The sequence below is a fragment of the Pseudoalteromonas fuliginea genome (assembly GCF_000690055.1).
GTDB lineage: Bacteria > Pseudomonadota > Gammaproteobacteria > Enterobacterales > Alteromonadaceae > Pseudoalteromonas > Pseudoalteromonas fuliginea.
In genome coordinates this window covers 1-57,671 of sequence record NZ_JJNZ01000038.1, presented here as the reverse complement: position 1 = coordinate 57,671, position 57,671 = coordinate 1, and the positions used below count along the sequence as shown (strand labels likewise).

At 39.0% G+C, this 57,671-nt stretch carries 57 protein-coding genes and 1 pseudogene (1 of these 58 running past the window's edge); 39 read left to right on the top strand and 19 right to left on the bottom strand.

Features of this window, described 5'->3' with window-relative positions; genetic code table 11:
• The 4 genes in view from leuA to leuD are tightly spaced (at most 60 nt apart) and all read left to right on the top strand, a layout consistent with a single transcriptional unit that may run on beyond the window.
• Positions 1 to 986, top strand: the 3' portion of a protein-coding gene (leuA, locus tag DC53_RS08310) for a 2-isopropylmalate synthase (protein ID WP_002961090.1). It extends 568 nt beyond the left edge of the window; the window shows 986 of its 1,554 coding nt (coding positions 569-1,554); the start codon falls outside the window, past its left edge; it ends in the stop codon at positions 984 to 986.
• A complete protein-coding gene (gene leuB / locus DC53_RS08315) occupies positions 983 to 2,059 on the top strand; it encodes a 3-isopropylmalate dehydrogenase (protein WP_033030294.1) in 1,077 nt (358 codons plus the stop codon). Before leuA ends, leuB begins: the two co-directional genes overlap by 4 nt.
• A 60-nt stretch (positions 2,060 to 2,119) precedes the next feature.
• A complete protein-coding gene (gene leuC, locus DC53_RS08320; protein ID WP_033030291.1) occupies positions 2,120 to 3,520 on the top strand; it encodes a 3-isopropylmalate dehydratase large subunit in 1,401 nt (466 codons plus the stop codon).
• Positions 3,520 to 4,119, top strand: coding sequence for a 3-isopropylmalate dehydratase small subunit (gene leuD, locus DC53_RS08325; protein WP_033030289.1), 600 nt, complete (start codon positions 3,520 to 3,522; stop codon positions 4,117 to 4,119). The genes leuC and leuD overlap by 1 nt, the downstream gene beginning before the upstream one ends.
• A gap of 69 nt (positions 4,120 to 4,188) precedes the next feature.
• Here leuD and DC53_RS08330 read toward each other — a convergent pair whose 3' ends face one another.
• Entirely contained in the window at positions 4,189 to 4,881 is a 693-nt protein-coding gene (locus DC53_RS08330; protein ID WP_033030288.1) for an HIRAN domain-containing protein, read from the bottom strand.
• Positions 4,868 to 5,806: a HipA domain-containing protein gene (locus tag DC53_RS08335; RefSeq protein WP_033030286.1), complete on the bottom strand. Its 939-nt coding sequence runs from the start codon at positions 5,804 to 5,806 to the stop codon at positions 4,868 to 4,870. Before DC53_RS08335 ends, DC53_RS08330 begins: the two co-directional genes overlap by 14 nt.
• A gap of 222 nt (positions 5,807 to 6,028) precedes the next feature.
• On the opposite strand from DC53_RS08335, the pseudogene DC53_RS22590 reads away from it, so the two are divergent.
• Positions 6,029 to 6,118, top strand: a pseudogene (locus tag DC53_RS22590) (3-isopropylmalate dehydratase small subunit); the annotation flags it as partial.
• Between the two features lie 93 nt (positions 6,119 to 6,211).
• On the opposite strand, the gene DC53_RS08340 reads toward DC53_RS22590, so the two are convergent.
• Positions 6,212 to 7,711: a DUF3360 family protein gene (locus DC53_RS08340; RefSeq protein ID WP_033030284.1), complete on the bottom strand. Its 1,500-nt coding sequence runs from the start codon at positions 7,709 to 7,711 to the stop codon at positions 6,212 to 6,214.
• A 418-nt stretch (positions 7,712 to 8,129) separates the two neighbouring features.
• On the opposite strand from DC53_RS08340, the gene DC53_RS08345 reads away from it, so the two are divergent.
• Together DC53_RS08345 and DC53_RS08350 are read left to right on the top strand one after the other, a co-directional pair.
• On the top strand, positions 8,130 to 9,116 hold the full coding sequence (locus tag DC53_RS08345) for an SRPBCC family protein (protein ID WP_033030281.1): 987 nt from the start codon (positions 8,130 to 8,132) through the stop codon (positions 9,114 to 9,116).
• A gap of 43 nt (positions 9,117 to 9,159) precedes the next feature.
• On the top strand, positions 9,160 to 9,753 hold the full coding sequence (locus DC53_RS08350) for a hypothetical protein (protein ID WP_007376381.1): 594 nt from the start codon (positions 9,160 to 9,162) through the stop codon (positions 9,751 to 9,753).
• Between the two features lie 2 nt (positions 9,754 to 9,755).
• Here DC53_RS08350 and DC53_RS08355 read toward each other — a convergent pair whose 3' ends face one another.
• On the bottom strand, positions 9,756 to 10,136 hold the full coding sequence (locus DC53_RS08355; RefSeq protein WP_007376382.1) for a hypothetical protein: 381 nt from the start codon (positions 10,134 to 10,136) through the stop codon (positions 9,756 to 9,758).
• A 99-nt stretch (positions 10,137 to 10,235) separates the two neighbouring features.
• On the opposite strand from DC53_RS08355, the gene DC53_RS08360 reads away from it, so the two are divergent.
• Complete coding sequence (locus DC53_RS08360) at positions 10,236 to 10,676, top strand: tellurite resistance TerB family protein (RefSeq protein WP_007376383.1); 441 nt, start codon at positions 10,236 to 10,238, stop codon at positions 10,674 to 10,676.
• Positions 10,677 to 10,693: 17 nt separating this feature from the next.
• Here the strand turns inward: DC53_RS08360 and DC53_RS08365 are convergent, their stop codons facing one another.
• Positions 10,694 to 11,260 (bottom strand): NADPH-dependent FMN reductase, encoded by a 567-nt coding sequence (locus DC53_RS08365; RefSeq protein ID WP_007376384.1) that lies wholly within the window; start codon positions 11,258 to 11,260, stop codon positions 10,694 to 10,696.
• 119 nt (positions 11,261 to 11,379) lie between these two features.
• Here DC53_RS08365 and DC53_RS08370 point away from each other — a divergent pair, with 119 nt between their 5' ends.
• Positions 11,380 to 12,279 carry a LysR family transcriptional regulator gene (locus DC53_RS08370; protein WP_033030279.1) on the top strand — a complete coding sequence of 300 codons (900 nt, stop codon included), beginning with the start codon at positions 11,380 to 11,382 and terminating at the stop codon, positions 12,277 to 12,279.
• A 21-nt stretch (positions 12,280 to 12,300) separates the two neighbouring features.
• Here DC53_RS08370 and norR read toward each other — a convergent pair whose 3' ends face one another.
• Positions 12,301 to 13,857, bottom strand: a complete 1,557-nt coding sequence (norR, locus tag DC53_RS08375) for a nitric oxide reductase transcriptional regulator NorR (RefSeq protein WP_033030277.1) — start codon at positions 13,855 to 13,857, stop codon at positions 12,301 to 12,303.
• A gap of 160 nt (positions 13,858 to 14,017) precedes the next feature.
• Between norR and DC53_RS08380 the strand changes: the two genes are divergently transcribed.
• Genes DC53_RS08380 through hmpA form a run of 3 tightly spaced genes read left to right on the top strand, consistent with a single transcriptional unit; the run spans position 14,018 to position 16,722 of the window.
• Positions 14,018 to 14,287, top strand: a complete 270-nt coding sequence (locus tag DC53_RS08380; RefSeq protein ID WP_033030275.1) for a hypothetical protein — start codon at positions 14,018 to 14,020, stop codon at positions 14,285 to 14,287.
• Entirely contained in the window at positions 14,287 to 15,519 is a 1,233-nt protein-coding gene (locus DC53_RS08385) for an NnrS family protein (protein ID WP_033030274.1), read from the top strand. The genes DC53_RS08380 and DC53_RS08385 overlap by 1 nt, the downstream gene beginning before the upstream one ends.
• Before the next feature lie 21 nt (positions 15,520 to 15,540).
• Positions 15,541 to 16,722 carry an NO-inducible flavohemoprotein gene (gene hmpA / locus DC53_RS08390; protein WP_033030272.1) on the top strand — a complete coding sequence of 394 codons (1,182 nt, stop codon included), beginning with the start codon at positions 15,541 to 15,543 and terminating at the stop codon, positions 16,720 to 16,722.
• 95 nt (positions 16,723 to 16,817) lie between these two features.
• On the opposite strand, the gene DC53_RS08395 is transcribed toward hmpA, so the two are convergent.
• Together DC53_RS08395 and DC53_RS08400 are read right to left on the bottom strand one after the other, a co-directional pair.
• Positions 16,818 to 17,471 (bottom strand): endonuclease, encoded by a 654-nt coding sequence (locus tag DC53_RS08395; RefSeq protein WP_033030270.1) that lies wholly within the window; start codon positions 17,469 to 17,471, stop codon positions 16,818 to 16,820.
• 192 nt (positions 17,472 to 17,663) lie between these two features.
• Positions 17,664 to 20,375 carry a TonB-dependent receptor gene (locus DC53_RS08400; RefSeq protein ID WP_033030268.1) on the bottom strand — a complete coding sequence of 904 codons (2,712 nt, stop codon included), beginning with the start codon at positions 20,373 to 20,375 and terminating at the stop codon, positions 17,664 to 17,666.
• 423 nt (positions 20,376 to 20,798) lie between these two features.
• Between DC53_RS08400 and DC53_RS08405 the strand changes: the two genes are divergently transcribed.
• Positions 20,799 to 21,179: a hypothetical protein gene (locus tag DC53_RS08405; protein WP_033030266.1), complete on the top strand. Its 381-nt coding sequence runs from the start codon at positions 20,799 to 20,801 to the stop codon at positions 21,177 to 21,179.
• Positions 21,180 to 21,189: 10 nt separating this feature from the next.
• Here DC53_RS08405 and DC53_RS08410 read toward each other — a convergent pair whose 3' ends face one another.
• Both DC53_RS08410 and DC53_RS08415 read right to left on the bottom strand, forming a co-directional pair.
• Positions 21,190 to 21,630, bottom strand: coding sequence for a PaaI family thioesterase (locus DC53_RS08410; RefSeq protein ID WP_033030264.1), 441 nt, complete (start codon positions 21,628 to 21,630; stop codon positions 21,190 to 21,192).
• A 234-nt stretch (positions 21,631 to 21,864) separates the two neighbouring features.
• A complete protein-coding gene (locus DC53_RS08415) occupies positions 21,865 to 23,355 on the bottom strand; it encodes a M12 family metallo-peptidase (protein ID WP_007376395.1) in 1,491 nt (496 codons plus the stop codon).
• Between the two features lie 263 nt (positions 23,356 to 23,618).
• Between DC53_RS08415 and lexA the strand changes: the two genes are divergently transcribed.
• The 5 genes from lexA to DC53_RS08440 all read left to right on the top strand — a co-directional run bounded on the left by lexA (position 23,619) and on the right by DC53_RS08440 (position 28,872).
• Positions 23,619 to 24,236 carry a transcriptional repressor LexA gene (gene lexA / locus DC53_RS08420; RefSeq protein WP_007376396.1) on the top strand — a complete coding sequence of 206 codons (618 nt, stop codon included), beginning with the start codon at positions 23,619 to 23,621 and terminating at the stop codon, positions 24,234 to 24,236.
• Between the two features lie 460 nt (positions 24,237 to 24,696).
• Positions 24,697 to 25,839 (top strand): cytochrome c oxidase subunit II, encoded by a 1,143-nt coding sequence (gene coxB / locus DC53_RS08425; RefSeq protein WP_007376397.1) that lies wholly within the window; start codon positions 24,697 to 24,699, stop codon positions 25,837 to 25,839.
• Positions 25,839 to 27,431 (top strand): cytochrome c oxidase subunit I, encoded by a 1,593-nt coding sequence (gene ctaD / locus DC53_RS08430; RefSeq protein ID WP_002959615.1) that lies wholly within the window; start codon positions 25,839 to 25,841, stop codon positions 27,429 to 27,431. The genes coxB and ctaD overlap by 1 nt, the downstream gene beginning before the upstream one ends.
• Positions 27,431 to 27,961 (top strand): cytochrome c oxidase assembly protein, encoded by a 531-nt coding sequence (locus DC53_RS08435; RefSeq protein ID WP_033030262.1) that lies wholly within the window; start codon positions 27,431 to 27,433, stop codon positions 27,959 to 27,961. Before ctaD ends, DC53_RS08435 begins: the two co-directional genes overlap by 1 nt.
• Positions 27,962 to 27,996: 35 nt before the next feature.
• Entirely contained in the window at positions 27,997 to 28,872 is an 876-nt protein-coding gene (locus tag DC53_RS08440) for a cytochrome c oxidase subunit 3 (protein ID WP_002959610.1), read from the top strand.
• Here the strand turns inward: DC53_RS08440 and DC53_RS22695 are convergent.
• Positions 28,775 to 29,083 carry a DUF2909 family protein gene (locus DC53_RS22695; protein WP_081824568.1) on the bottom strand — a complete coding sequence of 103 codons (309 nt, stop codon included), beginning with the start codon at positions 29,081 to 29,083 and terminating at the stop codon, positions 28,775 to 28,777. The genes DC53_RS08440 and DC53_RS22695 overlap by 98 nt on opposite strands.
• A gap of 14 nt (positions 29,084 to 29,097) precedes the next feature.
• Here DC53_RS22695 and DC53_RS08445 point away from each other — a divergent pair, with 14 nt between their 5' ends.
• From DC53_RS08445 to DC53_RS08505, 13 genes are all read left to right on the top strand, one after another.
• Positions 29,098 to 29,838, top strand: coding sequence for an SURF1 family protein (locus DC53_RS08445; RefSeq protein WP_033030259.1), 741 nt, complete (start codon positions 29,098 to 29,100; stop codon positions 29,836 to 29,838).
• Positions 29,828 to 30,322 (top strand): hypothetical protein, encoded by a 495-nt coding sequence (locus DC53_RS08450; protein WP_033030257.1) that lies wholly within the window; start codon positions 29,828 to 29,830, stop codon positions 30,320 to 30,322. The genes DC53_RS08445 and DC53_RS08450 overlap by 11 nt, the downstream gene beginning before the upstream one ends.
• A gap of 28 nt (positions 30,323 to 30,350) precedes the next feature.
• Positions 30,351 to 31,340, top strand: coding sequence for a COX15/CtaA family protein (locus DC53_RS08455; protein WP_033030255.1), 990 nt, complete (start codon positions 30,351 to 30,353; stop codon positions 31,338 to 31,340).
• Between the two features lie 12 nt (positions 31,341 to 31,352).
• On the top strand, positions 31,353 to 32,282 hold the full coding sequence (gene cyoE, locus DC53_RS08460; protein WP_008138705.1) for a heme o synthase: 930 nt from the start codon (positions 31,353 to 31,355) through the stop codon (positions 32,280 to 32,282).
• A complete protein-coding gene (locus DC53_RS08465; protein WP_033030253.1) occupies positions 32,279 to 32,896 on the top strand; it encodes an SCO family protein in 618 nt (205 codons plus the stop codon). Before cyoE ends, DC53_RS08465 begins: the two co-directional genes overlap by 4 nt.
• A 165-nt stretch (positions 32,897 to 33,061) precedes the next feature.
• Positions 33,062 to 33,334, top strand: coding sequence for an STAS domain-containing protein (locus DC53_RS08470; RefSeq protein WP_007376404.1), 273 nt, complete (start codon positions 33,062 to 33,064; stop codon positions 33,332 to 33,334).
• A gap of 8 nt (positions 33,335 to 33,342) precedes the next feature.
• On the top strand, positions 33,343 to 33,705 hold the full coding sequence (locus tag DC53_RS08475; protein ID WP_007376405.1) for a response regulator: 363 nt from the start codon (positions 33,343 to 33,345) through the stop codon (positions 33,703 to 33,705).
• 14 nt (positions 33,706 to 33,719) lie between these two features.
• The gene (locus tag DC53_RS08480; protein ID WP_033030251.1) at positions 33,720 to 35,807 is read left to right on the top strand and encodes a chemotaxis protein CheA; all 2,088 of its coding nucleotides are present in this window, start codon (positions 33,720 to 33,722) and stop codon (positions 35,805 to 35,807) included.
• Positions 35,804 to 36,289, top strand: a complete 486-nt coding sequence (locus DC53_RS08485) for a chemotaxis protein CheW (RefSeq protein ID WP_033030249.1) — start codon at positions 35,804 to 35,806, stop codon at positions 36,287 to 36,289. Before DC53_RS08480 ends, DC53_RS08485 begins: the two co-directional genes overlap by 4 nt.
• Positions 36,290 to 36,344: 55 nt before the next feature.
• Positions 36,345 to 38,651 carry a methyl-accepting chemotaxis protein gene (locus DC53_RS08490; protein WP_033030309.1) on the top strand — a complete coding sequence of 769 codons (2,307 nt, stop codon included), beginning with the start codon at positions 36,345 to 36,347 and terminating at the stop codon, positions 38,649 to 38,651.
• A gap of 74 nt (positions 38,652 to 38,725) precedes the next feature.
• Positions 38,726 to 39,556: a CheR family methyltransferase gene (locus DC53_RS08495; protein ID WP_033030247.1), complete on the top strand. Its 831-nt coding sequence runs from the start codon at positions 38,726 to 38,728 to the stop codon at positions 39,554 to 39,556.
• Positions 39,540 to 40,157: a chemoreceptor glutamine deamidase CheD gene (gene cheD / locus DC53_RS08500; protein WP_007376410.1), complete on the top strand. Its 618-nt coding sequence runs from the start codon at positions 39,540 to 39,542 to the stop codon at positions 40,155 to 40,157. Before DC53_RS08495 ends, cheD begins: the two co-directional genes overlap by 17 nt.
• A gap of 8 nt (positions 40,158 to 40,165) precedes the next feature.
• Positions 40,166 to 41,197 carry a protein-glutamate methylesterase/protein-glutamine glutaminase gene (locus tag DC53_RS08505; RefSeq protein WP_033030244.1) on the top strand — a complete coding sequence of 344 codons (1,032 nt, stop codon included), beginning with the start codon at positions 40,166 to 40,168 and terminating at the stop codon, positions 41,195 to 41,197.
• Here the strand turns inward: DC53_RS08505 and DC53_RS08510 are convergent.
• The gene (locus tag DC53_RS08510) at positions 41,194 to 42,225 is read right to left on the bottom strand and encodes a polysaccharide deacetylase family protein (protein ID WP_033030243.1); all 1,032 of its coding nucleotides are present in this window, start codon (positions 42,223 to 42,225) and stop codon (positions 41,194 to 41,196) included. The two genes, DC53_RS08505 and DC53_RS08510, sit on opposite strands and share 4 nt — an antisense overlap.
• On the opposite strand from DC53_RS08510, the gene dinF reads away from it, so the two are divergent.
• The gene (gene dinF, locus DC53_RS08515; RefSeq protein ID WP_008138719.1) at positions 42,205 to 43,539 is read left to right on the top strand and encodes an MATE family efflux transporter DinF; all 1,335 of its coding nucleotides are present in this window, start codon (positions 42,205 to 42,207) and stop codon (positions 43,537 to 43,539) included. The genes DC53_RS08510 and dinF overlap by 21 nt on opposite strands.
• Positions 43,540 to 43,552: 13 nt before the next feature.
• On the opposite strand, the gene DC53_RS08520 is transcribed toward dinF, so the two are convergent.
• Positions 43,553 to 43,822: a hypothetical protein gene (locus DC53_RS08520; RefSeq protein WP_007376414.1), complete on the bottom strand. Its 270-nt coding sequence runs from the start codon at positions 43,820 to 43,822 to the stop codon at positions 43,553 to 43,555.
• A gap of 9 nt (positions 43,823 to 43,831) precedes the next feature.
• Positions 43,832 to 44,407 (bottom strand): Fe-S biogenesis protein NfuA, encoded by a 576-nt coding sequence (gene nfuA, locus DC53_RS08525; RefSeq protein ID WP_002959571.1) that lies wholly within the window; start codon positions 44,405 to 44,407, stop codon positions 43,832 to 43,834.
• Positions 44,408 to 44,555: 148 nt separating this feature from the next.
• On the opposite strand from nfuA, the gene DC53_RS08530 reads away from it, so the two are divergent.
• Positions 44,556 to 47,105, top strand: coding sequence for a M14 metallopeptidase family protein (locus DC53_RS08530; RefSeq protein WP_033030241.1), 2,550 nt, complete (start codon positions 44,556 to 44,558; stop codon positions 47,103 to 47,105).
• Between the two features lie 13 nt (positions 47,106 to 47,118).
• Here DC53_RS08530 and DC53_RS08535 read toward each other — a convergent pair whose 3' ends face one another.
• The gene (locus DC53_RS08535) at positions 47,119 to 47,796 is read right to left on the bottom strand and encodes a ComF family protein (RefSeq protein ID WP_033030239.1); all 678 of its coding nucleotides are present in this window, start codon (positions 47,794 to 47,796) and stop codon (positions 47,119 to 47,121) included.
• Positions 47,797 to 47,870: 74 nt separating this feature from the next.
• Here DC53_RS08535 and bioH point away from each other — a divergent pair, with 74 nt between their 5' ends.
• The 3 genes from bioH (at position 47,871) to DC53_RS08550 (ending at position 49,866) form a co-directional block, all read left to right on the top strand.
• Positions 47,871 to 48,608, top strand: coding sequence for a pimeloyl-ACP methyl ester esterase BioH (gene bioH / locus DC53_RS08540; protein WP_033030237.1), 738 nt, complete (start codon positions 47,871 to 47,873; stop codon positions 48,606 to 48,608).
• A gap of 90 nt (positions 48,609 to 48,698) precedes the next feature.
• Positions 48,699 to 49,007, top strand: coding sequence for a hypothetical protein (locus tag DC53_RS08545; protein WP_033030235.1), 309 nt, complete (start codon positions 48,699 to 48,701; stop codon positions 49,005 to 49,007).
• Between the two features lie 4 nt (positions 49,008 to 49,011).
• Positions 49,012 to 49,866, top strand: a complete 855-nt coding sequence (locus DC53_RS08550) for a putative metalloprotease CJM1_0395 family protein (protein WP_007376420.1) — start codon at positions 49,012 to 49,014, stop codon at positions 49,864 to 49,866.
• A 72-nt stretch (positions 49,867 to 49,938) separates the two neighbouring features.
• Here the strand turns inward: DC53_RS08550 and DC53_RS08555 are convergent, their stop codons facing one another.
• The 4 genes from DC53_RS08555 to greB all read right to left on the bottom strand — a co-directional run bounded on the left by DC53_RS08555 (position 49,939) and on the right by greB (position 53,952).
• Positions 49,939 to 52,245: a Tex family protein gene (locus tag DC53_RS08555; protein WP_033030233.1), complete on the bottom strand. Its 2,307-nt coding sequence runs from the start codon at positions 52,243 to 52,245 to the stop codon at positions 49,939 to 49,941.
• 167 nt (positions 52,246 to 52,412) lie between these two features.
• The gene (locus DC53_RS08560) at positions 52,413 to 52,994 is read right to left on the bottom strand and encodes a CBS domain-containing protein (RefSeq protein WP_007376422.1); all 582 of its coding nucleotides are present in this window, start codon (positions 52,992 to 52,994) and stop codon (positions 52,413 to 52,415) included.
• Between the two features lie 50 nt (positions 52,995 to 53,044).
• Positions 53,045 to 53,356: a hypothetical protein gene (locus DC53_RS08565; protein ID WP_008138735.1), complete on the bottom strand. Its 312-nt coding sequence runs from the start codon at positions 53,354 to 53,356 to the stop codon at positions 53,045 to 53,047.
• A 116-nt stretch (positions 53,357 to 53,472) separates the two neighbouring features.
• The gene (gene greB, locus DC53_RS08570) at positions 53,473 to 53,952 is read right to left on the bottom strand and encodes a transcription elongation factor GreB (protein WP_007376424.1); all 480 of its coding nucleotides are present in this window, start codon (positions 53,950 to 53,952) and stop codon (positions 53,473 to 53,475) included.
• 195 nt (positions 53,953 to 54,147) lie between these two features.
• Between greB and ompR the strand changes: the two genes are divergently transcribed.
• From ompR to DC53_RS08585, 3 genes are all read left to right on the top strand, one after another.
• Positions 54,148 to 54,867 carry an osmolarity response regulator transcription factor OmpR gene (gene ompR / locus DC53_RS08575; protein ID WP_007376425.1) on the top strand — a complete coding sequence of 240 codons (720 nt, stop codon included), beginning with the start codon at positions 54,148 to 54,150 and terminating at the stop codon, positions 54,865 to 54,867.
• A gap of 5 nt (positions 54,868 to 54,872) precedes the next feature.
• Positions 54,873 to 56,189 (top strand): two-component system sensor histidine kinase EnvZ, encoded by a 1,317-nt coding sequence (envZ, locus tag DC53_RS08580; protein WP_033030230.1) that lies wholly within the window; start codon positions 54,873 to 54,875, stop codon positions 56,187 to 56,189.
• An 861-nt stretch (positions 56,190 to 57,050) separates the two neighbouring features.
• A complete protein-coding gene (locus DC53_RS08585; RefSeq protein WP_033030229.1) occupies positions 57,051 to 57,470 on the top strand; it encodes an Ig-like domain-containing protein in 420 nt (139 codons plus the stop codon).
• Positions 57,471 to 57,671 lie beyond the last annotated feature (201 nt).

Below are 57,671 nucleotides of genomic sequence, written 5' to 3'. Positions count from 1 at the left end.
TGAATAACGTGCCAAATATTGATAAAGCGCGCTTAAGTGTGCATTGCCACAACGATTTAGGTTTAGCTGTAGCAAACTCTGTGGCCGCTGTACAAGCGGGTGCACGCCAAATTGAGTGTACTATCAATGGCATTGGTGAGCGGGCTGGTAACTGCTCGCTTGAAGAAGTGGCAATGATCATGAAAATGCGCAAAGACCATTTAAAAGTATACACAGATATTAAAAGTGAAGAAATTTACCGCGCATCTCGTCAAGTGGCTAAAATTTGTAATATGCCAGTACAACCAAATAAAGCGATTGTTGGCGAAAACGCCTTTGCACATAGCTCAGGCATTCACCAAGACGGTGTATTAAAAGCGCAAAATACTTATGAAATTATGTCGCCAGAAAGCGTTGGTGTGCCAAGCAACCAATTAAATATGACTTCGCGTTCGGGTCGCCATGTTATTGAACATCGCTTAGAAGAGTTAGGCTATCAAAAATCTGATTACGATATGGATGGCTTATATAAAAGCTTTATCGAATTGGCTGACCAAAAAGGCACAGTATACGATTACGACCTTGAGGCAATGATTTACTTTAATCAAATTAACGACAAAGACGAAAAATACCAATTAGAGTTTGTTAACTCAGCCTCTAACTCACAATCGGTAGCAAGCTCTACGATTGGAATGCGAATTGATGGCGAAGCTAAACAAGAAGCCGCGACAGGTAATGGTCCAGTAGAAGCCTCGTTTGCAGCTATTGAGCGCTTAACCGGTATGAGCGTTGAAATGATTGAATATAACTTAGAAGCGACAGGCCAAGGTGCAAGCTCATTAGGGCAAGTAAATATTATAGCTAAATACGATGGCCGACCTTACCACGGTGCGGGCATTGCAGCGGATGTGGTTGAAGCGTCGGTACGCGCCATGATCCGTGTTTATAACTTAATTTATCGTGCACAAAAAGTGTCTGATTTAAAACAACAAAGGAAAGCAGGATGAGTAAAACAAACTACAGCGTTGCCGTATTAGCTGGCGACGGTATTGGTCCAGAAGTAATGGCAGCAGCAGAGCAAGTACTTGATGCTGTGAGCGATAAGTTTGGTTTTACCCTGAACCGTGAGCATTATGCAATTGGTGGCGCAGCCATTGACGAATTTGGTAAAGCATTACCAGAGAGTACACTTGCTGCATGTGAAAACGCTGACGCTATTTTATTTGGTTCGGTAGGCGGTCCTAAATGGGAAAACTTACCACCAAATGAGCAGCCTGAGCGCGCATCATTATTGCCGCTTCGTAAGCACTTTGGTTTGTTTTGTAATTTGCGCCCTGCACAGTTATTACCTGCATTAAGTGCAGCGTCACCACTTCGCGCTGATATTAGCGAAAAAGGGTTTGATATTTTATGTGTGCGCGAGCTAACCGGCGGCATTTATTTTGGCGAAAAAGGCCGTAGCGGCGAAGGCGAAGAAGAGTTTGCATTTGATACGCAAACATACTCGCGTAAAGAAATTGAACGTATTGCACGTTTTGCTTTTGAAGCTGCAAAATTACGTAGTAACCATGTTACTTCTGTTGATAAAGCCAACGTACTTGCATCAAGCGTATTATGGCGCGAAGTAGTAACCGAAGTAAGCAAAGACTACCCAGAAGTAAGCCTAGATTACATTTACGTAGATAACGCAGCGATGCAGCTAGTTAAACAGCCGAGCCAGTTTGACGTACTACTTTGCGATAACTTATTTGGCGATATTTTGTCAGATGAGTGCGCGATGATCACAGGCTCAATGGGCTTATTACCTTCGGCAAGCTTGAATCAATCGGGTTTTGGGTTGTACGAGCCAGCAGGCGGTTCAGCACCAGATATTGCAGGTAAAGGCGTTGCAAACCCAATAGCACAAATTTTAAGTGCCGCATTAATGCTACGTTACTCGCTAGGGCAAGACGAAGCTGCGCGCACCATTGAAAAAGCAGTAGCAGAAGCTGTAGAAGCAGGTGTAGGCACGCCAGATATATATCCAAATGCAGGTTACAGCACAAGCGATGTGGCAGCAGCCATCGTTTCACGCATTTAATAACATAGTAAAGTTGCAGCACCGTTATGCTGCAACTCAAACAGATTAGGGAATTAGCAAGTGGCCCAAACGTTATACGACAAAATTTGGCAAGCACATACCGTTGCCAGCATAAACGAGCAAACCGACTTACTTTATATTGACCGCCATTTAGTGCATGAAGTTACTTCTCCGCAGGCTTTTGCAGGTCTACGTGAAAAAAACCGTACTGTACGTTGCCCAGAAAAAACCTTTGCAACGATGGATCATAACGTATCGACTAAGAGCCGATCACTTGATGCCGCAAGCGAAGTATCTAAAAACCAATTAATGGCGCTTGATAAAAACTGTAAAGAGTTTGGTATTGTACTTTACGATTTAAACTCAATTAACCAAGGTATTGTGCACGTAATGGGCCCAGAGCAAGGTATTACTTTGCCAGGCACAACCATTGTATGTGGCGATAGCCATACTTCTACGCATGGTGCGTTTGGCGCATTAGCGCATGGTATTGGTACGTCTGAGGTTGAGCACGTATTAGCAACGCAAACGCTACAGCAAAAAAAGGCGAAATCGTTAAAAATTCAAATTAACGGTGTATTGCGTCCAACAGTTACGGCTAAAGATTTAATTATGGCGGTAATTGGCAAGTTAGGTACTGCTGGTGGCACAGGCTATGTAGCAGAGTTTTGTGGTGCAGGCATTGAAGCGCTTTCAATGGAAGCCCGTATGACGCTATGTAATATGAGCATAGAAATGGGTGCAAAAGCGGGTTTAATTGCATCTGACCGAATTACTTATGATTACTTAAAAGGTCGTCCGTTTGCACCTAAAGGCGCTGATTTTGATGCAGCCGTTAAATATTGGGAAACCTTAAAAACAGATGAAGGCGCACACTTTGATTTAGTTGTTGAGCTAAATGCCGACGACATTCAACCGCAAATTACTTGGGGCACAAGCCCAGAGCAAGTAATTGGTGTTGATGAGTGCATACCCGATCCAGATAAAGAGCCTGATTTAATTAAAGCCGATGCTATTCGCAGCGCACTTAAATACATGGACTTAAAAGCGGGCGATAAATTATCAAGCGCAAAAGTAGACACGGTATTTATTGGCTCATGTACTAATAGCCGTATTGAAGATTTACGTGCTGCGGCAAAAATTGTTGAAGGCAAGCACGTTGTAGTCGGCATAGAGGCGTTAATTGTACCGGGCTCTGGCTTAGTTAAAAAACAAGCTGAAGACGAAGGCTTAGCCGATATTTTTAAAGCCGCAGGCTTTGAATGGCGCGAACCAGGTTGCTCTATGTGTTTAGCTATGAACGATGACCGCCTAGAAGCAGGCAAGCGTTGTGCATCTACTTCTAATCGTAACTTTGAAGGTCGTCAAGGTCGTGGCGGGCGTACCCATTTAGTTAGCCCTGCAATGGCGGCAGCCGCTGCAATACATGGTCACTTTGTTGATATTAGAGGAGAAGCCTAATGAGCGTATTTTTTAGTGGCTTAATGGCCCCACTTGATAAAAACAATGTAGATACTGACCAAATTATTCCTAAGCAGTTTTTAACATCAACGAGCCGCGAAGGCTTTGATGCGGCATTGTTTTATGATTGGCGCTACCTAGATAACGACGAGCCAAACCCTGATTTTATTTTAAATCGCCCATGCTACCAGGGTGCGCAAATATTATTAACGCGCGACAACTTTGGTTGTGGCTCATCTCGAGAGCACGCTCCATGGGCGCTTAAACAATATGGCTTTGAAGTTATTTTAGCTGAAAGCTTTGCAGATATTTTCTTTAATAACTGTGGTAACAACCAAATGTTAGCCATTGCATTACCTGCCGATACGCTTGAGCAATTGTTTGTACTTAGCGAGCAGCACGACGATATAAACATTGAAATCGACCTTGAAAATCAAACACTAACAAGCAGTAAGTTTGCACCAATTAGTTTTGATATTCGTAAAGACGTAAAAGAGCGCTTATTAAGTGGTTTAGACTTTATTGGTGTAACCGAAACACTAAACCCACAAATAGATGCGTTTGAAAAACAACTCGCTACTGAGCGTTCTTGGCAGTAAGTAGATTTGAAAGTACGATAATGAAACGCGGCAAATGCTGCGTTTCATGGGTAATACTTCAGGCTAAAATTATCTAACAGAAAGCATAACGTGTATTATTGGTCTTTCTTGAGTACCTGATATTTTTGCCAAAGAGCATTTTAGGTTTCGACTCATAAGCTCTCTTATTGTAGGACAAAACAGTTTATTAACGTAGCCGATAAGTAAACCATTCATATAAACGGCGATAGCTTGGCAGTCATAAGGGTTATCGTCCTCGCACCTAAGCTCTACAGATGATCCCAAATTAAAGGTCTGAATTTGGTCATATTTTAAGTAATATCGAGTCCCAGCTAACTCCATTAAATAGTCAAATGGAATAACTGCTTCATTCAGAGCTGGTATTAAATCAAAACCATCACTGGGCAGTTGAATACCTGTATGTGTAATTAAATCGAAATCACTACCATCAAAATTTTCTGGTAAATCATGATTTAATAAATATTTTTTGAAGTCTCGGCGTGACCGCGGAGGAAGTCTTTTCATAAATGTAGCTAGTACATTATTTGTAAAAGAGCCTTTATTTATAGGAAATGCAGGATATCCTAAAAAACCTTGAGCGACAGCTGTATTAAAATCTTGAGTTTCTTTTAGGTAAGAAAACTCAAAACCACTATCTAACTTTGCAAGCTTTCCTACTAAGTAACGCTCATTGCGATCTTTGTTTGATTGCCAAGTCAGAAACAGTGTATTTACATGTATTGAGTTTTCAATTGTTATCATTATTCAATTCTTCTTTAATTAATGTTAACCGAGATATGATATTACGTCTTATCCAGTCAAATCGTTCATTACTGAACGGAACATCAACTTTTATCTCTGTCAATGTGTGGATCTCAGCAAGCATACCTTCTAAATCCAAGTTATCAAGCTTTTGCTGAACATAGACTTTAATTTTAGCATCTGCACTAACTATACCCTTAATTAATTGAAAGTGTGGGATCCTTTTTTTTGTATCTTCTCTGGAGAACCTTAGGTGATGGCATCCCTTAGTTAGATATGCACGAATTCTATTTTCATCCCAGTCTTTTATTTTATCTAAGAATCTTTCATGTCCTAATGCTGTGCCATTATCGAAAAGAGGGCTTAAACGAGTTTTATCATCCTTCTGAAAAATAACTCCCCAGTTTTCCTGATGTCTATCAGTATTACCTATCAATGAGTCAAAAAATGCCATATCGGCTAACCATTTTAGGCGATCTGTTTTTAATGATGCGTTAATTGACAGCCCCCTAATGAATGTCATCATGTCAATAAGGTTATGTTGTTTACCACTCTTATCATCAAAATCTGAAATAATACGTTTGAAGTAAGAGCCAGCATGAACAAAACGTTCAGTTTCAACATCATAAAACCACTCTATAAGTGAGCCACAGACGACCCCTTCATTACTTTCCTTAATCGCAGGGTATGCCTTTGGGACATCAACACCAATATATTTAGATATGATATAAGCTATTATTTCAGTCCAATACTGATCTGGGTATCGATATATTGATTGTTTGAATAAATATGGCCAAGCGGACCTGAGGTTCTTGTGAATTACACCTTCAGGAGACCACAACATCTCTTTATCCCTAGCCCCAATTGGGAAAATAGCATGATGTTCATCACCTGCCCAAACAGTTACATCAATTAATTCGATCAATTTATATTCCTTTATAATCTGGTTTGATTGTAATCGTAATACATTAGGACTTTTTTGAAGTTAACTCAATACCAGTCTTGTATAGGCAATATGTTTAGTTAGGAACGATAACTATTTATAAATCGGCAGGGCTTACTTATAAACGAAGTTTAGGTAAGCCCTGTCATAGTTTTAGTCACATTATAGTATTAGAGGATAAGCGAAATGAGCGTGTTCTGAGGTGGCTTAGACTGTATTTGTGTAACCGAAACGCTAAACCCACAAATTGATACGTTTGAAAAGCAACTCGCTACTGAGCGCCCTTGGCAGTAATTGTTTAATCTTTATATAGTAAAATCACGTATTAAAAAGCACGGCAATTGCCGTGCTTTTTTGCGGGTAAATATTAGATGTGGTAGTTAAGGCTTAATGTCTAAAGTCAGCCATCAACGCAGGTATACCAGGTAACATGCCTACAATTGCCATTACAGTGGTAAGTAACACAAACATAATAAGTGGAATCACCCAGCGGCTCATTTTAGTTAGCTCAGCGCTGCGCTCTTTACAGCCAATCAGCCCTAAGTTATCAAGTAACATAGTAAGTGACCAACCAAAAGCAGGATTAACCAAGGTCGAAGCAAACACCACAATAGCGGCTGATTGCGTTGTTTTGCCTTCGCGCGTCATTTCCATGCCAGCTTCAAGTAGCGGAATAAACACTCCTACAATAAGCGCAACACAAAGCACAGGTTGCCAAATGGCTAAATCCATAGGGTAACCCCATAAACCAGCAATAATACAAAATAATGCAGTTAAAATAGCGCCAGCCGGAATAGGGCGTTTAGCAATAGCAGCAGGTACAATGTAGGTTCCCCACGATGAGGTAAAGTTAGCACCACCGGCAAGTGAGCCAAATGTTTGTCTAACCGATGCGCTCAGCATGGTGTCGTCGATATTCATTTGTACTTTTTCAGTACGTTGCGGATAGCTTATTTTTTGAAATACTTGATGACCTAAAAAATCTGGTGACCACATAGCAACGGCGAGCACTGCAAATGGGAGTACAACCACAAAGCTTTCAAGTGTTGGCAGGCCAAGCATCCAGCCCGTGTTTTCACCCCACCAATAAGCTGGGTTCATATTTGGTAAACCCGGTGCAGTATGAAACTCAAACGGTGCGCCTAAAGCAAAGGCAACCACACCACCAATAAGGCAGCTTAACGGCACGGCTAACCAACGCTTTTTAAAGTGCTCTAATAGCGCATACAATAAAATGGTGGCTAAAATAACAATAAACGCAATATGCGCCATATCAATGGCCTCAGCCCAGGCAAACAGCTTTTTAACCTGCGAAATAGTACCAATAAAGCCTAAATAAATGAGTAGCCCGCCACATACACCTTTACTGGTTAGGCGTGCGAGCATACTTCCTCCTTTGGTTATGGCCAAAATAAAACCAAAGGCACCAATGAGTAAGCCAAACGCCATAGGGTGGCCGCCAGCTGCAACTACAATAGGAATTAACGGTATAAGAGGGCCATGAGTACCAGCCAAGTTAGCTGTTGGTAAAATAAAGCCTGAGAATAAGATGATAAAAATAGAAACAATGAGTAATTCGTAGCGCACGTTTTCTAAAACAAAGGCATCGCTTAAACCAAGAGGTGCTGCAAATGTTGCCGCAATAGCCCCCACCATAACGACTTTACCAATAGTGCCCGCCATTGCTGGAATGGTGTCTTCAAATTCAAATCGGTAATCTCTAAACGGTAAATTAGGACGCCAGCGTTTAGGCTGCATAATCTGTAATTCATGTTCGAGATACTCGTCGCGAGTATTAAACTCTGAACTCGGTTTGTGAAGCTGCTCGTAGCTTTGAGCATTCTTGTGCGTGTTTGATGGTGCATCACCGGGTGGTGTAGTTTGCATGCGTTCTCCTGCAACATTGTTGCTTAATCAAATAAATACGGCTTTTGTTAAAGCAAATGAATATTGAACATGCAGGGTAGATCAGCTTTTGGGCTGCTATGTATAGGCAAAAGGTCGTGCATGGTTGTTTTTAATACAGTTAATCTGACAATCAGCTTTACGTTAAAAATTATAAAACTACACAAAATGATTTAAAGTTTTTATAAATCATAATATTGAATGTATCATTAAGGAGGCGGAGCACTATTTACCTAATAGTATAGTGTTAACGGCAGGTTATTATCCTTTAGTCTTAGTGGTTGTTAAAGCCGCTTTGTTTGAAAAGCTTATTGGTGGCAGCCGTTAATTTCGTTTTATTTGTGGTGAAATAATACTTCTGTTATTTTCGGATTGTTAATAACAACAATAAAGAATAGAGATGCAACTCAACTCCCCTAAATCAATTGGTATTTTACTTGGTACGCTTTACGGCATATTTATGCGGCTGTTTATAGAGCTATTCAATGCTTATAATTTAGGTAGCTTAGTCTCTATATCATTTATGTTTTTAGTGCCTGTTGCAATTGGTTATATTCGTATTCACTTTGAATTTAAAAGCACAGAAATATTAACTAAAAGGCAAATGGTGACAATTGCTTGGCAGCCTATTTTTGTTTTTTTATTTGTAAGTGTAATTACTTTACTTGAAGGCAGTATTTGTGTGGCTATGGCTTTGCCTGCTTTTATGTTTTTTGCCAGCATTGGTGGATTACTTGCGGGTTTTGTTAGAAAGCGTGAAATAAAAAAAGCGAATAGTTCTTTATTATCAATCGCGTTGTTACCTATATTGCTCTCACCTATTGAAGTTAATTTTTTAAATTTATCAAAAACATACGAAGTAACAAATTCAATAACTATTAACGCGCCCATCAATGTTGTATGGCAACAGTTAGCTAATGTGAGTGATATAAAACCACAGGAAGTGCCTTTTTCACTCACTCAATTAATTGGTGTACCAAAGCCATTAAAGGCAAGTATGAATGCAAGCGGTATAGGCGCTGTTCGCACAAGTACTTGGCAAAAAGGGGTTATATTTAAAGAAGTTATTACGGATTGGCAACCAAATAAACAGATGCTTTATAGATTTGACATAGACCCAGATGCTATTCCCGATGACGCACTCGATAAACACGTAAAACTTGGCGGCGAATACTTTTCACCTCTTTACGGTGGATATGAGTTAACTGAAGATAAAGGCGGCAATACAATTTTAACGTTAAAAACGACCGTGCAAGACAATACAAATTTTGGTGTTTATTCGCGAATATGGGGAGAGGTGATATTTCAAGATTTCCATCATTCACTTTTAACGTTGATGAAAAACAGAGCTGAAAAGTCACTTATCGCAGTTATTTCCCATAATTAACTTAAGCCGCTATGGTATTGAAAAATTATTATAATGGTGACTTATGAAATTATTAACGGCAGCAACTCTAATACTTGCCACATCAACAGCCTTTGCACGCCCTGCACCTTTGGTGTCTATTCCTACTCACGATGCCTTTTTTAATAGTATTGCCGCGCATTGTGGTAAAGCGTTTGAGGGTAAAGTAAGTGTAGATAATGCAAAAGGGCCAAGTTCATTTGAGAATAAAAAACTGGTTATGCATGTTCGTAAATGTACCGACACTGAGCTACAAGTACCGTTTCATGTGGGTGATGATGCATCACGTACATGGATCATAACAAAAACGGGAAGTGGCTTGAGTTTAAAACACGATCATCGTCATAAAGATGGCAGCGACGACGCATCAACTATGTATGGTGGCCATACGCTTGATGCAGGGTTTGCACAAATGCAGTCGTTTCCAGCAGACCAGTACTCTAAAGAGTTATTTGTAAAACAAGGGATTGCACAGTCTGTAGGTAATATATGGCAAATGTATATTTACCCGGAAGTATTTACTTATCGATTAATTCGCCAAGGACGTGAGTTTAAGGTGGATTTTGATTTAACTAAACCGATTACTCCACCATCAGCACCTTGGGGTTATAAAGACTAAGGTTACTTGCCCTTGCTTGTATCTTCTTTAGTTTCGCATTGTAGTAAAACACTTAAATCTGGTTGATAGGCGCGTGGCTTAGTTGGAAAACGTTCATATTCTTGCACGCCTTCAAGCACTTTCAACATAAAGGTGTTGCCACGACATAAGCGCTCAGCATGGCGTAATAAAAATACGCTTTGGTTGAAAAAGTGTTTGTAATCGTCAGACTTAATTTTTATTTTATAATTGTCTTCGCCAATTTTTGTTTGGTAGTAATGCACTTTGTTGTCAAAGTCGTAGAGTTTTTCTGTTTCGGCTTTTTCAGCAAAGGCTGTATTTGCGCTCGAAAGGGCCACCAGTATCGCACCTATAGTGAAGCGTGGGGAGTTTAATCCTTTCATAAAAATGTATCCTTTAATTTGCGAACTTTATACCCATTAATTACTTATACAAGTTCGATTTCTTTATATTCAGTCTAACACCCAAAAAGGGATAACGTGATGTTCAAACAAATAAAACAGCTTTTTGCAGTATTCGATGATCAAGAGCCAAGTATAGAGCCACACGATTTAAAAACAGCTGTGGCTGCATTGCTTATTGAAGTAATGCGTGCCGACACCAAGCTTGAACATGATGAACAACAAACCCTGACTGTAACCTTAAAAAAGTACTTTAATTTAACAGATATCGAAGTTGATGAGCTCACTACTAATGCGGCGAGTAGTTTGGATGGTGCGATAGATTACTTTCAGTTTTCAAAACAGATTAATGAGCATTGCAGCGCGGTACAGCGAATAGAAATAATAGAACTATTATGGCGCTTAGCGTATGCCGATGGGGAAATAGATCCCCAAGAAGACTACGTAATACGTAAAGTCGCAGGGCTTTTATATGTAACGCATACCGATTTTATCGCCGCAAAAATAGCGGCGACAAAGTAAGTAAGCGGGCGTGCAAGTTATTTTAACTTACTTGCAACGCTTACTAATTGATGAGCAAGGGCTGATACTTTTTCAGCTGTTACAGGTTCATTTATTTGCCCATTTTCATCAAACAAAGAGTGTACAGCGGGTACAGCAAGCTGATCGGCAAGCACTAATGAACCAATGCCGCTTAATATATCACGCACATGATTTAAACCTCGTAATCCACCAAGCCCACCTGGCGATGCTGCAAACAAAGCGACCACTTTATTACGAAAAGCAGGAACAGCACCTTGTTCTGTGCGCGATGCCCAATCAATGGCGTTTTTTAGTGCTGCGGTAATAGAGCCGTTGTACTCTGGGCTTGCTAGTAAAATACCGTCGGCTGTACGTAGCTTGTCTTTTAAAAGCTGTACATCGCTTGGTGTGCCTTGCGCTTCTATGTCTTCGTTAAATAGTGGGATGTTTAATTCGTTTAGCTTTATTACTTCTACTTCAGCACCTGTTTGTAGAGCAAAACGTGCTGCTTCATTAATAATTTTTTGATTAAAGCTTTCTTGGCGAAGGCTTCCTGCTAGAGCGATAATTTTTGGTGCTGACATGGTAGTGGCCTTTTAATGTTTTAAGTTTCATGGCTAATGTAGCAAAATTTTGCTTGTAGAAAACCCCAATAAACGCAACACTTATGTGCGTATATGCACATAAGTAAAAGGTAGGCAGCATGGCGATAAAGTTTGAAGATTGGCAAGACGTTAAAGTTGCTTTTGAAGTAGCACGTTTAGGCACGTTAACAGCGGCAGCAGAAGAGCTTAATGTACACCACAGCACAGTGCTTAGACGAATTAATAATCTTGAAAAAAACTTGAATACACGGCTTTTTCATCGCCATGCGCGTGGCTACAAAGTAACTGAAATTGGCACTAAGTTATTTGCAACGGCGCAGACTATTCATAGTTCGTTAGAGCAGCTTCATAACGATATTGCTTCGGCAGACAGTACACTTAGAGGGAGTTTGTTGTTAACTACGGTAAGCGGTTTTATGGATATACTTGGCGATGTGTGTGAGCAGTTTCAAGCGTTACACCCGCAGGTGCAGTTAGAAGTTATTTTAGAACAAAAAAGGCTAAGGCTCGATCACGGGCAAGCACATATTGCTGTGCGTGCAGGCCCAAGGCCTGATGAAGGCGATTATATTGCTCAACATTTGGCCCAGCTTTCATCGGGCTTATACGCTAATAAACGTTATATTAATAAATACGGCATGCCTAAATTATTAAGTGATTTACAACAGCATAATTTTGTATCGGGTGTGGCAGGTTTTAATGCCCGCGTGCCTTATTTTGCGTGGGCTGATGAACATATTCCCGCATCGCAAATAAAGCTGCGAGTATCTGAAACCGCAGAAGCGACTCGTGCAATAATTAAAGGGCTAGGCATTGGCGGATTGCAGCATGACGTAGCGGCGCAATATCCTGATTTAGTGCCTATATTACACAGTGAGTTAAGCTGGCCTACCGATGTATGGTTAGTCACGCATCACTTAGTGCATCGTACTGCTAAAGTACAAGCTTTTGCTGGGTTGTTAAAAACACACTTTAGTGAGTTAGCTGCTAATCAATAGTTTTAGCAGCGTTTTAAATGATTATAGTGTTTTTTTTACTTCTATCCCTAGGCGTTTAGCCAAGCGTACTAAGTTAGCTCTATCTAATTCAAGTACTCTTGCTGCTGCTGACCAGTTGTAGTTATGCTTCTTTAATTGCTCAGTAATTACGTTGTATTGCAACGATTCTACAGCTTGCTTTAAAGGTTGGTTGATTAAGGTGTTGGTTGTACTTTGGCTCGCTGCTATAGGGGGTTGCAGCGCACTCGGGGTTAAATCACAGTGCTCGCTTGTAATGGTTATTATTGGATTTTGCCATTGGCTTTGTTTTGCTTTAAGGGCGCTGCGGCTAATGACATGTTCAAGCTCGCGCACGTTACCTGGCCAGTTGTACTGATTAAGCAATACTTGCGCTTCAGGGCTTAGTTTTAATTGTTTTATCCCTAATTTACGGGCTGTTTGCTCGATAAAATAACCAGCTAAGAGTGTTATGTCGTGCTCGCGTTTACTAAGTGGTGGCACAGTAATAGGGTAGACACTGAGGCGATGGTATAAATCGGCTCTAAAGCGACCTTGAGCTACTTCTTCTTTTAAATTTCTGTTAGTGGCAGCAACTACGCGTACATCTACGTATTTTGGCGTGTCTTCACCCACCGTTTGTATTTCGCCACTTTGTAGCACTCGTAATAGTTTACTTTGCATGGCAAGGGGTAGTTCGCCAATTTCATCTAAAAATAACGTGCCGCCATCAGCTAATTGAAATTTACCTTGGCGCGAATTTAGTGCGCCTGTAAAAGCCCCTTTCGCATGACCAAAAAATTCACTTTCAGCAAGGTTTTCGGGAAGCGATGCACAATTTAAGTGAATAAGCGGTTGATCTTTGCGAGCTGAATTTAAGTGAATATTACGTGCAACAAGTTCTTTCCCTACCCCTGTTTCACCTAATATAAGCACGCTAAAGTTAGATGCTGCAACGAGTTTAATTTCGTTTTTAAGTGTTTGCATTAGCGGGCTTTGACCAATAATTTCACCGCCGTCACGTGTTAATGCTTCACGATTTAGTTCTTGTACTAATGCACTTGAGTGCTGTGCATGCTGTTTGTAATGGGCAAGTTCTAAGGCCGTTTTAAAGTGCGCGCTACACAGCGTTTGTAAGGTATTGAGTGTATCAGCGCTTATGCTGTTAAATGCATTGGCGTTAAGGCTATCAAACGTAAGTACGCCAAGTAGCGCGTTTTTATCATAAAGAGGTAAACCTAAACATGCATGTACTGGTATGTCGCCGGTTTTAGCTAATAGTAATCCGTCGTATGGATCGGGTAGTGGGCAGTCGTGCGCAAATTGAAGCGCGAGTGTGCTTTTGCAAATAGCTTCTAGGCGAGGGTGCTCTGCTATTTTAAATCGTCTGCCTAAACTGTCGGGCATTAATCCTTTAATTGCCAGTGGTTTTAATTGCTCGCCCTGAAGCACTAATAACGCACTTGCATCACTAGGAATCACCCGCTCAACCGTTGCTAGTAATTGATCAAAACTATGCTCGTGCAGTGTACTTTGAGCAAGCTCTAGAGCAACTTGTGTAAGGTTGAATTGCTGGTCCACGTCAAAATGACCTATTTGTGTTTTTATGAGTTAATTTATAGTAGGTCATAAAGACTCACACTGTAAAGTGATTTAATTTAACTTGTTGAATTTAATTAATTAAATTTGTTGGCACAGTATGTGTAATAGCTAAGTAACGTAGTTAGTTACAGAGATCGCCATGAACACACTAATGCTGAATAATTTAAATAATCAAACACAGTTTAGTTCACTGTACAAAACCGTATTATTTGCTGCCAATACTGCATTGGCTGTGAGTTTAGTGTGTATTACGGCAAGTATTTTAATTAGCTACCCGTTTGCAGAGTACTTTTCCATGGCGGTGCAAGTATCAGCTCATATTGGCACTATTGTTATTGCTGCTATTTTAAAAGTAAGTTACGTACTGCGCTGTGTTGCACAACATGGTTTAGGGCAGGAGGTACGATAATGCGCCCTATAAACTTAACTGAGCCAATGCCAGCACGCGTTGCTATTCATCAAGTATCTCAATGGCCGTTATGGATGCTCGCTTTTAGACCTTTCTTTTTAGGCGGTGGCTTATTGGCATTTTTGTCAGTGGGGTATTGGCTACTTATTTTAACAGGCCATGCAAGTTGGCACTTATCGATACCTGCGACATTATGGCACGCTCACGAAATGCTGTTTGGCTTTGCAGGAGTTGTAGCTGTTGGCTTTTTACTTACCGCTGCACAAACATGGACAGGCGTACCGAGCATAAGTGGCAAAGCCCTTATGTGGCTTACGTTTATATGGCTTGCAGCGCGCTTAGCCTTTTTTGTAGTACTGCCTGATATTGCTCATTTTAATTTATATGCTGCACTTACATTACAAGTTATTTGGTGGTTAGGCGCCATAGCCGCGTTGGCTAATATGTTATTAAAAGCCAATAGCAAAAGTAACTATCCATTTTTAGCTATTTTAGCGGTGCTTTGTGGGCTCAATGTATTGTATTTAATACTCATTTTACAGAAAAACATGCAACTTGCACTTGGTGTGGTTGATACCGCAGTACTGGTTATTACTTTACTAGTAGGCATTGTTGCGGGTCGCGTTTTACCATTTTTTACCGCTAAAGGTCTGGGTTTAACCGAGCAAGTTCGCACTCCTAAAATAGATAAAGCGGTGATGTATTTATCTATTGTGGCTATCACTTTATTTTTTATCAACAAGTTGTTTTTGAACACGATTAATCCTGCGTTAGTTGTTGCAACGGTTGCAGTGCTTCATCTGGTCAGGGCTGGTTGTTGGTGGGATAGCAAGGTATTGAGAGTGCCGTTGTTATGGTCTTTGCATTTTTCGTACCTTGCTCTAGGTGTTGGTTTGATGCTGGTGGCAATAAGCTTTTATAGCAGTGCAATACAATTTAAAGATGCGCTGCACTTAATCACTATTGGCACAATAGGTATGATGATTTTAGCAATGATGACGCGTGTATCGCATGGTCATACAGGGCGTACACTCGCTATTCCTCATTACATGGCTGTTGCTTTTGCGTTTTTGCTTGTGGCCGCTATTACTCGTTCATTACTCCCTTTTATTATTGGGCCTCACCTTGCTTGGCAAATAAGTGCTTTGCTGTGGCTAGTGGCTTTTTCATTATTTTTAATTCACTGCACACCTATATTAACGCGGCGTCGTGTTGATGGGCGCCGTGGTTAGTTTACCCATAGGAAAACACATATGTTATCTGATAAAACCATTGAGATTGTAAAAAGCACAGTTCCGTTATTAGCGCAGGCGGGTACGGTTGTTACCGATCATTTTTATAAGCGTTTATTTAGCCATAATCCTGAGCTTAAAAATATTTTTAATATGGCGAATCAAGATACAGGTCGTCAGCAATTTGCACTTTTTAATGCATTGGCTGCGTATGCACAAAATATTGATAATTTAGCCGTATTAAAAGAAGCGCTAACACGTATTAATCATAAGCATACAAGCTTGAATATTTTACCTGAGCATTACCCTATTGTAGGTGCGCATTTAATTGGTACATTAAAAGAGCTTATTCCTGAGCAATTTACTCCCGATGTTGAATACGCTTGGCGCGAAGCTTACGGCGTACTTGCTGATATTTGTATAACCGAAGAAGCTGCTTTGTATGAGCACAGTAAAAATAAACACGGTGGTTGGGCGGGAACTCGCCAATTTAAAATAACCAACAAACAGGCTGAATCAGCACTCGTAACAAGCTTTACACTTACGCCAGTTGATGGCGAAGCTGTTATTACACATAAACCAGGGCAGTATTTAGGTATTAAAGTTAAGCCAGAGGGCGCCAAATATGAAGAAATTCGCCAGTATTCTATTTCACAAAAAAGTAACGCTAAAAACTACCGTATTAGTGTTAAAAAAGAGCTACAGCCAAAGCCTGGCATGGTGTCTAATTATTTACACTCATTAGAGCAAGGCACTATTGTTGAGTTATACCCGCCGGCAGGAGACTTCTTTTTACGCAATAACACAAGTCCAGTGGTTCTCATTTCAGCAGGTGTTGGGCAAACACCAATGCTGGCTATGCTTGAAACGTTATTAAGTGATAATTCTAATCAAGAGATTATGTATTTACATGCCTGCGAAAATACTCAGCAGCACTCGTTTTCAAAATATTTAAATGATCTAACAGCGCAGAATAACCACTTGCAAACAATAACGTGGTTTAATCAAGCGACAGAGGGCGCTGATTTTACAGGGTTGATGAGCTTAAACGCAGTACAAGCACAGCTACCATTGAGTAATGGCGACTTTTACTTGTGTGGCCCTGCGGGGTTCATGGCATTTATAAAAAACCAATTACTTGGGCTCGGTGTTAAAAGTGAGCATATTCATTACGAAATATTTGGCCCGCATCAAGACTTATAATACCGTTTAAAAGTGGGCATATTTTAGATAATTATTTAGCCTACTAACTTAATCGCGCACTATAAGGTTTACTCAATAGTGCGCAACCAATTAAATTATAGCTTTTTAGTATCACTTTGCGCTGCAAACGTTTGTTTTTGCCATGCATTAAAGAGCTTTTGTTGCTTATCTGATATCTTTAAACCGTAGGTTCTTTGCATATAAGCATAGGTGTCGGCTATACGTTTTCGCGCATAAACAGGCGGTTCAACTACACGTTGTTTAAAGTTTACTTTTACTTCGCAGCGACCATACTGTGTGGCGTTTTCGCTAAGCATGCCAAATCGATAATTGGAGCGATCGGCATTAATTTCGCCAATAGCTGGCGCTAAGTTGTTTATATCGGCTTCCATTTTTCTAAATTTAGCACTTACTTTTCTACAATTTTTTCGCCCGCCATCTTGCCAACATTGTAGTTGATGACCAAATTCCCACGCCGGAACAATGTGTTCCCACTCAATGCGTAGTGCTCGCACGTTTATCTTACCTGAGCGTGTAAGCGTATTTCTCGGAACGTAACCACAGTTTGCGGGATCTGGAACGAGTTTTTTACCTTCTTTTTTAATGTCGCAGCCGCAGTAGATGCTTTTAGCGTTGTCAGGTAGGGTTTTAATAAGGTGTTTTTTTGCAGTAGAAAAACGGGTGAACTGCTCCGCCGATACCGAAACACACAAAAAACAAGCCAATAAGGCCAGAATAAATCGAGTCATATCCATCACATATGTGAACTACAGGAATGGCTAGTTTAAGCTGTTGATTAAAAAAGATAAAGAAGACTTAGAATTTAGCTTGAAATGGTTACTGGTACTTGCTCTTTTTATTTTTGTAAAAAAGCTGATAGTGCGGGGAAACTATCAGCTTTGTATAAGCTATTTAACCTGAGCTTTGGTTAAGATATTTACTTACATACTATAGCGAATACCTAAAAAGAATTGCCTACCAGTATGGTTATACTCTCGTGGTAAATTAAGTGTTCCGTCACCAGTGGTATACAAGCGCTCGTATTCATCGGTTAAGTTAATAGCTTCAAATGTTACGGTTACATTGTCATTGAGGTTATAAAAAGCAGAAAGGTCATAATGTGCTGGACCTGTTGTTGCTTCTTCAGCATTACCATTACTGCCAGTATAATCAGTAATGTAGTTATCGCGTTTATTCATTGAAACGCGAGCGCCATAATTTTCTTCTTCGTAATAAAGTGTGAAATTATATGAATTTTTAGAAAGCCCCGTTATTTCTCCTGCGGATACGTGAGTGTAGTTAGAAACAATACCGGTATTTTTTAATAACCCCGGTAAAAAGCTAAATGGCTGTTGATATATTAGCTCAATACCTTTAACAACAGTTCCCTTGCCATTTACAGGTACGTAATGGGTGTAGGGTGTTGTTCTTGGGTCAAGTGCACTTGATGGATCGTATTGCGGATCGTTATCAATGAAAGGTAAGTATGCAGGGTCAACTAATTTTTCCTCAGTTGAGCTGGTGATGAAAGTACCTATATCTTTATAAAAACCAGTTAAAGCAAGTAGCGACTCTTCATCAAAATACCATTCGATACCTAAATCAGTATTTGTTGAGGTGAATGGGTCTAAAAATGGATTACCCGCACTGACTGTTCCATTTAAATAGGAGAATGATGGGTTACCTGGGTTTAGTGAGCCAAGGCTTGGACGAGTCATGGTTTTGGATAACCCTAAACGTACAACAACATCTTGCGTTGCATCCAGTGCTAAATTTAAAACAGGTAAAACATTATCGTAACTATTTTCAATTTCAACAGGATCGCTTTGAATAAAGCCCGTTGATGTTGTTTCTGTTTTTACATAACGTAAGCCTACATTTGTTCGTAGGAGCATATCAGATATTTCATATTCAAAATCTGATTGAATATAAGCAGCGATGGTTTCCTCTTCAACTTCCCAGCTTTGTGCGCTTCGCGCCGTCCACTCTTTATTGAGTAGTTGTGATTCAATTGCATCAAAATCGGCCACAATAAATTGCGGCAACGTACCATCATAGCCTGAACCATAATCATCGTAAGGCATTAATTGTGAAAAGCCGATGGCTGACTCTTGATCCGGAAACCCATTAATTTGCGATTCATCATAGTTTACTGTTCTATCGTTATAAGCAACCCCACCTTTAATGCTCATAAAGTCTGTTTCGTAAGTTAAATCTAATTTGGCAGTATCATTTTTTCTGAGCACATCCGTAGCACGAAGTCGACCGTCTGTTAAATTAAATGAACTTGCATCTAAATTATCATAGCCATAATCCATCACTGCAGTATTTGCGCTATTTCCAAAATCAATTGAGACGGTATGAGGTGTATTGCTGGTCATATTATAACGATATTGCTCAGAGCGAGCATTTGACTCAGCGGTGCCGATCATTGCATCTAATTTTAAGTAGTCAGATAGGTGGTATTTACCAGATAACACATACTGTTTAAATTTTGTTTTAGATACCTGTTGACGGCTTTCTGCACGGGACTTTACTCCACTAAATGTACCTGCCTGAATTTGTTTTCCATTTTCGGCAACTGTAATAGAGTCTGGAGTGATCTCGCTAAATGTATTTCTGAACATTTCGAAGAAATTATACATCGTACGACTGTTGTCGAGGGTAGAATGCAAGGTATCGAAGGTAATTACTAAGTCATCGTTAGGCGCATACTGTAATGAGCCTGTAAAACCTAATCTATCTTGTTCATTACCAAAAAAATCAGGGCGGGGAAGTCGAGGAGTCCATAGGCAATTTACATCATCAACTTGCTCACCTTCAAATTCACAATTTCCCACATCAGTAGTGCCAATAACGTCAGTATTTGATGTGTCAGCATAGACACCGCCGCCGTCTTTGACGGGGGTTGTCCAGCGAACAGTACCAAAACCTTCTTGGCGAACTGTGCGCTTTGATTTAGCGACAGAGAATAAAGCCCCAAAGGTATCGTCAGCAAATGTATTACTGATCATAAATACCATTCTAGGGTCTGTCTCTTCTGTTAAATCGTTATAGCCTGCCTGTGCCGACGCAGCTACATGAAGACCGGGGGAATCAAAAGGTTTTGCTGAATACATATCGACAGTACCTGCAATACCTCCTTCTTCGGTTGCAGCTGTTGGTGATTTTTGAATATCAACGCGATTGAATAGCTCTGATGCAAAAACGTTGAAGTCAAATGCTCTTCCGCCATTTACACCACCACCCGAATCAGTCCCATCTGTACTAGCAGGAACTTCCATACCATTAAGGGTTGAGCGGGTAAAAGATGGGCCTAAACCACGTAGAGTAATTTGACGTCCTTCTCCTCCTTCTCGCGAAATTGCGACACCAGGGATTCGCTGTAGTGACTCTGCGATATTTAAATCTGGAAATTTACCAATGTCTTCGGCTGCAATTGATTCCGTGGTATTTACTTCAAACCTTTTGGTAGCCAGCGATTTATTAAGTGATGATCTGAAGCCTGTAACTTCGATTAACTCAATTTCACTTTTCTTTTTTATATTTGTTTGTTCGGCTTCTTCAGCACTGATTTGAGCTGTCGTGCTAATTAATAATGCACTAATAATGTAATTAAGTGGCCTGAGAGTGAATCTTTTTGACGTTTTCATTGTGTGTTCCTGCTGAATTTAGGTAATGCCACTCAGTTCAGATTTTGCACTTATTTTTTGTGTTATAAGTAAGCGTAAATATGAGTGAGGTGTGTTTGGCTTTATTTAAATACACCTCATTAAACAGTGTATTTAACCCGCATATTTAAAATGCCACCGGTGGCACATGAAAGTCAAGGTTATTTTTTATACTTTTTTAAACAATAATTCACTTAATTTTAATCCTCAAAGGCCAACAGGCCATGGAGTTTATAAAAAAGTATTGTTTGTACTTAAAAATGATAAATATTAAATAATGGATTATAAATGCGTAAAACTATCTATTTACCATATAAAACAGCTTATATTACATAGTTGATTTGGTATAAAAGTAAAACTGCGTTAAAGTTTGCGGTGTAATCATTAGAGGATAAATACCAAACAATGTCGGAAATTCAATTTTTAAATGTAGATCTAGAGCTTGAATCAAAGCAGGATATTAGCGTGCTAGTGGCAGACTTAAAAAAAGTCGCTACAGTTTTACATTATGACAAAGACGAATACCGTCAGTTAGCCCGCATTGAAGCAACAGGTGTAGTAAACACGCCTGACAAAGCAATAAACCATATATGTGAGCTTATTGAATCGTGTTCGCGTAACGCGCTAAAGCAATGGTTAAGCTGTTCACGTAGAACGTTTGATATTGGTTTTGAATCAGGCACATCGCCTAAGTGTTTTAACCAAGCTTTAGATGCAGATACATTATTACGTATATCTGCTATTGGTGCGGGTATGGAAATTACAATTTACCCAATCGAAAAGTAACAGTAAGTAATTATCTTCGCTCTACTACGGCTGCGGTCATTCTTGATACGCAGCAAAGCTCGTTTCGACTATTAGTAATTTTTATTTCCCAGACTGAACTACGCTTACCAATATGAAACGCTTTTGCGGTGGCTGTTAAAGTACCATTACGAGATGCTTTTAAGTGACTGGCGCTAATTTCTTGTCCGACACAATAAAACTGAGTGAAGTCGACTACGAAGTTAGCTGCATAACTTGCTACTGTTTCGGCAAGCACTACGTTGGCTCCTCCATGCACCATGCCCATTGGATTATGATGCGCTGGTATGGCAGGCATAGTTGCTACGAGGTAATCATCACCAATTTCGGTAATTTCAATTCCCATGGTTTTCATTAGTGTACCTTGGCCGTTTATACCCTCATCTAGCTGTTTGCAAAACTCTAAAGTAACAGGTTGATACCAAATACTCATAAGCTTACCTTTTAAAATAGTAGTAAAAATATGGCTTATATTTTCATAAAGTTAAGATAATGAAAATAAAAAAGTGGATCTAAATTTATAGCCAGATAGCGTGAGGCGGATAGTAAGAAGTAATAATAGGGATATCGTAGTTTATTGATACAATCGAGCAGTAAAGAAGAAATCGCCCTAGGCTAAATATAAGCAAGCAGCATAATGTTACTTGCTTATACTTAGCCAGATCTTTTATTGGTAACTAGCTATTAACTCGACATTACTAAAAGCACTGTAGCCTTTAATCATAATAGAGTAATTACCAGTGCGGGTGTCGCTACAGCTTTCATTATTTCCGTTTTTATACGGTCGGCAATCGTAGTTACTGCTCGTTGCAATTGCATTATATTTTACATGTAGGTCAACATCCCCAGTGCCATTAGAGGTCGAAAATGTGACTTGCTCAGCTTCACTTGGCACTGTAAAAGTAAACAATTGCTCACTGTTTCGATCACCACTAACAACGATAGATTGGTTATTTTGCAGTGTATTGTTATTTACCGGTGGGCTAGATGCAGATCTAAAATTTGCAATTGTTGGGTTTGTTAAATTTAAGACTCTAGCGTTATCGTGTTTTGATGGAGTTCCCATAACACTTCCGCTGTATGATTTGTTTGGATTTGACCAGTAATTGATTCTTGTGCAGTTATTTGTACAGTTATAAGCCATTACTGAACGCCATTGTGATTGAGGTTGCTGATAACCATGGCCGAACGAATAAGGAGATGTTGATGGATCGTTTTCAGGGTTATGACGAGCACCTTGTAAATGACCAATTTCATGACCGAAAGAGTAATAGCCGGTTGCACAGTCATAATCAACCATCGCAAATGCGCTGTTAGCATTTGCACCAATTGCTTTGGCTTGGCCACAGTAGCCGTTAACGTCGTTTATTAATATGACTACATCAGCACCGTATTGATCTCGTAGTGTGTGCGCTTCATCCATATAACCATCGTTTTTGGCAGCTAAACGATTTAAATCCGTACCTGAATTTGTAGCTTCAGTATAATTAACTCGGCTTACATGGGCCAAACTAACAACTGCATTGACACCTGAGTTTTGGTAACCCTGATTAGTCTCTACTATTGCAAGATCAATCAAGCTATTAATATCACTAGATTTTTGTTCTGCGGCTGGGGTGTATAAAACGAGTAAGCTAATATTGCTTTGCGCGTTAGTTGCCATAGCTGTTTGGAAGCTTTGTTCTGTTAAAATTTGTTCACTGATTGAAATAGTGTTATTAGATTGTTGATAATCGGGTGCATGCTCAGCAGGTTGCTTGGCAGGATCTAATTCAATAAAATTATGACCAGAATGTTTATTCGGTTGCAATTTATAAACATGTTCATTTACCTTTATCGTACCAGAAATCCCCTTTGTAGATTTTATCAGTGTTACTTCGTCACCATCTAAGCTTTTACCTACCCAGATTAAGTTACCAGTTGCTGATGTACTTGCTGTACTTTTGATAAATTCAATGTCACTTCCCTGAACAGGTAAAAAGAATGCATTGGTTTTTGCGCTTAGTTCGAAAAGCGGTTGCCCAAATTGAGATTGAGCATTACCTTCTTTATTAATGTTTTGCGTAAAGTTAGAGTGCTGCACTTCGAAAAGTGGGACTTGGGCATACGCATAGCCGCTAAACAATAAGCCAATAAACAATGGTGAATATTTTTTCATTTGATAATCCTTTTAAGTGTTTGTACACATAAAGTGTACATGTTAATAAGTTGTTTTCAATTTATTAACATGTGGCTGTCATCAAATTAGCCCTTAATCGTAAATATAAAGATACAAATGTTTATTTTATGTAAACATTCGTTGTTTCTACATAAGTGTAAAAGTGATTTATTAACAGCAAGCAATCAATGTAATTTAAATTTGCGATTTTTATTTAACTGTATATACTCACAGTTAAATGTACTGTATGGAAAACCAGTTGTATGCGACCATTAACGAAGCGCCAAGCTCAAATTCTCGAATTAGTTAAAGTTTTTATTAAAGACACTGGTATGCCTCCTACACGTGCTGAAATTGCACAAACATTAGGCTTTAAAAGTGCCAATGCTGCTGAAGAGCATTTAAAAGCGCTTGCTAAAAAAGGTGCTATTAAGATGAAACCAGGTGCAAGCCGAGGTATTCAACTTGTTGAGGAAGAAGAGCCTGAACAGTTAGGTTTACCTCTTATCGGGCGAGTCGCAGCGGGAGAGCCTATTTTGGCGCAAGAGCACGTTGAGAGTCATTGTAAAATTGATCCATTAATGTTTAAACCGGCTGCTGATTTTTTATTGCGCGTTAACGGTATGAGCATGAAAGATATAGGTATTATGGATGGTGATTTGTTAGCTGTGCATAAAACTCAAGTTGCAGAAAATGGACAAGTTGTAGTTGCTCGTGTTGATGATGATGTTACCGTAAAGCGGTTTGAAAAAGCAGGCCGAAAAGTATTATTGCATGCTGAGAATGACGACTTTTCGCCAATTGAAGTTGATCTAGAAAATGAATCTTTTAATATAGAAGGTTTAGCCGTTGGAGTTATTCGTAACGCTGATTGGATGTAGTTTTTAATTTATTTTTATAAATGCGTGCTTTTTAGCACGCATTTTTGTTTTAACATTAGCACTAAAAATAGGACGTAAACAGCCAACTAATTATTTTAGCTGTAAATTTTTTTGCACTTATATTTTCCCCCTCAGAATGCGTTAAACCCCTTTGTTTTGCTCATATTTCGAACTTCCTGTTGATTACTGATTTTTTATTAATTACTCAATATCACCTGATTGTTTTTTATACTAAAACTTGCTTGTTGTTCGTTTTTTAGCTAATTATTAATGTGCTGAGCTAATAATAACTCACAGCTTTTTAGTTTTGAGAACACACAATATACACAAACTCGTTGTTGGCGCAGCAAAACCAATCAATATTAAATAAGATTGGCTAAAAAAATAAAAATAACGAATTGGCGTTTAAGCCGTATGCCTCTTCGCTTTGCATTCGCAATAGCATCAAAGGAGCCGTCACATGGGTAAACTGACCTCTACCTTGTGGCTTATATTATGTGTTTTTTCGCACTCAGTTTTGGCGAACAGCCAATACAATATGCGCAAAGGCGTAACCGATATAAGCAATAATGTATATCAGCTGCACATGACCATATTTATAATATGTTGTGTGATTGGGGTGATAGTGTTCGCAATTATGTTTTGGGCACTTATTCATCACCGTAAATCTAAAGGGGCTGTACCTGCCCAATTTCACGAAAGCACTAAAGTAGAAATACTTTGGACTGCAATTCCGTTTGTTATTTTAATTGCTATGGCAGTACCAGCCACTAAAACCCTTATTGCAATGGAAGATGCCAGTAAAGCTGATCTCACTATTAAAATTACGGGTTCGCAATGGAAATGGCATTATGAATATATGGGCGAAGATGTAGAGTTCTACTCTATTTTATCTACCCCGCAAGATGAAATCGCGAATCTTGCAGATAAAAACCCTAACTACTTACTTGAGGTTGATAAGCCTCTTGTACTGCCAATAAATCAAAAAGTACGATTTTTAATGACTTCTGATGATGTTATTCACTCTTGGTGGGTACCTGATTTTGCAGTTAAAAAAGATGCGAACCCCGGCTTTATAAACGAAACATGGACGAACATAAACGAAGAAGGTACTTACCGAGGCCAATGTGCTGAGTTGTGTGGTAAAGACCATGGCTTTATGCCCGTTGTGGTGGTCGTTAAATCTGAGGCTGATTTTAAAACATGGCTTGCAGATGCAAAGCAGGCGAAGCAGAAAGCTGCGCTGGCAGATGCCGCATTACTTGATAAAACCCTCCCAAAAGAAGAGTTAATGACTTTAGGCGAACAAGTATATATGGCTAATTGTGCAGCGTGCCATCAGCCTACGGGCATGGGGTTACCGGGTGTATTTCCTGCACTTAAAGGCAGTCCGATAGTGCTTGGCGATATAAAAGATCACATTGATGTAGTTATCCATGGACGACCCGGTACGGCAATGCAAGCTTTTGCCAAGCAGTTATCTATAAAGCAATTAGCTGCGGTTATTACTTATAAACGTAATGCGTGGGGTAATGATACGGGTGATGTTATTCAACCGAGTCAAATACAGACAGCACTTGATGCCAAAGTGGAGGCGAACTAATGAGTAGCATAGTAGAACAACCTAACGCCAATGAAGCTCATCATGCTCATCACCCAGCTAAAGGTTTTAAACGCTGGCTTTACACAACTAATCATAAAGATATAGGTAGTTTATATTTAATTTTTTCGCTGACCATGTTCTTAATTGGTGGCGCAATGGCTATGGTGATCAGGGCTGAATTATTTCAACCAGGCTTACAGTTGGTCGACCCTCACTTTTTTAATCAAATGACCACAGTGCATGGTTTAATTATGGTGTTTGGTGCGGTTATGCCCGCCTTTACAGGCCTTGCTAACTGGATGATACCACTCATGATTGGCGCGCCAGATATGGCATTGCCAAGAATGAATAACTGGAGCTTTTGGATTTTACCGTTTGCGTTTTTAATCCTATTGGCATCGTTATTTATGCCTGGTGGGGGCCCTGCATTTGGCTGGACTTTTTATGCACCATTGTCCACAACATACAGTAATGATAATACTGCATTGTTTGTATTTGCCGTACATATTATGGGGATTAGCTCAATAATGGGCGCAATCAATGTGATTGTAACCATAGTGAACTTACGTGCCCCCGGCATGACATGGATGAAGTTGCCCTTATTTGTATGGACGTGGTTAATTACTGCCTTTTTATTAATTGCGGTAATGCCAGTGCTTGCAGGGGCTGTCACTATGGTACTTACCGATAAGTACTTTGCGACCAGCTTTTTTGATGCTGCAGGCGGTGGCGACCCGGTGATGTTTCAGCACATTTTTTGGTTTTTTGGTCACCCTGAAGTGTACATAATGATTCTTCCTGCCTTTGGCATTATATCTACAATAGTACCTACCTTTTCTCGTAAAAAACTTTTTGGCTATGCCTCAATGGTATACGCCACATCCTCCATAGCACTATTGAGCTTTATTGTATGGGCTCATCATATGTTTACCACTGGGATGCCGGTCGCTGGCGAGTTGTTTTTTATGTACGCGACCATGCTTATATCGGTACCTACAGGAGTAAAAGTATTTAATTGGGTTGCCACAATGTGGAAAGGCTCAATAACTTTTGAAGTGCCAATGCTTTTTAGTATTGCGTTTATTGTGCTGTTTACCTTAGGTGGTTTTTCGGGATTGATGCTGGCAATTACACCTGCTGACTTTCAATATCACGATACTTATTTTGTAGTGGCGCACTTTCATTATGTATTAGTAACAGGGGCTGTATTTTCGATAATGGCGGGGGCCTATTACTGGCTGCCCAAGTGGACAGGCAATATGTTTAATATCACATTGGCTAAATGGCATTTTTGGCTATCGCTGGTGAGCGTGAACGTACTGTTTTTTCCTATGCATTTTGTAGGGCTTGCCGGTATGCCGCGTCGGATTCCCGATTACGCTCTTCAATTTGCCGACTTTAATGCAATCATAAGTATTGGTGGGTTTGCCTTTGGTTTATCGCAATTGTTGTTTGTAGCTGTGGTAATTAAATGCGCGCGTGGCGGTGATAAAGTGCCTGCAAAAGTATGGGAAGGGGCTGAAGGGCTTGAGTGGGAAGTTGACTCTCCAGCGCCATATCATACTTTTTCTACGCCGCCGGTTATTAAGTAATGACACACACACCGCTACTCAAACGTTTGGTACTTATTTGCATAGGCATGTTTGCCTTTGCCTTTGCTTTAGTACCTTTGTATGACGTGTTTTGTGATGTAACAGGGCTTAATGGAAAGCCTTCGCTTGAGCAAGCAGAGCAAAGTACACAAATAGTACAAAACCGAGAAGTCGGCGTTAGCTTTACTACTCACACACAAAGTGGTGCACCGTTTGAAGTTAAATCAAAAGAATACAGTGTAGTGGTAAAACCAGGTGCAATGCGTGAGGTAATGTTTAGTGCTAAAAATAGCAGCAACCTAGATAAAGTAATGCAGGCTGTACCATCAGTCTCACCAGGTAAAGCGGCAAAGTATTTACATAAAATAGCCTGTTTTTGCTTTGATCAGCAACCTCTAAAAGCAGGGGAAGAACTTGAATTTAAATTGCTTTTTTATGTTGATACCGCACTGCCAAGCGATATTGAAGAATTAACTTTATCTTATACCGTATTTGATATTAGTGAACAGCTGGTGGCAAGTAATAACTAGCTTTTTAAACTAGTGTGAAACTAGGAGTAAATAAAATGAATCAAGAATATGAGCATTATTATGTACCTGAGCAAAGCCCGTGGCCTATTGTAGGTGCTGTTGCATTGTTTTTTATTGCAGTAGGGGCAGGCTTAACAGTTATGAGTGTAGGTAAAGAAGGTGGTAGCGGGGTTTATCTGCTTTATGCCGGTATTGCTGTACTTGTGTATATGTTGTTTAGCTGGTTTAAAAATGTAATTAGTGAGTCGGACCAAGGTTTGTACTCAGCACAAATGGATCGCTCTTTTAGACAAGGTATGAGCTGGTTTATTTTTTCTGAAGTTATGTTTTTTATGGCCTTTTTTGGTGCGCTTTTTTATGCACGGGTATTGTCGGTACCTTGGCTTGGAGGCGCAGGCAATAATGCAATGACTAACGAGGTATTATGGCCTACTTTTGAAGCCGTTTGGCCGCTAGTTTCAACACCTGCTGGCGAAACTACTCAAGCTATGGGCTGGCAAGGCTTACCACTTATAAATACCTTAATACTGCTTACTTCCTCAGTTACTTTACATTTTGCCCACGTAGCGATGGAAAACAATAAACGCACTCCACTTAAGGTTTTTTTAGGCGCTACTATTTTATTGGGCGTTTGCTTTTTAGGGCTGCAAGTTGAGGAGTACATGCATGCATATAATGACCTTAATCTAACGCTAGATGCGGGCATTTACGGTAATACGTTCTTTTTATTGACTGGTTTTCATGGCATGCATGTAACGCTAGGAACCGTACTTTTATTTGTAATATTTTTACGGATATTAAAAGGGCACTTTACTAAAGATAAGCACTTTGCTTTTCAAGCAGCTGCTTGGTATTGGCACTTTGTAGATGTGGTGTGGCTGTGTTTGTTTGTATTTGTATATGTGCTGTAGCGTTTATTGGCGAATTATTTGCTTTAATAAAACCAAGTTTAAGCGCTGCAATAACAACAACTAAAACAACGACCGAAAACAATACGCGACGACCTAAAAAGTGAGACATAGGTCGTCCCTCAGTTTTCCCTGACACCATAATAAACAATGCTCTAAATAAGTTAAAAAGTATAAATATTAACAACAGTACGATAATAATTTTAATAATCACTGAGTTGACCCTTTATGCAGTTAGTTTTATGGCACAAACAAAAGCTTAGCTCACTAATCACACTTTGTATGGTTGTGGTTGTTGTACTTGTGTGTGTGCGATTAGGGTTTTGGCAGTTGGAGCGAGGTGAGCAAAAGCAGCAACAACTAACCGCCATTGCTAAGCAACAGACTCGTGGTGTGATGAGCTGGTCTCAATTACTTAACCTGCCTGATAGCTGGAACAAAACTGGTGTATTGGTTGAGTTAAAAGGGCGGTTTGTGCAAAACCAATATTGGCTTTTAGATAATCAAGTTTATAACGGGCAAGTAGGGTACGACTTACTTGCTTTACTAAAGCCAGACACCGAAGAAAAAGTGATTTTAGTTAATTTAGGATGGGTAAAAGCGCCTATATCTAGAGATGCACTGCCAAAGGTTACTCTGCCTACAGGTATTTTTATTCTTAAAGCGCAAATAAAAGAAAATAACTTAAGTAGCTTTACGCTTGAAGATGAAACTACAAATAACGACTTACCTCCAAGAATCCAATCTATCGACTTGAATATGCTGAGCACTCAAAGCCAGCAATCATTAATTAATTTTATGGCTTACAGACAAGGTACTGGTGATGAGATTGCAACACCTCATTATGAGGCCGTTGTTATGAGCCCTCAAAAGCATAATGCCTACGCTGTGCAATGGTTTTTAATTGCTGTTGCATGTGCTGTTGTGGCTATTTTTGCGAGTAAAAAAAGGACACATAATGAAAAATAATCCCCTTTTGTTGTTTGTAGGTTGCTGCGCAATCCCATTGGTTTTGGCATATGGCGCATTAAAGTTTGATTGGTTGCCTACTGCAATTACTAATAATGGCGAGTTTTTAAGCCAAGAAATAAAACTTAAAAATTGGCCGCAAAATAATCCCAAACAATGGACTATCGCACTTAATTATTCAAACGAATGTAACACCCCATGCAGCGAACAGCTCAATGCACTTAATAATTTATATGTGGCACTTGGTAAAAACCAAGGCAAGGTTGATATGGCTGTAATGGGAAGCCCTGACAATAAAAATCTACCATGGAAAATTATTACCGAGCAACAGAGCTTAAATCCTGCAAGTTTATATTTAATTGATCATATGGGGTTAGTGGTACTTGAATATCCCTTTAAGGCCGAGCCACAAGAAAACCGTTTAGTACAAAAAGGGTTATTAAAAGATCTAAAAAAATTACTTAACTATTCTCGTTCTAGCTAATTAAGTTGAGCTTAAGTTGGAGTATCTGATGTATAAAAATTATAAAAACTTAGTATTAATAACAGGATTGCTCGCTTTGATTGTAGTTGCTTTAGGTGCGTATACCCGCTTAAGTGATGCAGGTTTAGGGTGCCCCGATTGGCCTGGTTGTTATGGCTTTTTAACGGTACCTAAGCATGAGGCCGATATAGCCTTAGCAACTCAAAGCTACCCCGATATGATGTTCGAAACCGCAAAAGCGTGGAAAGAAATGATTCATCGCTACTTTGCAGGTGCTTTAGGTTTACTTATTTTAGGTTTATTTGTGTTGGCTTTTTTAAAGCGCCAATATCCAACTACGCCAGTTAAATTGCCTTTGGCTTTACTTCTACTCGTGATGTTTCAGGCTGCCCTTGGTATGTGGACAGTAACCATGAACCTTCAGCCGCTTATTGTAATGGGCCACTTATTAGGTGGCTTTAGTATTTTGTCACTTATAACGCTTTTATATTTACGGCTAACCGCAAAACCCATTATGGGTGGCGATAGCGGCGCAAAACGCTATTTCGGTTTAAGTTTAGTAGCGCTCAGTGTATTAATTATCCAAATTGCACTTGGTGGTTGGCTGGCTGCAAATTACGCCGCTCCACATTGTAGTGGTTTGCCATTGTGTAATTACGCACAACCGTTTTCATTAAGTAGCGTATTTCAATTACCACTTGAGCACAGTAATTATGAGTTTGGTGTGTTATCGCAGCAAGCGCGTATGTCTATTCATTTATTACATCGTATTTGGGCACTGGTTACTTGCATCGTTCTGGCGCTAATTATGTGGAAAATATACAGCCAAGCGTACTCTAAAAAAATTAAAAATTGCGTTGTGAGCGTATTACTTGTCCTGCTTTGCCAAATTAGCTTAGGGCTTATTTTAGTACATTTGTATATTCCGTTGGGAGTTGCACTGGCGCATAATTTGATGGCTGCCATACTGTTATTAAGCATGGTTAAGTTGTGTTATTACCTAAAATCACGCACATAAAGGGGAAATATAATGGCACTTATAATTGATAAAAAAATACTGCTACCCGTTAATACTCAATCGCTAATTTCGCGTACTCATAGTTTGCTGCAAGACTACTTAGCAATTAGTAAATTTAAAGTGGTAGCCATGCTGGTACTAACAGCTTGGGTTGGTTTAGCGCTGGCTCCCGATGTAGGACGTGGTATGGCTGTACAGTTTATTAGCTTGTTAGGTATAGGGCTACTTTCTGCTGCTGCAGCGGTTATTAATCACGTGGTTGATAGTGAGATAGACTCAAAAATGGCAAGGACTCGTCATCGTCCTGTGGCTAAAGGGCGTTTAAGTAAAACACATGCGCTTAGTTTTGCAGCTGTTATTGGGGTTGCGGGTTTTATTATGCTAATGGTGTGGGCTAATACCTTAACCGCTATATTAACGTTATTTGCATTGGTAGGTTATGCATTTGTTTATACATCATTTTTAAAGCGTGCTACACCGCAAAATATTGTTATAGGTGGGTTGGCTGGCGCAATGCCTCCATTATTAGGTTGGGTGTCAGAAACAAACCAAATGGCAGCAGCCCCTTGGTTACTTGTAATGATAATATTTACCTGGACTCCGCCACACTTTTGGGCGCTGGCTATAGCACGAAAAAGTGATTATGAACGCGCTAAAATCCCTATGTTACCAGTAACCCATGGTATCGATTTTTGTAAAACCTGCGTTGTTGCTTATTCTGTTTTACTCGCTGTTGTTTGCGTATTGCCTTATTTAATCGGTATGTCTGGAGTAATTTATTTAATAGGCGCATGTGTATTAAATGCAGTGTTTATATATAAGGCGGTCAAATTAAAAATTGCTGGAAATGATGAGACTGCAATGGACTTATTTCGTTTTTCGATTATTCATTTAATGGTACTCTTTGTAATCTTATTTATAGATAAATGGCTCCCTTTATGAAGCAGTTATGGCTTGGATTAATTGTTGTTTTAGTTTTGTTTTTATCAGCATGTTCAAATGAAAATAGTCCACCAGATGTAGATGCATTAGTTTACGAAAATGCAAAGCCACTGTCTGATTTTACGTTAAACGATCAGCGCGGCGAATTAGTGACTAAGCAACAATTTTTAGGACAGTGGAATTTAGTATTTTTAGGCTACACAAGCTGCCCAGATATTTGTCCATTAACACTAGCTAAGTTAAATGCTGTTTATAAAAACTTACAGGCAGATTATCCGCTACAAGTTTGGTTTTTATCGGTTGATCCAAAACGCGATACACCAGCTAAACGAAAGCAATATATAGATTACTTTAACCCTGATTTTTTAGCTGTATCAGGGGAACATAAACACCTTTTTCCTGTTGTTCGAGAGCTTGGCTTAATTTACGCCATTAGCGATAGTAGTGAATCAGAATATGCAGTTGATCATAGTGCTTCGGTCGCTATGGTTGATCAAAATGGAGCCGTAAGAGCTATTTTTAAACCCGAATTTAAACAAGGTAGTGTGCCATTAATTAATGCGACGACTTTAACTGAAGAGTTTAAAAAAATAGTCGATTACTATAAAAACTAGTTTTTAACTTTTCATGTATTTTAAAGGAGCTTTATGCTCCTTTTTTTTGTTTTTCATTCCTGTTACAAAAATTAATTTAATTTTTTTAGGCCCTTTTATGGCATTTTTAATAACTAGGTCTAAGCTTTTATTATGAAATAAATTGACAAGGAATGCACTTACTAAATGTTAAAACTTCCACGTGAACTTGTCATTATGCAAGCTGAAACACTGCATCAAGATTTACTAAAAGAACTCAATAGTAATAATGATATTTGTCTTGATATTAGCGATGTAATGTCTGCCGATACTGCCTCAATTCAACTTTTATGTGCTTTGCAAAAACATCTGCTTATCATTAAGCATAAAATAATTTGGGTAGGGGCGAGTGAAGCATTAACACATTCAATTGAGCAACTCGGTTTAAGTCATTACTTAATACTTGAAAGTAAAGGTTAGGAATTCATATGAAAAAAATTTTAGCGGTTGATGACTCAGCATCAATGCGTCAAATGGTAAGTTTTACTCTAAAAACAGCAGGGTTTGATGTAATTGAAGCAAAAGATGGAAGTGAAGCGTTAGCTATCGCTAAACAACAAGATTTTGATGTCGTAATTTCGGATGTAAACATGCCAATAATGGATGGTATTACGTTGATTAGAGAGCTGCGAGGCTTACCTAATTATAAATTTACACCATTACTTATGCTCACTACAGAGTCGGGCTTAGAAAAAAAAGTAGAAGGTAAAGCCGCTGGCGCAACAGGTTGGATAGTTAAACCGTTTAACCCAGAACAGCTATTAGCCGTTATTAAAAAGGTTATTCGCTAGCGAAGGAGTATTGTGTGAGTATAGATTTGAGTCAATTTTTTGAAGTTTTCTTTGAAGAGAGTTTTGAAGGCCTAGATACTATGGAGGCTGAGCTTTTAAACTTAGTGCCAGGTGAGGAAGACTTAGAAACTATCAACACTATTTTTAGAGCTGCTCACTCAATTAAAGGGGGAAGTGGTACTTTTGGTTTTAGTTCTGTTGCTGATTTTACCCATGTACTTGAAACACTATTAGACCAGATCCGCCAAGGAGAGCGAGAACTTAGCACTGAACACGTTAATTTATTACTCAAAGCAGTTGATTGCTTGCGAGGTTTACTTGCCGCGCTTCAAGCAGATCAAGCGACTGATTTAACTGAAGCTAATGCTTTGCGGATGCAATTTGAACATGTGTTAGAGAAAAAAGACAACGTATTGGAGAGTAAGCCACAAAACGAAGCTGTGCTATCGACTAGCAACACATATCAAATTAACTTTAAGCCTCATCATCACTTATTTAAAACAGGAAATGAGCCGCTGTACATGATCAGTGAACTTGCTGAGTTAGGTGAATTAAAAACAACCGTTTTTTATGATTCAGTGCCTGATATTACGGAGTTAAGTTATGATGAATGTTTTTTACACTGGCGCTTTTTTTTAAATACAAGCCATGACGAAAAGGCGATAAAAGAAGTCTTTGAATGGGTAGAAGATGATGCAGATATTACAGTTGAATTATGTGTAAGATCATTTGATGATGAACAACCAGCTAGTATTTCAGATCATAACCATGATTTAGTTCTCTCAGAACAACCTGAAAAATTAGAAAAAATAACAACCTTACCCGCCAAATCAAAACCAAGTAGCAATAAAGATAAAAAAGTCGCTAGTGCGCCAGAGTCAACCTCAATCCGTGTTGGCATTGATAAGGTTGACTCATTAATAAACATGGTTGGTGAACTGGTAATTACTCAAGCTATGCTGAATCAGCTAAGTGAACAGGAAATAACATCAACTACGATTACGTCGTTGAAAGAGGGTTTAGCGCAACTTGCACACAATACACGTGACTTACAAGAAAACGTAATGCGTATTCGTATGTTACCAATTAATTTTGTATTTAGTCGCTTTCCTCGATTGGTACGCGACATAGCACAAAAGCTAAATAAGAAAGTCGAGCTTAAGTTGATTGGTGAGCAAACCGAACTTGATAAAACCGTAATGGAAAAAATTTCAGATCCTATGGTGCACTTGCTTAGAAACTCGCTTGATCATGGGTTAGAAACCGTAGATCAAAGAGTGCTTGCAGGAAAAAATCCAGTGGGAATTGTCACGTTAAATGCATTTCATCAAGGCGGTAATATTGTTATTGAGATAATGGATGATGGTCAAGGCCTTAATACCAAAAAAATTAAAGAAAAAGCAATCGCAAATGAGTTAATTACAGCCGATAGTAATTTAACGGACAATGAAATCAATGAACTAATTTTTATGCCTGGCTTCTCTACTATGGATGAAGTGAGTGAGCTATCGGGTCGAGGTGTAGGCATGGATGTTGTTAAGCGTAACATTCAATCTTTAAATGGTTCAGTTGAAGTAACATCGGCCCCTGGTATTGGTTCAACATTCACAATTCGATTACCGCTTACGCTAGCTATTTTAGATGGTCAGCTCGTTAAAGTCGCTCAACATACCTATATTATACCGCTCATTTCGATTGTTGAGTCATTACAAATTGATATCACAAAAGTAAGTCGAGTGGGTAAAGACCTTGATGTACTCAGACTTCGAGATGAATATATTCCTATTTTACGTCTATACGCTATTTTTAATCATCAAAATGCGATTGAGTCTTTAGATAAAACATTACTCGTAGTAGTTGAAACTGATAACCAAAAAGTAGGACTTTTAGTTGATGATTTATTGTCTCAGCAACAGGTTGTGATTAAAAGTTTAGAAGCTAACTATCACAAAGTTGATGGCGTATCGGGTGCCACTATTTTAGGAGATGGGCGCGTATCGCTGATTGTGGATATTAGTGGCTTAATAAAGCTCTCAGGTTTAAAAAAACCAGGCAGTCAAGAACTAACCATTGAAACGCAAGCCACTTTGGAGGCGTTATGAACTCAGCGCAAAGCCAGCTCAGTAACCAATTAAACCTGCAGCAGCAGCAAGGAGTGAAGCAATTTTTAACTTTTATTATGGCTGATGAAGAGTACGGCGTTGATATTCTAACAGTACAAGAAATTCGTAGCTGGGAGGAAATTACAGTACTACCTAACGCACCTGAGTTTGTAAAAGGCGTAATTAACTTGCGGGGTACAATTGTGCCAATTATTGATTTACGTTTACGGTTTGGCTTACCAAGTACTGATTATGGACCATTGACAGTGGTTATTGTTATAAAAATAGAGTTTGAACAGGGCAGTAAAATTATAGGTATTGCAGTAGATGCAGTCTCTGATGTTTACAGTATTGTAGAGCAAGATGCTAAAGCTGTTCCTAGTTTATCTGAATCAAATAATTGTGAGTACGTTGCTGGGTTGGTCAATGTGGGCGATAAAATGGTGGCGTTGATCGACTTACAAAAAACAATGAATATTTAGTTTATAAAATAACTAAATAAAGTAATAAAAAATAAACTTAAAGGTGGTGATGGGCATGGGATGGTTTAGTAATCCAAAACAGTCAGAATCAAGTAATGATTTAATTGTAAGCGCATTAAACAAGTCATTAGCTGTGATTGAGTTTGAGCCAAGCGGGATAATAATTACCGCAAATGCTAACTTTCTTAGCGTAATGGAATACCAATTAGAAGACGTACAAGGACAACACCATTCTTTATTTGTAGATTATGATGATGCTAAAAGTAATGACTACAAAAATTTTTGGCAGCGTCTTCGTAATGGCGAGTTTATTTCCGATGAATTTAAGCGTTTTGCTAAAAGTGGTAAAGAGGTTTGGATTCAGGCTACTTACAATCCAATTATTAACTCTGAGGGCCAAGTACTCAAAGTCGTTAAACTTGCTACAGATATCACAGATCAAAAGTTGGTATCGGCAAATGCTGCCGGACAAATTAGTGCAATTAGTAAATCCCAAGCGGTTATCGAATTTAGTTTAGATGGCAGTATTATTAGCGCTAATGATAATTTTTTAAATGCTCTTGGTTATCAGCTTGATGAAATTAAAGGTCAGCATCATAGATTATTTGTCGCACCGGAATATGCAAATAGCAATGAATACAAAGAGTTTTGGACTAAACTTGGTCGAGGCGAGTTTGATTCAGGTGAGTATTTACGAATAGGAAAGCAAGGCCAAGAAATTTGGATACAAGCCTCTTATAACCCAATCTATGATATGAATGGTAAGCCTTTTAAGGTTATTAAGTACGCTACAAATATTACAGCGCAAAAAGAGCTTGAAAAAGCTTCTAGAAAGGCAGCCGATTTAGCTAATGCCCTAAAAGTTTGCCAGGCAAATGTAATGATTGCCGATGAAGAGCTTAATATTATTTTTGTGAACGATTGCGTTCAAAAAATGCTTAAAATACGAGAAAAAGAACTGCAAACAGTATTACCAAACTTTTCTGTAGATAATCTTATAGGTACCTGCGTTGATGACTTTCATAAGCACCCTGCGCACCAACGTGAGTTACTAAAAAATTTGGATAAACCACATAAAGCTGAATTACTTTTAGCAGGTGTTACTTTTACCTTAATAGCTTCACCTTGGATTAGTCAAGAAGGTAAAAAGTTAGGCACAATTGTGGAATGGGAAGATAGGACTGCTGAAGTTGCTATAGAAAAAGAAATTGCGGCGCTCATTAGTGCAGCAGGTAAAGGCGATTTAGATACAAGAGTTATTGAAAATGGAAAAGAAGGATTTTTCTTACGTTTAGCTCAAGGGCTAAATAGTTTAGTTAAAATTGTTGATGATGCTGTCGCCGATACTGGAGATATGCTTGATGCTATGGCAAATGGTGATTTGTCAAAACGAATCGAGAAAGAATATAAAGGCTCATTTGATAAACTCAAACGTGATGCAAATACGACAGCAGATAAGCTCACCGAAGTTATAAATCGGATAAATTCATCGGCTACGTTAGTTGCAAGTGGCGCTGAAGAGATATCTCAAGGCAATGCTGATTTGAGTCAGCGAACAGAAGAGCAAGCCTCGTCACTTGAAGAAACAGCATCAAGCATGGAAGAGATGACCAGTACCGTTCGCCAAAATGCTGATAACGCAAAAGTAGCAAATGATTTGGCAGAAGAAACCTGTGAAAAAGCAATACAGGGTGGCGAAGTCGTTAACAGAGCTGTCACGAGTATGTCGGCGATTAATGAATCAAGCAAAAAAATTGCTGACATTATTGGGGTTATTGACGAAATAGCATTTCAGACCAATTTATTGGCGCTTAATGCTGCTGTAGAGGCTGCTAGAGCTGGTGAACAAGGGCGAGGCTTTGCGGTTGTTGCAGGGGAAGTTCGTAACTTAGCTCAGCGCTCAGCAGGCGCAGCTAAAGAAATTAAAGAATTAATAAGAGACAGTGTAGGTAAGGTCGCTGATGGTTCTCAATTAGTTAATGAATCAGGCGCTACACTGAAAGAAATTGTTGTTTCAGTACAACGAGTCACACAAATGATTTCTGATATTACAGAAGCATCCGAAGAGCAAAGCGCCGGTATTGAACAGGTAAATAAAGCTATTTCACAAATGGATGAAATGACTCAACAAAATGCTGCTTTAGTAGAGCAAGCCTCTGCCGCTGGCGAGTCTATGGCTGAGCAGGCAAATGAAATGCGCCGGTTACTCAACTTTTTCTCTTTAGGTCAGCAAGATATAGCGATGATTTCACCTACGATGCGAACGCCAACGCTATCTCAAAGGCCGCAGAATAATTATATTCGCAGTAAAACGCGAGGAGATAATTTTGTTGACTCGGCAGATGAATGGGAAGAGTTTTAACAACTCACCTTCTCGGCCTCGTTGTTATGTAATTACATTGAGGCATTGCTTGTTGGCTTGATTGAGAGTGAATAATGAAAGAGTTTTTATTTACCGACCGAGATTTCAAAGAGATTGCCGATCTTGTTTATAACGCATGCGGAATTGTATTAGGTGAACATAAACGAGAAATGGTTTATTCGCGTTTAGCAAGACGTATTAGAGAGCGAAACCTTGTTGATTTTAAATCATATTTAGCTTTCTTGAAAAAGAATAAAGATCAAGAGTTCGATGCCTTTATTAATGCTATAACAACGAACTTAACATCTTTTTTCCGTGAAATTCATCATTTTGAATTTATTAAATCTGAACTTATCCCTGTCCTTTTAAAAACAAATAAGCACAGCAAACGCGTGAGATTTTGGTCTGCTGGTTGCTCAACTGGGGAGGAGCCTTACAGTTTAGCAATGACATTAAATGCTGCATTTCCGAGTGATTGGGATGTGAAGATCTTAGCCACAGATTTAGATTCAAACGTGTTAGCAAAAGCGCAAAGTGGCATGTATACCGCTGCAAATGTTAATGGACTCAGTGAGCAGCAGCTCAAGCGTTGGTTTTTAAAAAGTAAGGATGGTGAGGCATATAAAGTAAAGCCAAAATTGCAGGAATGTATAGCGTTTAAACGTTTAAACTTATTACAAGAGTGGCCAATGAAGGGTCCTTTTGATCTTATTTTATGTCGTAATGTAGTTATTTACTTTGATAAAGAAACGAAAGATCAGCTTTTTGAACGCTACGCTAATATATTGAGTGAGCAAGGGCATTTGTTCTTAGGTCACTCAGAAAGTATGGGTAAAGAGCATTCTCAATATAAAAACTTAGGTAAAACGATGTATCAAAAGGGCAGTAATGCACGCGGAATTTAGAACAGTATTACCTAGCTTTGAGCATATTAAGCGGTATTGGGATTCAGGTCGGCAGAGCGTTGTTGCCAAAGTGCTCCCTGGTGAGTTCTATGTGTCAAAAAACAATGAACTTATCTCAACAGTACTCGGTTCGTGTATTGCGGCTTGCGTTTATGACGAAGTACTAGGAATTGGCGGGATGAACCATTTTATGCTGCCAATTCAAAAAGGAGTGGAGCTTAATAATGCACATAGCTTAAGTTGTCGTTACGGTAACTGGGCTATGGAATATTTAATAAACGAAGTGCTAAAAAATGGAGCTTCACGTCGAAACTTAAAAATTAAGCTGTTTGGTGGGGGGAAAATTATTAGCGCGATGACTGATATCGGTTTGGGTAATATTAGTTTTGCTACCGCTTATGTTCAAGAGGAAGCCCTTAATTTAGTGGCGCATGATATGGGAGGCCCTTGGCCAAGGAAAATATTTTTTCATCCCCACACTGGTAAAGTTCATATGAAAAAGTTGAAAAACCTACATAACAATACTATTGAGAAGCGTGAAGTTCGTTATTTACAAAGCCTTAAAAAACAAGATGTAGTTACGGATATTGAACTGTTTTAGGTGTGTTTATGATTAAAGTACTCATAATAGATGACTCTCCTTTAATTAGGCGATTACTCACTGACGTTTTACAGCAAGCTGAAGATATTACAGTGGTAGGTAGTGCTGAAGATCCATATAAAGCACGAGAAATGATTAAACAACTTAACCCTGATGTACTTACATTGGATGTAGAGATGCCAAAAATGGACGGTATTAGCTTTTTAAAAAATCTAATGCGCCTAAGGCCAATGCCTGTAGTGATGATTTCTACATTAACACAAAAAGGTTCACCAATTACATTAGAGGCACTAGAGCTCGGTGCGATTGATTTTATAGCTAAACCAACGGCTAATATAAAAGATAAAATAAGCCAATATGCGTATTTAGTTCAGCAAAAGGTACGAGTAGCCGCTGGTGCAAGAGTTAGAAGTTATAAAAAAGCGTTACCATCGAGTGATCCTTTACCTATCAATGCTCAGTTTTTATTAAATAAAGTTATTGCTATAGGCGCATCAACCGGGGGTACTGAAGCGATTAAAGAAGTATTAATAAAAATGCCTATTAATTGCCCGCCGATTGTTATTACTCAACATATTCCCCCTGTATTTAGTACTTCGTTCGCTTTAAGGATGGATCGTACATGTATCATTAGTGTTAAAGAAGCAGAGCAGGGTGATAAGCTAGTCGCAGGTTGCGCTTATATTGCTCCTGGTGGTTTGCATTTAACCATTAAAAAATATGGGGGACACTTATATTGTGAACTTGATGATAATGAGCCTGTAAATCGGCATAAACCAGCAGTGGATGTATTGTTTAATTCATTAGTAGAAATTAACGCTAAGAATGTTGTGGCAGCGTTGTTAACCGGAATGGGGAGTGATGGCGCAAAAGGATTGCTCGCTTTAAGGGAAGGTGGCGCGTACACACTAGCTCAGGACGAATTTTCGTCTGTGGTTTGGGGAATGCCAAAAGCTGCTGTGGAGTTAAACGCAGCAAACGAAGTTGTTGCGTTGGATAAGGTAACTGAGCGGCTATTGAATCAGGCTATTAAAGTTTAATTATTTTCAATAACCCACGGCTGTGAGAACCAATAATAGTCACTCGGGTTTTTAATCGAAGGCGCAGTGCAATTAAAGCGAGAACGGCCATTATTTAGCTCTTTTGGAGAAGTGACTTCAACCGTATTTTTACTTATCCAATTTAAGCTTGCTTGGCCAACATTTGAGACATAGCAGGCAAACTGTGTTTTATGAAAATCTCCCATTTCAAACTCTATGGTTAGTGTTGGTGGGTTTTGTGTTGTCACGCTATCTTGATACGTTAACTTTGTAATATTAAAAGCATGAGAATTTAGTTTTGTGATTAACGTATCTAGTTTACTGTAAAACCCAGAAGCTGGGAAACGCGGCAAGCGACTGAAGTTTGAGTTTTTATTCACCGCCCCAGAGTGTTGACCAATACCTATAAAGCCAAGATCAGTCACAAGAGCTTGTAATTCGTTATTAAATTCACCATACGGGTAGGCTAAATATTTGTAGTCTTGGCCAACCTCTTCTTTTATACGTTGTTGTGAATACAAAATATCTTGTTTGATACGTATTTTCCACTGGGCATCCGTTTCGTTATCAAGTTTAATATGCAAATAATCATGTTGAGCACTGTGGTTGCTTATAAGCGCGCCCTTTTTGCTAAGCTCTTTGAGTTTATCCCAGCCCATTACATAACTTTGGCCTTCATCAATTAATTTTGGATTTACAAAAATAGTATATGGATAATTAAATTTCTCTAAAATTGGCGCTGCTTCGTCGTAATTGTTGTTGTAACCGTCATCAAAAGTGATAGCGATGGTTTTCTCAGGTAATGTTTTACCTTGCTGAAGTGCATTTATTAGTTCATTAAGAGGAATAACGTTAAAGTTATGCTCTTTCAAATAGCTTAAATGTTTAGTGAATGTGTTCGCGCTAACACTCGTTACGGCAGGAAGGCTTTCACTAACATGATGGTATTGTAAAATAACAGCAGCTTGAACGCGTAGAGATACACTAATGAGAGAAAATAATACTAAATGAAACAATTTCTTATACATAATAAAGCACACCATAAAAGCTTGTTGTTGTTAGCCGGTCCGATGATACTATCAAATATCACAGTACCACTGTTAGGAATTGTTGATACTGCTGTCATTGGGCACTTAGGGAGCGCTCACTATTTAGCGGGTATTGCGCTTGGTTCTGCTGTTATTTCTATTTTATTTTGGCTAGCGGGATTTTTAAGAATGAGTACGACTGGCATGGTCGCTCAGGCTTACGGAGAAAATGATTTAACTCAATTAGCCGCCTTACTTAAACGTAGCTTATTACTTGCAAGTCTTGTTGCTGTACTACTTATCGCTTTATCTCCTTTGATAAAACATGCTATTGCATTTTTGTCTGCTGCTAATAGCGATGTACTCGCACAAGCATATCAGTATTTTAGTATCCGCATTTTTAGTGCTCCAGCAGCATTGTGTAATTTAGTGTTACTGGGTTGGATGCTTGGTGTACATTACGGGCGAGGGCCATTTTATTTATTATTAGTAACAAACATAGTCAATATAGTACTCGATATTTACTTTGTTGTTTACCTTGATTGGGCGGTTGCTGGTGCTGCATGGGCGTCACTTATTGCTGACTATACCGCACTAATTTTTGCACTTTTTTTAGTGGTTAAACTAGCTAAAAAACAAGATATTGAGCTAAATGTACCGAATTGGTTGAGTATTAGCAAAATGGCTGAATTATTGAGTTTGAATCGCGATATTTTTATTCGCTCTTTAATACTGCAATTATGTTTTAGCTTTATGACATTTTATGGTGCACGTATTGGCGAAACGACACTCGCTGCTAACGCCGTGCTACTTAACTTTTTAATGTTAGTTAGTTTTGCTTTAGATGGTATTGCATATGCTAGTGAGGCAAAAGTAGGGCAAGCAAAAGGCCAAAAAAGTGTAAGTAATATCGAGTTATGGGTAAAAATCAGTGTATTTTGGGGAATGTTGTTTGGATTGTTATATAGCCTGTTTTTTGCCGTTTTTGGTGCCCAAATTATTATGCTTTTAACCAATGTGCCAGAGGTTATTAATGAGGCGACGCTTTATTTGCCTTGGGTTATTGCACTTCCATTACTTGCTATGAGTTGTTTTTTATTTGATGGTGTTTTTGTGGGTTTAACACGTGCAAAAGATATGCGTAATAGTATGCTTTTTTCGGCTACAGTTGGATTTTTTGGGGTGTTTTGGATATTTAACGAATTACAAAATAACGGACTATGGTTAGCTATGAGCTGTTTTATGTTAATGCGGGGCGTGACTTTGATTATTAAATACCAAAGGCTTAAAGAAAATAACAAACTATTAGATTAAGTGCGATGATTATTTATTTCCATAAATCGGGATCGTGATTTTTTGGGCCAATGCCTTTAATGACTTGTGAAAAGCGGTTAGCAAAAATCCCGCAATAACCCCAAGCTGCAAAAAACAGTGCAGGGACTAAAATTGCAACGCCAATTATTTGCAAACTGTAGTGAGTGTAATACCCAAGGGAGATAAATACCACGGCTAGCACAAATAGTGCTAAGCCGCGAAAAAAGCGCTTTAAGCTAAGTTTAGGGTTACTCCCTAAACGATAGATAAGTGGCTTTAGCATTTATAATAATTAATAGTAAGAGTGATCGCCCGCTTCGTGCTCTGTGATATCAGCAACACCGGTGATTTCTTCAAATTTAGCGATCATTTCTTTCTCGATGCCTTCTTTTAGCGTTACATCGATCATAGAGCAACCATTACAACCACCACCAAACTGAAGTATAGCAATGCCTGCAGCTGTTATTTCTACTAGACTTACTTGGCCGCCATGGTTTGCTAGTTGGGGGTTTACTTCAGTTTCAAGCATGTGCTGCACGCGTTCATTTAATGATGCATCATCACCAATTTTACGAGCTTTAGCATTCGGCGCTTTTAGCGTTAATTGAGTGCCCATTTTGTCAGTAACAAAATCGATCTCGGCTTCTTCTAAAAATGGCGCACTTTCTGCATCTACAACAGCATCAAAACCATTGAAATTTAGACGAATATCGCTGGCTTCAACAGCGTCTTCTGGACAATAAGACACACCACATTCCGCTTGTGATGAACCAGGGTTTACAACAAAAACACGAATATTGGTTTGTTGTGATTGATCTGCTAATAGTTTAGCAAAATGCGCTTGCGCTGTTTCGGAAATAGAAATCATAAAAACGGCTTTATACCTGACTAAATTACTCGGATACTGCATATCATACTCCGCTCATCGTGTTGCGGCTAGTGTTGAGCGTAAAAAGTTGGCATCTATTTTAAGCAATGGTAGCGTGCAATTAACAAACATTTTTAGAGTGATTTATATGCGGTTCATGTTAACAATAATGGTGGTACTACTGAGTTTTTCAAGTATGGCAAAGCCACTATCTTATTATTTTGAGCAAGATGTTCAATTTGACCCTACCATTCCCACCCCTGAAGCAGTGCTAGGTTATCAAGTGGGGGAGTGGCATGTAAGACACGACCAGTTAGTGCGCTATATGGAAGTACTTGCGAAAAAAAGTGACCGCATAAACTTTGAAATTATTGGCCGTACACATGAGCAACGCCCGCTTGTGATGCTAACAATTACTGCCGCCAACAAGTTGCCAAACATAGAGCAAACTCGCCAAGCTCATTTGGCGCGTTTAAGTAACAACAGTGACAAAACTAAAGACCAACCTGCTGTTGTCTGGATGGGTTATAGTGTACACGGCAATGAATCATCGGGCAGCAACGCTTCATTATTGGTAGCCTATTATTTAGCAGCTGCTCAAGGTGCTGAAATAGATGAGCTATTAAATAACACGGTTATTTTACTCGACCCTTCACTTAATCCTGATGGGCTTGCTCGTTTTGCTAATTGGGCCAACAGTAACCGAGGTATGAACTTATCGTCTGATCCTAAGACCCGTGAACATGTTGAAAATTGGCCAAGTAGCCGTACTAACCATTATTGGTTTGATTTAAATCGTGACTGGTTATTACTACAGCATCCTGAATCGCGCGCGCGAATTGCCAAATTTCATCAGTGGAAACCAAATATTTTAACTGACTTTCATGAAATGGGGCCAAATAGCAGTTACTTTTTTCAGCCAGGTATCCCAAGTCGTAAACACCCAATAACACCAGATGAAAATGTAACTTTAACGAAAGCGATTGCCAACTATCATGCAAAAACTTTAGATGAAAATAACGCACTTTATTTTACAGAAGAAAGTTTTGACGATTTTTATTACGGAAAAGGCTCAACTTATCCCGACGTAAATGGTGGTGTAGGCATTTTATTCGAGCAAGCGAGTTCTCGTGGGCATATTCAAGAAACTATAAACGGACCTTTAAGCTTTGCATTTACTATTAAAAATCAGCTATTAACGAGCTTATCAACCTTTAAAGCAGCCATTGATAATCGCCAGGCGTTACTAGATTACCAAGCGAAGTTTTATAATCAGGCAGCTGATTTAGCCAGTGACGAGAGCTTTGAAGGTTATGTTGTTGAAGGCGCGAGCGACAACACCCGTACTAAGCACTTTTTAGAATTACTAAAACAGCATCAAATTAACGCTTACCCACTTACTAAACCATTAAAAGCAAATGGAAAAAGTTTTAGTACTCATAGTTATTTTGTGCCATTAGCGCAACCGCAATACCGTTTAGTAAAAGCTATTTTTAGTGAGCAAAAAAACTTTGCTGATAATACATTCTATGATGTTTCGGGTTGGACTCTAGCGCATGCTTTTAATTTACCGTTTGCAAAAGTTAAAAGCAATTGGGGCTTAGATGTTGCAGATACTGCTTGGAATAAAGCGGTAAAAACATCTTTTTCCGATTTAAAAAATGGTTATGCCTTTGGTTTTGCATGGGACGATTATTTAGCCCCTAAAATGCTCAATACTTTACTTAAACAAGGTATTAAAGCACGCGTTGCATTGAGCTCATTAACTGCTAAATCAACATCGGGGGAGGTAAACTTCGAACCAGGTAGTATTATTATTCCAGCAGGCCTACAAACAAATATCGATTGGGTTGCCCAGCTTAGTAAAGCACAAAGTGAATTTGGTATTGCAATTAAACCAATTACATCAGGTTTAACAAGTAAAGGCGCTGATTTAGGTTCACGATCAATGGCCGTTGTTAGTGCGCCAAAGGTACTGCTTATTGGTGGGCAGGGCGCGAGCCAGTACGAAGTAGGCGAAGTGTGGTATTATCTAGATCGCTTTGTTGGCGCAGCGCCAACAATTGTTGAAATGAACCGCTTTAGCTCACTTGAGCTAAGTGATTACAGCCATATTGTACTTGCTCATGGCAATTACAATAGCTTATCTGATGCCGACAAAGTGGCAATTAAAAGCTGGGTAAGAAAAGGTGGTGTTATTTGGGGTCACAAAGGCGGCGCTAAATTTTTAGTTGATCAGCAAATTCTTAAAGCAAGTTATCTATCACGACAAGATGTAGCTAGCGCATTTAATACGACAGGTTTAAGTTATGGCGACAAAGATCATTTAGCTGGACGTCAGCGCATTGCAGGTGCTATTTTTAATACCAATGTAGATTTAACTCACCCACTTAGTTTTTCACTTAATCGTAATACATTACCGGTATTTAAAAACAGCACATGGTTACTTGAAGCTTCCGATGCGCCGTTCGTAAATGTTCTTACCTACACTAAAAAACCATTATTGGCAGGCTTTACCGATACTGTTAATGTTGAGCAAGTTGCCGGCGGCGCCGGTTTAATTGCACACTCATACGGGCGAGGTACAGTGATAGGTATGACCGACGATCCTGTATTTAGAGGTTACTGGTATGGTACTAGTCGACTGCTAAGCAATGCTTTATTTTTTGGTCACACGTTTCGCGCAAATGGTGGGTAGTATTTTTTAATTACTAAATTGGCGTTAAACAGGTTACAAAAGCCCATACTTGTTTAGCGCCAGCTTGTTTTAATGTATGAGTCGCTGCATTTAATGTAGCGCCCGTTGTCATTACATCATCAACAATAGCGACGGTTTTACCGCGCATATCCTGTGTACAAATAAAGGCATTTTTTAAATTTTTCATACGCTTTGCTTTTGATAGTTTTGACTGAGCCTGTGTTTTTTTGTCGCGAATAAGTACGTTACTCAATGGTAAGTAATTAGTTAAACATGGATACCATACTTGGCTGACTTGATTAAATCCACGCTCCAAAAAACGATTTTTATGCAGTGGTAAAATAACAAAAGCATCAGGTAAGTTTTGGCTCTGAGCAAACAGTTGTACAAGCTGTTTTTTAATGACTTGCTGCAATGCCTTTTTATAATGAATTTGGTTATTAAATTTAAGTTGCTTAAGCCAGTGCTCAAATGGAGGTTGATAAAATGCGCATGCAAATAACATATCAAACTCACAATTGGGAAACATTTCAACAATATCGGGGCGATGAAGTAAATTGGTATGCTCGTTTAAATTAAACAATGGCAAGTCTTCTAAACAATGTTCACACAGTCCTAATGATGCGTTAATAATACACTGGCACTGAACGCAATAAGTAGGAAATAACCAGTCAAAAATGGCTTTATTCATTGATTTGAACCGTACATTGCAATCATCTCTTTAATCGTTATTATGAGCTTAAGTTTGGTAAAGGTTAGGCAAATATGCAAAACGAATTAGTGTTATTACATGGTTGGGGAATGAATCAGGGGGTATGGCAGTTGGTTCAGCCAGAGCTTGAGTTTTTATATTCAGGGAATGTACGCAGCCTTGACTTACCTGGGTTTGGTAATAGTATTGCTTGCCCAAGCCCTTATACACTCCATGATGCAGCCGCACTTTTGAGTGAACAACTACAACCACAATCAATTTTAATGGGCTGGTCATTAGGAGGCTTATTTGCACTGTATATTGCTAAGCATTGGCCTGAAAAAGTGTCAAAAGTAATATTGGTTGCATCAACGCCATTTTTTGCAGATCAAATAGATTGGCCTGGTATTAATTCCAAAGTATTAGAACAATTTAAAGACCAACTAGTTAATCATAGAGAAAAAACGATAGAGCGATTTTTAGCAATTCAAGCGATGGGAAGTGAGTCGGCAAGGGATGATATAAAGCAACTTAAACTATTACTAAATCAGTACAGCGCACCAAATACTGAAGCGCTTATGGCAGGTTTGGATATTTTAAAAAACGAAGACTTGCGTGAGTTATTTACTCGTTGCCCGGTCTCTATTAAAGGTATATTCGGGCGTTTAGATGCACTTGTACCTTATAAAGTGATTGCGGAAATATCAGCACTAAATACTGAGTTTGAATATGGAGTGCTTGATAAAGCATCGCACGCCCCATTTATTTCTCATAAGAGAGAGTTTTTATCTGTCGTTAAATCAATGCTTTAAAATTGAGCTGAAAATAGCGCAGTTTAAAGCTTTATTTTGTGCATAACCTGAGCGATAATTAAGCAATGTTAATTTGGTGGAGGTTTTAATATGCCAATCGGATCTGTATTTAATAGCGGTGTTGAAGGATTTAATCGTGCTAGCCAAGGTATCGAAAAGGCCAGTGCTGAGATTAATCGTGCCAATATTGAACAGCAAGACGACGCGCAGTTAGCGCAGCAACGTCAGCTTACGGCAGCACGCCCTGAAGAAGCTATTACTGCACCTGTAGCACAGCCTGCTCGTGTTGATGAAGCGCTTGTTAACTTAAAAGTTGAAGAGTTTAATGCCAAGGCAAATACGCAATCAATTCAAACGGCCGATGATGTACTTGGCACGTTAATCGATATTAAAGTTTAGTATTATGAATATTGTCACGCCATTTCCATCTATCAATATAAACACTGCAAATGTTTATACGGAAACTGCACGACGTGACAACCAACTACGCGAAGTCATTCCTGCACCAGCATCAAGTAGCGCAAGTAATACCGAAACTAAAGCCCAAAGTGACGCTGAAAAAGCGAAGTTGCCAGGTGGAAGTGATAGCGTAACATATGATGCAACGGGAAAAACAACAGACGAAAAATCAGTTCAACAACGCGATGAAAACTCAGAAAACCCTGAAGGCTCTGAACAAGAAAACGAAGCAAGTGAGCAACAAGAATTAGAGCAAGAAGAGCTGCAATTAGAGCAAGAACAGCTACAAATTAAAGAGCTAAAGGCTCGAGATACCGAAGTCAGAATACACGAACAAGCGCATGCCTCTGTAGGTGGACAACATGCAGGTTCGCCAAGTTATGAATATCAACGCGGGCCCGATGGTACTAATTACGCAGTTGGCGGAGAAGTACAAATTGATGTATCAGAAATACCCGGCGACCCACAAGCGACGATTGATAAAATGCAAACGGTGCGCGCTGCTGCATTAGCACCTGCTGAGCCTTCGGGAGCTGATCGCTCTATTGCTGCAGATGCTACGCAAAAGCTAGCAGCGGCTCAGGCTGAGCTTGCACAACCTGAAAAAGAAGATGACGAAGACGCAAAAAGTAAACTTGAAGCTTCATTCTCTAGCGATGAAAGCAGCGATACAAAAACAGCTAAAAGTGACGAGCAAACACGTGATGCCGATGTTGAGGCACGTGCAGGGCGTATTGCTAACTTTTATCAAATGGCGACATCGCCAGCGAGCCAAAGTAGTTTTTCAGCGTTAAGTTAATAATCTAGCAAAACATAACCACAAAAAAACCGCTTACGCGGTTTTTTTCGTTTTAGCTTAGCTGTACAACTATTATTTTTTTACTTTAGCATTAGCGAACGCATCGGCAAATGCATTACCCATTAACGCATTACCATTGTCACGTTTAGGCTTTGCAGCACGAGTTTGTGGCTTTTGCGTAGCTGGAGCTGCTGACTTATTACTTGTGTCAATTTCGTCATCTAAGCGCATAGTAAAGCTTATGCGCTTACGTGCAGCGTCTACCTCAACTACTTTAACCTTTACAATATCACCAGCTTTAACAACTTCACGCGGATCTGATATAAATTTATTCGTGATTGCTGAAATATGCACTAAACCATCTTGGTGAACACCTACATCAACAAACGCACCAAAATTAGCAACGTTTGAAACCACGCCTTCTAAAATCATACCTGGTTTTAAATCACTAATTTTTTCAACACCGGCTTTAAACTCAGCTGTTTTAAATTCAGGGCGAGGATCTCGACCTGGTTTATCAAGCTCAGTAATAATGTCGGTAACGGTTGGTAAGCCAAACTTTTCGTCAGTGTAATCGTTAGCAGCAAGTTTAGTTAAAAAGTCGCTGTTACCAATTAGGTTACTGACATCTACGCTATTGCGTTCACAAATACGTTTAACAACAGGGTAAGCTTCAGGGTGAACTGATGAGTTATCTAGCGGATCGCTACCGTTGTTAATACGCAAAAAGCCAGCCGCTTGTTCAAATGCTTTTGGCCCTAAACGCTCAACCTTTTTAAGCTCACTACGTTTAGTAAATGTGCCGTTAGCATCGCGATAATTAACGATATTTTGCGCTAATGTTTTGTTCAAACCAGATACGCGTGTAAGTAGCGGTACCGATGCCATGTTTAAATCTACGCCTACTGAGTTTACACAGTCTTCAACTACTGAAATAAGGCTTTGGCCTAATTGGCTTTGCGATACATCGTGTTGGTATTGGCCAACACCAATTGATTTTGGCTCAATTTTAACAAGTTCAGCAAGAGGATCTTGTAGGCGGCGCGCAATAGAAACAGCGCCTCGTATAGAAACATCTAAATCTGGAAATTCATTAGCTGCAAATTCAGAAGCTGAGTAAACCGATGCACCCGCTTCGCTAACCATAATTTTACTAAGTTTAAGTTCGTTGTTTGCTTTGATAAGTTCAGCAACTAACTTATCTGATTCGCGTGATGCAGTACCGTTACCAATCGCAATTAGCTCAACTTTATGCTGACGACAAAGTTGCTCTAACGTACGCACTGATTTATCCCAATGATTTTGTGGTGCATGAGGGAAAATAGTTTGTGTAGCTAGTAATTTACCTGTGCTATCAACAACGGCAATCTTACAGCCAGTACGAAGGCCTGGATCAAGACCTAAAGTAGTACGAGGGCCTGCAGGTGCTGCCATTAATAAATCTTTTAAGTTTTTAGCAAATACGTCGATTGCACCAGCTTCTGCTTTTTCGCGCATGGCTGCAAAAAATTCGTTTTCTAAATGCAGCCCTAATTTAATTTTCCACGCCCATTGCACAACGTTTAATAACCAAGGACTTGCCGCTTTATATTTAATATCTAAACGGTAATGCTCAGCAATCATGTTGGCACAAAGTTGCGCTGAATTTTCAGCACTAGGCTCAGGGTTAACATTTAACTGAAGTACACCTTCATTTCGAGCTCTCAGCATTGCAAGTGCGCGATGCGAAGGTACTTTTTTTAGAAGCTCTTGGTGTTCAAAGTAATCACGGTATTTAGTGCCAGCTTGTTCTTGGCCTTTAATAACGGTACTTTGAATTGCGCCATTTTGGCTAATGTGGCTTCTAAATTTAGCAAGTAGTTTTGCGTCTTCAGCAAAGCGCTCCATTAAAATAAACTTAGCACCTTCAAGCACTGCCTTTATATCAGCAAAGCCTTTTTCGACATTTATAAATTGTTCAGCTTGTTGTTCAGGATCAAGGTTAGCATTTTTAAACAGTGCATCAGCAAGTGGCTCTAATCCGGCCTCAATTGCTATTTGGCCTTTAGTACGGCGCTTCGCTTTATACGGGAGATATAAATCTTCAAGTTCAGTTTTGCTTTGCGCAGTACTAATATCTGCCTTTAACTCTGCTGTTAATTTATTTTGAGATTCGATGGTTGATAAAATAAAGCTGCGGCGTTCTTCTAGTTCACGTAAATATGATAAACGCTGTTCTAAAAGGCGTAATTGGGTGTCATCTAAGCCACCGGTTACTTCCTTTCTATAACGAGCAATAAAAGGCACAGTTGCACCTTCATCAAGTAACTTTGTTGCAGCAACAACTTGCTGTTGTTGTGCATTTAGCTCATCGGCTAAACGTGCAGAGATATCGCTCATGCAAAAACCTTTTTAAACAAAAATAAGACCAGTTAGTAAGTTAACTGATACGACTAATTGCTTGAATAATATCACACGAGGTTGTAATAAAAAGCTCTTAAAGCAAGCTATTTTCCTTGCTTTAAGATGGTTGGCTTGATTGGGTAATTATAGCGTTAAAAGAGCCCCTAGTGAGGGTGCTCTATGTTTTCTAATACTTCACTGAATGAATTAGCTATGGGGGTAATATGCAGAGGGATATGTAGCGCTTTAGTAATTTGACGTGCTGAGATTAAACCGCAAATTTCATTGTCAGTTGTAGTCACTAATAAAAACATCACCCCTTGATGCTCCATTGTTTGCAACGCATCACCAATACATGCGTAGCTTAAGCTTTGCATACTTACACTCATTAACTGACTTATTGGTGTCATTATGTGGCGTAAGCTAACTTCATTACGCGGTGTATTTAAACGCTGGGCAATAATCGTGATTTTTGAGCTTTGTAAATCAGCACTTGAAACTATTCCAATTAATTTTTGGTTGTCGTCCGTTACTAAGACAAAATCAGATTGTTGAGCGCTAATCTGTTTTAGTGCTGCTTCAATTGTTGTTTCATACTGGGCGCGGACAGGTGTTTTTTGAGTGAAATTATTTACCACTTTTAATGCCGGAGAGGCTAAATCAATTAATGGTTGGTCATCTGCAAATGTGCTTGCAATAACGCCGTGAGAAATGCTTTGAGTACGTAATTCTTTAAAGTTAGACATAGTAGTCACCTTAGTCGTTATAAAATTTAATTAAGTTGTAAAATAATGAATTAAATTAAATAGCTAGGTGGTCCGCGTTGGTATGCAGTGCTAAAAGGTCTGTTTAGATTAGTGCTCTTATAAAAAGAATCTACGACATTAGGAAGTGGTTGAGGCGACCTAAAGGTAATAGTATTAACGTGAGAGTCTACGTCAAAATCGAGGTTTGCCTGGTCAGGAATGTCACAAGCAATAAAGTGATTAGATAGTTTAGCGTTATCAAGGTTTACGTCAGTGTTGCTGGCATGCAGCGTCAAACTTACACTCATTAAAAGTGCAAACAATACGGCATTATTTAATATGCGCTGTACTATGTTTGACATAACTACGACCTTAATTAACTGCTTTCAAATTAAACAAATCAACTTGAATAATTCATTTATAGCTTATTGACCTAATTTACACAATCAAAAGTTAACATGATCTGAATCAAAACTTTTTATTTCTTTTTTTGGTAATCAATACTGTTTACATACCATTGCTTTTTACCCTGAGGAGTAGGTACTTCAAAGTCGTCATCTACTTGCTTTTTAATCAATGCACGCGCCATAGGTGAGTCTATTGATATGTAATCTTTTCGGTCGTAAATTTCATCAGGTCCGACAATTCTGAATTTTTTAGTTTCACCTTCTTCGTTTTCAATTTCGACCCATGCACCAAAAAACACTTTTCCATCTTGAACGGGAGAGTAGTCGATGATTTTTAAATCAGGTATGCGTTTGCGTAAATAGCGTATACGACGGTCAATTTGGCGAAGCAAACGCTTGTTATATTGATAGTCAGCGTTCTCAGAGCGATCTCCGAGACTGGCCGCCCAGCTGACTATTTTTGTTACTTCTGGGCGTTTAACGTTCCATAGTTGGTCGTGTTCTTGTTGTAATTGTAAGTAACCTTCGCGGGTAACTAAATTTGTTTTCATGGTGAATTCTTTATTAACTCTAATGGTGTGCACGTTATTAAATTTGCCAAAACTTGTCGAGCGTAAAATGTAATAAAGTACGAGCAAGTAAGCTTTGAAATGTTCAGTAACAATCTAAGCAAGTAATTAGTTTTTGATTATTCAGTTTTTCATTTATATTAACTAATAATTGGATATAAAAATAAGAAAGAGATTATGGGACACGAGACCACAAAAGTATTAGTTGTTGATGACGATATGCGCTTACGCAGTTTGCTCGAACGTTACTTAGTAGAGCAAGGCTTTATTGTGAGAACCGCAGGAAATTCGGAGCAAATGGACAGACTCCTTGAACGTGAAAACTTTCACTTAATGGTTCTCGATTTAATGCTTCCAGGTGAAGATGGATTGTCAATTTGTCGCAGGTTACGCCAAAAAGAAAATGAAATCCCTATTGTTATGCTCACCGCTAAAGGCGACGAAGTAGACCGTATTATTGGTCTTGAACTTGGCGCTGACGATTACATTCCAAAACCATTTAATCCACGTGAGCTACTTGCTCGCATAAAAGCAATTTTGCGCCGCCGCGCAAAAGAAGTGCCAGGTGCTCCAGCTGCTGAAGAAAACTTGATCGCTTTTGGTAAATTTACGCTTAATTTAGCAACGCGCGAAATGAGTGAAGGGGACAAAACAATATCGCTTACCAGTGGTGAGTTTGCCGTGCTTAAAGCGCTTGTTTCGCATCCACGAGAGCCACTTAGCCGCGATAAGCTAATGAACTTAGCGCGTGGGCGTGATTACAGTGCGCTTGAGCGAAGTATTGATGTGCAAGTGTCGCGACTTCGACGCATGATTGAAATTGATGCTGCCAATCCGCGTTATATTCAAACCGTATGGGGTTTGGGGTATGTATTTGTTCCTGATGGTGAAAAGTAATTTATATGGGATTTTTTCCGCGTAGTGCGTTTGGACAAACGGTTTTTTTGGTAGCCGCATTATTACTAATAAACCAAATAGTGTCTTACGTTACAGTAAGCTTATATGTTGTAAAGCCTACAATTGAGCAAGTAAATTTAATGCTCGCAAAGCAAATAAAAACCGTATTTATAGATTGGGAAGACGGCATTGAGATAAACGACGAGGTTTCAGAAAAGTTTTTTGAAATCACTGGAATTGAAGTAATGACTCAACGTGAGGCAATGCGTAATGGGTTAGGGCAAAGCCGTGAGTATTCAGGATTATCGCGCAGTATGACGAAACAGTTAAATGGCTTCTCGCGTGTGCGCATTAGCCAAACTGGTCCACTCATATATTGGGTCGAAGCCCCCCAAGCTCCAGGTTACTGGGTTAAAGTACCGTTAACTGGTTTCCAAGAGAATAATTTAGAGTTTTTAACTTTTTATTTATCAAGCATCGGATTTTTAAGTGTGTTAGGTGGGTGGTTGTTTGCAAGGCACCTCAATAGGCCGCTTAAAGCGTTACAGCAAGCTGCAATAAAAGTTGGTAAAGGTGATTTTACTACTAAGTTAGCAGAGGAAGGTTCAACAGAAGTGATAGAAGTAACGCGCGCGTTTAATCAGATGTCGCGGGGTATTGCTGCACTTGAGAATGACCGCCGTTTATTAATGGCTGGTGTGTCACATGATTTACGCACGCCGCTTACACGCATTCGTTTAGCGACTGAAATGATGGCTGAAGCTGATGAGTACTTACGCGAAGGTATTATTTACGATATTGAAGACATGAACGGTATTATCGACCAGTTTATCGAGTACTTACGCCATCATAAGCGTGAAGAACTAACCTGTGAAAATATAAATGCACTGGTGGCTGAAGTTATTCATTCGGAGCTAAAGCATCAACGTGTAATTACGTTTAAAGAGAACCCAAGTATTGGCAATATACCGCTAAGCTCTGTGGCTATTAAGCGTGTAATAACAAACATGATTGGTAATGCGCTGCGTTATTCACAAGATGATATAGAAGTACTTAGTTATTTTAGTCCAAATAAAAAATATGTCGTTATTGCAGTAAACGATAATGGCCCCGGCATTCCTGAAAGTGAGTTAGAGTCCGTGTTCGAACCATTTAAGCAAGGTGATGCTGCTCGAGGGAGCGAAGGCAGTGGTTTAGGGCTGGCAATTATCAAGCGTATAGTAGATATGCACGATGGAAAAGTGATGCTTGAAAATCGTCCCGAAGGCGGGCTAAGTGCGCAAATATACTTGCCTATAAAAGTAACTAACCAAGCTGTTTAAAGCGAATAGCTGTGTAGTTACTAACTGTAAACTAAGTGTTTAATACCAAATAGACTTACAAGGTATAAGCCATATGATTACCTCCACATATTTCAAAATACATGTGCTATGTACGGTCAGGCATTAATCGTTTTTATTAGGGTATTGTATACAGCTTTTTCGTAGTGTTTTTTATAATGGAGCAAAATAGAGTGTTTGTATCGCTTCTTAGCATGCTTTTGAGCTGTTACATCATTAATACATTAATACCAATTCGTAATAATCTTTGAGCAATTTGAGAGCTTAAACCTGACGCTAACTGTGTTAAATATTTCTTATATGGAACAACTAAATAACGAATTTTTGCCTTGTTATCGACACTGTTTTCTTACCTCAAAATAGCTTACTTAATTAAGCAAATTGGTATTACGAAGATTAAATAGTGACCTTACTTTTTATAGCTACTTGATTTGTAATTATTCGAGTAGTTAGAAAAATTATTAGCATTGGATAGCTAATATATATTTTTACTCCCCATAAATGCCAAACATGCTCAGCCCTTTGGGTTTGCCCTAGAGACGGTTTACTTTTACTTAGCCCACTAGGTTGCAAACTTCCTGCGATAATTAGATAGAACAAGTTTTAATCATGAAAGGCCAGTAGGTTCTAGAAGGTTGAAATTAATATTTCAGCTCCCACTTTTAGTTTTGCTATAAATCTATTTGAATTTACTTTGTATATTTTTAATAAGCTTAGTTTTTAAGTCACTGTTTTTTGTTCTTCTTTGGTAGGTTTTTATTTGTTCGATTATTTGATGTTGTTCCTAGGTAACAAACATGTAAATATTTAAATAAAATAATAACAACCAACAAGGATTGTTTTGTGAAATTTACATTGTGCTTTTTTCTATTAGTTTTATCTTCAATGGCTTCGGCTGTTACTGATAAATTTAATTTAACTGAAGATGGAAGTAAAACAGTTAGAATTTGGGAGGTTTGGCGTGTTATAGGCGCACGGGAAGCCTTTTTTGGAGCCGCCATTATAAAACCAAAAAACGGGACTTTAAGTTTTAATACAGATTCATTTGTTTATAAACCAAAGGCTAATTTTTGTGGTGTAGATACAACAACGATAAATGTCTCATTGATAGATTCTGGCAATAACCCAATTAGGTCTATATCTCTAGAATCCGATGAGCTTGTTGAGTACTCAACAAGTCCTATTTTAAATATTCTCCAAAGCTTTTTTGCCTTTGCAACAAAAGATGATGTAGAAAAGCCTCGAATACAATACGCATCCTAATAGAACCTATTCAGCTAATTATCAAACTGTAAGCCAAAATGTGACTCGTTATCCTGTTAAGCTTACTTTTAATGTTGCATGTGTGAACGATTCACCAACGATCACAAACATAATGAATCAGTCAACAAACGAAGACACCACAAAAGCGATAAGCTTTACAGTGGGTGATGTTGAAACAAGCACTTCAAGCCTTTGTCTTCT

Bases quoted from the DNA above. Each gene is read 5' to 3' on its own strand.
- leuB (WP_033030294.1), top strand. From the start codon at position 983: ATGAGTAAAACAAACTACAGCGTTGCCGTATTAGCTGGCGACGGTATT.
- leuD (WP_033030289.1), top strand. From the start codon at position 3,520: ATGAGCGTATTTTTTAGTGGCTTAATGGCCCCACTTGATAAAAACAAT.
- DC53_RS08330 (WP_033030288.1), bottom strand. From the start codon at position 4,881: ATGATAACAATTGAAAACTCAATACATGTAAATACACTGTTTCTGACT.
- DC53_RS08340 (WP_033030284.1), bottom strand. From the start codon at position 7,711: ATGCAAACTACACCACCCGGTGATGCACCATCAAACACGCACAAGAAT.
- DC53_RS08345 (WP_033030281.1), top strand. From the start codon at position 8,130: ATGCAACTCAACTCCCCTAAATCAATTGGTATTTTACTTGGTACGCTT.
- DC53_RS08350 (WP_007376381.1), top strand. From the start codon at position 9,160: ATGAAATTATTAACGGCAGCAACTCTAATACTTGCCACATCAACAGCC.
- DC53_RS08355 (WP_007376382.1), bottom strand. From the start codon at position 10,136: ATGAAAGGATTAAACTCCCCACGCTTCACTATAGGTGCGATACTGGTG.
- DC53_RS08360 (WP_007376383.1), top strand. From the start codon at position 10,236: ATGTTCAAACAAATAAAACAGCTTTTTGCAGTATTCGATGATCAAGAG.
- DC53_RS08365 (WP_007376384.1), bottom strand. From the start codon at position 11,260: ATGTCAGCACCAAAAATTATCGCTCTAGCAGGAAGCCTTCGCCAAGAA.
- DC53_RS08370 (WP_033030279.1), top strand. From the start codon at position 11,380: ATGGCGATAAAGTTTGAAGATTGGCAAGACGTTAAAGTTGCTTTTGAA.
- DC53_RS08380 (WP_033030275.1), top strand. From the start codon at position 14,018: ATGAACACACTAATGCTGAATAATTTAAATAATCAAACACAGTTTAGT.
- DC53_RS08385 (WP_033030274.1), top strand. From the start codon at position 14,287: ATGCGCCCTATAAACTTAACTGAGCCAATGCCAGCACGCGTTGCTATT.
- hmpA (WP_033030272.1), top strand. From the start codon at position 15,541: ATGTTATCTGATAAAACCATTGAGATTGTAAAAAGCACAGTTCCGTTA.
- DC53_RS08395 (WP_033030270.1), bottom strand. From the start codon at position 17,471: ATGACTCGATTTATTCTGGCCTTATTGGCTTGTTTTTTGTGTGTTTCG.
- DC53_RS08400 (WP_033030268.1), bottom strand. From the start codon at position 20,375: ATGAAAACGTCAAAAAGATTCACTCTCAGGCCACTTAATTACATTATT.
- DC53_RS08405 (WP_033030266.1), top strand. From the start codon at position 20,799: ATGTCGGAAATTCAATTTTTAAATGTAGATCTAGAGCTTGAATCAAAG.
- DC53_RS08410 (WP_033030264.1), bottom strand. From the start codon at position 21,630: ATGAGTATTTGGTATCAACCTGTTACTTTAGAGTTTTGCAAACAGCTA.
- DC53_RS08415 (WP_007376395.1), bottom strand. From the start codon at position 23,355: ATGAAAAAATATTCACCATTGTTTATTGGCTTATTGTTTAGCGGCTAT.
- lexA (WP_007376396.1), top strand. From the start codon at position 23,619: ATGCGACCATTAACGAAGCGCCAAGCTCAAATTCTCGAATTAGTTAAA.
- coxB (WP_007376397.1), top strand. From the start codon at position 24,697: ATGGGTAAACTGACCTCTACCTTGTGGCTTATATTATGTGTTTTTTCG.
- ctaD (WP_002959615.1), top strand. From the start codon at position 25,839: ATGAGTAGCATAGTAGAACAACCTAACGCCAATGAAGCTCATCATGCT.
- DC53_RS08435 (WP_033030262.1), top strand. From the start codon at position 27,431: ATGACACACACACCGCTACTCAAACGTTTGGTACTTATTTGCATAGGC.
- DC53_RS08440 (WP_002959610.1), top strand. From the start codon at position 27,997: ATGAATCAAGAATATGAGCATTATTATGTACCTGAGCAAAGCCCGTGG.
- DC53_RS08445 (WP_033030259.1), top strand. From the start codon at position 29,098: ATGCAGTTAGTTTTATGGCACAAACAAAAGCTTAGCTCACTAATCACA.
- DC53_RS08450 (WP_033030257.1), top strand. From the start codon at position 29,828: ATGAAAAATAATCCCCTTTTGTTGTTTGTAGGTTGCTGCGCAATCCCA.
- DC53_RS08455 (WP_033030255.1), top strand. From the start codon at position 30,351: ATGTATAAAAATTATAAAAACTTAGTATTAATAACAGGATTGCTCGCT.
- cyoE (WP_008138705.1), top strand. From the start codon at position 31,353: ATGGCACTTATAATTGATAAAAAAATACTGCTACCCGTTAATACTCAA.
- DC53_RS08465 (WP_033030253.1), top strand. From the start codon at position 32,279: ATGAAGCAGTTATGGCTTGGATTAATTGTTGTTTTAGTTTTGTTTTTA.
- DC53_RS08470 (WP_007376404.1), top strand. From the start codon at position 33,062: ATGTTAAAACTTCCACGTGAACTTGTCATTATGCAAGCTGAAACACTG.
- DC53_RS08475 (WP_007376405.1), top strand. From the start codon at position 33,343: ATGAAAAAAATTTTAGCGGTTGATGACTCAGCATCAATGCGTCAAATG.
- DC53_RS08485 (WP_033030249.1), top strand. From the start codon at position 35,804: ATGAACTCAGCGCAAAGCCAGCTCAGTAACCAATTAAACCTGCAGCAG.
- DC53_RS08490 (WP_033030309.1), top strand. From the start codon at position 36,345: ATGGGATGGTTTAGTAATCCAAAACAGTCAGAATCAAGTAATGATTTA.
- DC53_RS08495 (WP_033030247.1), top strand. From the start codon at position 38,726: ATGAAAGAGTTTTTATTTACCGACCGAGATTTCAAAGAGATTGCCGAT.
- cheD (WP_007376410.1), top strand. From the start codon at position 39,540: ATGCACGCGGAATTTAGAACAGTATTACCTAGCTTTGAGCATATTAAG.
- DC53_RS08505 (WP_033030244.1), top strand. From the start codon at position 40,166: ATGATTAAAGTACTCATAATAGATGACTCTCCTTTAATTAGGCGATTA.
- dinF (WP_008138719.1), top strand. From the start codon at position 42,205: ATGAAACAATTTCTTATACATAATAAAGCACACCATAAAAGCTTGTTG.
- DC53_RS08510 (WP_033030243.1), bottom strand. From the start codon at position 42,225: ATGTATAAGAAATTGTTTCATTTAGTATTATTTTCTCTCATTAGTGTA.
- DC53_RS08520 (WP_007376414.1), bottom strand. From the start codon at position 43,822: ATGCTAAAGCCACTTATCTATCGTTTAGGGAGTAACCCTAAACTTAGC.
- nfuA (WP_002959571.1), bottom strand. From the start codon at position 44,407: ATGATTTCTATTTCCGAAACAGCGCAAGCGCATTTTGCTAAACTATTA.
- DC53_RS08530 (WP_033030241.1), top strand. From the start codon at position 44,556: ATGCGGTTCATGTTAACAATAATGGTGGTACTACTGAGTTTTTCAAGT.
- DC53_RS08535 (WP_033030239.1), bottom strand. From the start codon at position 47,796: ATGAATAAAGCCATTTTTGACTGGTTATTTCCTACTTATTGCGTTCAG.
- bioH (WP_033030237.1), top strand. From the start codon at position 47,871: ATGCAAAACGAATTAGTGTTATTACATGGTTGGGGAATGAATCAGGGG.
- DC53_RS08545 (WP_033030235.1), top strand. From the start codon at position 48,699: ATGCCAATCGGATCTGTATTTAATAGCGGTGTTGAAGGATTTAATCGT.
- DC53_RS08550 (WP_007376420.1), top strand. From the start codon at position 49,012: ATGAATATTGTCACGCCATTTCCATCTATCAATATAAACACTGCAAAT.
- DC53_RS08555 (WP_033030233.1), bottom strand. From the start codon at position 52,245: ATGAGCGATATCTCTGCACGTTTAGCCGATGAGCTAAATGCACAACAA.
- DC53_RS08560 (WP_007376422.1), bottom strand. From the start codon at position 52,994: ATGTCTAACTTTAAAGAATTACGTACTCAAAGCATTTCTCACGGCGTT.
- DC53_RS08565 (WP_008138735.1), bottom strand. From the start codon at position 53,356: ATGTCAAACATAGTACAGCGCATATTAAATAATGCCGTATTGTTTGCA.
- greB (WP_007376424.1), bottom strand. From the start codon at position 53,952: ATGAAAACAAATTTAGTTACCCGCGAAGGTTACTTACAATTACAACAA.
- ompR (WP_007376425.1), top strand. From the start codon at position 54,148: ATGGGACACGAGACCACAAAAGTATTAGTTGTTGATGACGATATGCGC.
- envZ (WP_033030230.1), top strand. From the start codon at position 54,873: ATGGGATTTTTTCCGCGTAGTGCGTTTGGACAAACGGTTTTTTTGGTA.